Raw genomic sequence first — 42500 nt, 5'->3', positions numbered from 1 at the left:
TCCTGTCTTCGATGTCCATAAAGCTCACTTTAAAATAAGAGTATTAATTATTCAGATTATTCTAAAAAATCTTATGTTTATTACTGTTATGTAGTTCAGTCCTCTTAAAAACTTACACTAATTCTAGTATTGATTTTCCACTTAAAAAAGTTTTAATTAAAATAAAGAAAGTGGTGGAACGGATTATTTAAGTCACATTCCACACCATGACCTCAGATATTCCTTCTGAAGGTTCCTTATGGGCCAGTTTGAAATGGGTTAATCCGGCTCCCTGCATGAAGAACAGTCGGGTGAACATGGAGTCTTCCAGTTCCTTGCTCATTGCCACTGCAATCAGGTTGTCATCCTGTTTAACCACCAGTATGGAAAATGTGCTCTGGTTATTTACAACCGTGTCCATAGCAGTTGTACCATTGGAAACAATGATCAGGCGATGAGGTGGGGCAATCTTGTTTTTACTCACTTGCAGACCGCCAGTAACATTAGTACCATTTATCTGGACTGTTACATTATTCTCACCCTGGATGGTAACTACATTATTTTCAGTGGTGGCATTAGCCTGGGCCAGTGAATAGATGGAGTTGGTGGAATTTTTGCTGTCAAAGTTCCAGTTTCCGAAATAGGACCACCAGCCAGCTTTACCAACCATGTCCAGGCTGGTGACAAATAAATCTGGTGTGGTATTAGTTGGGTGAGTGTATTGTAATACATTCTGCGCCTGTTCAGTGGTCATTCCATACTGAGAGGTCAGTGTGTTCTGGGCTGAAGTTTTATCTGTAACCAGGATTTTATCCATGATTTCAACAGTTTTACCGGTGTTATTGGTGAAATTTTCCACAGCCATATAACCATTATCACCACTGGATGCCAGCATCTTAAGTATGCCCGCAGATAGGGCTTCATTATTGGTGGATAAGGCTTTACCAACCCAGTATGCCCGGGCGTTGTTCTGGGAACCTCCATCAAATGTGACTCCTCTATCTGCCTTAACAGCGAAGAGGTGTCCGAAGTCCCACCAGGATGTCATTACTGCGTTTGAAGGTGTGTTATTCTTTACCCAGGTAAGTGTGTTAACCATTGCATCATCAGTTCCAGGAACAACCGAGTTGGAAACTGCATTGGCAGAACTTACGGGACCGTAACATACCAGCACAATCACTAAAGCCATTGCTACGTATTGATATAGTGGTTTTTCTATCTGAGTTTTAAGATAATTCGCAATGAATCCAACAAAGATTCCTGCACACAGAGCAATTGGGAGTGAAAATGCTTCCACGAACCTTACACCCTTGGTAAATGCGTAAGCTGTGATTAATAGCCATACAGAGAAAAGTATGGCGTAATACAGATAATTACTCCGCTTTTCAGGAGGTATGATCCCTCCGAATTCTTTTTGTTCGGATTTGGTGTCTTTGGGTTCTTCTTTCCTGGATTTTCGCCCCCGTCTTGGTTTTCTATCCTTTTTAGGAGGTTTTCCTTTTCCTTTAGCTTCTTTTCCCTTGGCTTTTTTGATCCTCAGGTTCCAGAAGATCATCAGTAGTCCCAGTATTCCAAAGGCAAATGGGAATATTCCACCCACATCAGCTATTACGGTGCTTGCACTTGGAATCTGCAGTTCACCTACAGATATGAATACATTGGGATACGCTGTGGCCTGTGTAGCTGATTGAAGTTGAATTACGCTTAAAGGCTCGAGAAGCTGTGAGGAGAATAGATTTCCCCAGAATATGAACATCAACACTGAACTTAAACCCACGAATATGAGTAAGGGTAGTAGTACGGGTTGTTCAAGTAACCACTGCTTCTTGCTGGAATATCCTTTCCATGATTTGAAGGTCTCCATTTTAAATAGGTACTTAGAAATGAGCATGTACAGTACAGTGACGAAAATCACCAGGTAGAATATATACCACCAGCCCGACCATGCTATGGCAAATAACAGCATTGAAATAGCAGCATAAACTGCGAATAACATTTTTTTCCGGCTTTCAGTGGCGGTGATACTAACACTGAAGAACCATATCACCAGGAGTGGGAGGATCATACCAAACATGTCGGTGTCGAAGAAACCAGCGAAGGTGTGGGAGAAATAGAATGTGGAAACTCCCACCAGCACTCCTGCAGTGATACCTCCATAATCATTACTTAGGCTCTTAACGAAGAAATAGGCCGGTATAACACAAAGTGAAGCTATGATGGCCGACGTCCAAAAACTGACTTGTAACAGAGAATAGTCCCCAAATAAATTGGCCAGATAATAGAAGAATGCAGTAATCCATATAAGCAAGGGAGGATATTCTGCAGATCTTCCCGGTGGGAAGTAGGAATGTAAGTCCCAATCTGTACCATTTTTGATGGTGTCCCCTAAATAGCCATGTTCCACGAAGTTCTCAGTTAAGCGATAATTATAATATGAATCCATCTCACTGAAGTAAGGAAGACCATTATCCTCCTGGAAATAAGCTTTCATCTGGTCTGGCACTCCAGAGATGCCAGATGCCTCCGCTCGGAGGAAGAATACTAAAGAAAATAGAAGTAGGACTATTATGATTGGTTTTAACTTGGATAAGATGTTCTTTGTGTCCATATTATTTATTCCCCATTTGACCTTAAGTTGTTACTTATGATTGATTTGTAAACGTATATATCATATTATCTTATATTGGGCTGTTTTTACTATTTAAAGTATAAGTTTTGAATGATTTTATTATTACACCCCTATAAATCCCAGACAGTTTTAAGTATTAAAGACTCTCCCCCAGTTCCAAACTGGGCAATTTATATTTCATAACATGTCGTTGATATTATTTGAATTTTTATAAGGTTATAATTAGTTTTAATAATGTTAAACTTTGTATTAATGATTGTTTATTTTAGATTCAGTCGTACTATCTACGGTTTCTTATTGATTAATGACCAGACCCCAAGATTTAAATAGTATAATGTTAGATCTATCAAACATAATGTTATAAAAATCTAACATAATGTTTTAAATAAATAACATAATGTTACAAATAAACAACATACCTGAATGAAACAAATTGAATGAAACATACTGAATGAAAAATATTAATTATGAAAATGAGGTGAAAGAATGAAAATAGAATTCAATTATTTCTGGGGACTACTTGGTGTTTTAGGATTTTTAGGATATATCTTTGAAAATCAGATTTATTACGTGTTTTTTGCATTTTTCCTATTATTTTTAGTGCCAATTTTCAATAAAATAGGCAAAAAAGAAGAAAATGAGCACAGCCACCTGGATCATGAAGAAAGTGAAAATTACAAGGTATACAATATAAGTATTTGGTTTGGATCCGCTGCTTTAATGATTTCTGGGTTGATAATGATGGCTACCAAAACCATGAGTGATTTATTGGCTGTTATCATCCTATTGGGTATAACTGCTTATATGGCCAATTTTTTCACCTATGTCGGAATGGACAAAAAAGCCCAGGATGAACGTCTAAGAAAAATAGGGACATTCGCTACGACATATTCATGGTATATAACTTTAGTATTCATCTCTTTCCTGGTAATAACTATGTACTGGGCGCAAAATATACACAATCCCATTGAATTATTGGGTGTGACCATCTTCGTCATGACCTCCACTATGCTAATTGCTAACACAATTTTAAGCCGTAAAGGTGACATAGATTAAATTCATGTAAACTGAAGGCGAAAGAATGAAAACCAGGATAAAAGAATATAGAGCTCGCCATAACCTTACTCAAGCCCAGTTAGCGGGAAAAGTAGGCGTTAGAAGAGAAACCATCGTCTTCCTTGAAAAAGGAAAATACAATCCCTCTTTAAAACTAGCCCATGATATAGCAAAGGTTTTAAAGGGTAAAATTGACGATATTTTCATTTTTGATGACGAAACAGATTAAAAAAAGATTGAAAGAGATTAAAAAAAGATTGAAAGAGATTAAAAAAAGATTAAAGAGGTGAATTAAGAAAAATCAAAAACGAAAATCAAAAATTAATAGAAAACATAACTCAAGTTTTCTCAGATTTTTGTTCCTGTTTTTCTTCCAGTGAACGGGTGTAGCGACATCGCGGGAATCCACTGCATCCCACAAATTCACCGTATCTGCCCCTTCTTTTTATAAGATCCTTCCCACAATCTGGGCAGACACCCACCACCTCGTTTTGTGGAGGTTCTTCTCCTTCCCGCCCGCATTTAGGATCCATGCAGGCCCTCTGCCGTGGTTTTCCAAATGATATCATTGGCAGACCACATTCTTCACATTTAGTTTTAAGAACCGCGGCCCCACGAGGCATGGAGTAAGTTGATTTACAATCAGGATAGGAAGTACAACCCACAAAACTACCCCCCTTAGGTGAGTTAATCATGATGAGGTTACCACCACAATTACACTTGCCCACAATCATACTCTCCCTGTAGGCAGCGTAAAGCTCTTCCCCTATTTTCATCTTGTTTACATCAATATCATCCAGTATGGAGCTTACTTCTTCTTTGGCTTCATTTATTATCTTATCTTTTTTAACTTCAGCCTTCATTATGCCATCGAGCTTGGTTTCAAATTCTCGGGTTAACTCTTCACTGGTTATTTTCTCTGAATATTTTTTGAGAGTGTCAATCAGGTGCTCCCCCAGCTGGTTGACTGAAATTTTTTTACCTTCAACGTATTTCCGGTCATAAAGGATGGATATTATGTTAGCACGGGTAGATTTGGTTCCAAGTCCTCTTTTTTCCAGTTCTCTAATAAGTGAAGCTTGATTATACCGAGCAGGAGGTTTGGTCTCTTTTTCTTCAGAGTAAGCCCGGGCATCCAGATAGTCACCCTCTTTGAGTGATGGGAACTCATCATTTTCCACTTTACGGTAGGGATAGTGTTCTCTCCAACCCATTTTTGCCATTCTCTTCCTGCTGAAGGCGAATTCCTGACCTCCAATATCCAGTTGGGTTTTCATGGTTTCCATGAGACCATTTTCGCCGAAAACACTGATGAAACGGTATACGATGAGCTCGTAGAGTTTCTGATAATCTCTTCCCAGCCCTTTTGGTACCAGGCCGGTGGGGTGGATTGCAGGGTGAGCTTCATCTGTTTTTTTACCTTCACGGGGTTTAATAGGTTCAGGGAGTTTTTCAATCTGTTTTCTGAATGCTGCATTCTTTTTCAGTTGTCCCAGGATCTTTTTATACCCAATGCTGGGAGGTAACTTCTGGGAAGAGGTACGTGGATAAGAGGTGTAACCTTCAGCATACAAGTTCTGGGCAATGGATTGAGTTTTCTTGGGGCTGAAGCCAAATACCCCGTAGGCCTCAGACTGGAGGGAACCCAGATCAAATGGGACTGGAGGTAATTGTGGGGTTTCTTTAACGCTTATTTGATTTACCAGAGCATCTTTACCTTCACAATCAGCGAGTATCTCCTCTTGAACTTTTTTATCGAAGATCTTTCCCTTTTTATGATCAGCAATTATGTCCCCTTCAATTTTGGCCTTGATGAGCCAATAAGGCTCCGGGATGAAGCTTTGGATTTCTTTCTCTCTTTCAACCAGAATAGCCAGTGTTGGGGTCTGGACTCTCCCTGCAGAGAGTTGTATGTAACGACTGGTGGCTTTCATCACTGAATCAGTGAGGTGTTTGGATATGTTCACTCCAAAGATGAAATCCAGGACATGTCTGGCTTCTCCACTGTCAACCTGATTGAAATCAAGGTCAATTGGTTCATTGTAGGCCTTCAGCAGGTCCTCCTTGGTGAGGGTGGAGAATTTCATACGCACGGCATTGTCAATACTTTTCTCACCACAGGCGTACTTCAACGCATTAAAACCAATTAATGTGCCTTCAATATCGTAATCGCAGGCATGAATAAATCTGTCAGCGTTTTTGGAGAATTTTTTAATGGCATCTATATAGTTCTTAACGTACTTTTTGCTTTTATCCTTCTGGTATAGCGGGACCCATCCCACTTCAAACATACGTCCTTTTTCCTTTTTCAGGGGAGATAAAGAGTATAAATGCCCTACAGCAGAAAGCACTGTAGTTTTCTTCCCACCTTCTTCTATTTCATAGTAAGGTACCTTTTTATAACTCTTCTTTACCGCTTTGCCAGGTATGGCGCCGGCTATCTTCTCTGATGCCTTTGGTTTTTCGCATACTATAACTTCGTGCATGAAAATCACTTAAATAATAATTGTTAAACGATTAATAATAACTATCAATGATCGCCACTGATAACATTCCCGTCCCAATATAATTGGACATATAGATTATAATAATATGGTTGATTATGGTAGATATTATATTAATATAATTAGTAGGTGGAATGGATTACTCCTTCATTATATTTTATAGGATCATTTGAATGATTATTTATCTTGAAGGATCATTATCTTATTATCTTTAAGGATCATATCATAAGGATATATGAATTGATATTAAAAATTGCATATGAATACAAGTTTATCATCATGATATAATATTAACAGGAACTCAAACCTTAAAAATGAAGTATCCATGGAAAAATAAAGTATCCATACAATAATTAGTGTAGAAATTTCACAGTCTTTTACCCCCCCCCCCAAGTCTAAAATATACCCCCCAAGTCAAAAATAATCATTATGAAGGAGATGGAAATGTTAATAGGCGTTATTTCTGACACACACATTCCTGAAAGAACAGACCACATCCCTGAGATAGTTTTTAAAGTTTTTGAAGGTGCAGATCTTATATTACATGCCGGAGATCTGGTTTCACTTGAGATTAAAGATCAGCTGGAAGATGTAGCACCCACCATCTGTGTTCAGGGAAATATGGATCGTTACAGAGGTTTGGACCTCCCTCAAAGAAAAAAATTAAATTTAGAGGGTATAAAAATCGGTTTATCCCACGGTGAAGTTTATCCGCGGGGAGATACTCAACAGTTACAGTATATTGGTTTAGAAATGGGAGTGGAAGTTCTCATCACCGGTCACACACACTGGTCCTTCATCAAGGAGTTGCCAGACATGCTACTGCTTAACCCTGGAAGTCCCACTGTACCCCGGCTATCAGACCCATCAGTGATGCTCATAGAATTGGAAGATGGTAAGTTAGATGCTAATATAGTTAAAATTGGAGATCCCATCTGCAAAGCACTTAATTTTAAAGGAGAAAGAGAATAAATGAGTCAATGGAATAAAGAAAGGAAAAACGAAGAATATTATAAGAAGGCCAAAAAACAGGATTATCGTTCCAGGGCTTCCTTTAAACTACAGCAATTAAATCGTAAATATAAAATAATTAAAAAAGGAGATTTTGTGGTTGATCTAGGGGCTGCTCCAGGCGGATGGTCTCAGGTAGCCCTGGAAGCTGTGGGTGAAGATGGATTAGTGGTTGCTGTTGATCTTAACCGGATGAAATCATTCCCTGAGGAAAATTTCTGGAGCATCAAAGGAGATTTCACCCATGAAGAGACTCTGGATGAAATTAAACGTACCATGCAGGGTAAGGCCCAGGTGATCATATCCGATGCTGCCCCTAAACTATCCGGTATTAAGGATCTAGATCAACTCAGATCCATAGACCTTGCACAAAGTGTACTGCAGATAAGTGATAGTATCCTGAAATACAAAGGTAACATAATCATGAAAGTTTTTCAGGGCGAAGGATATCCACAACTCCTGGCAGAGGTTAAAACAAAATTTCAAACCGTTAGAACCACCAAACCGCCTTCTTCCCGTAAAAAAAGTGGAGAAATGTACGTGGTGGGCCGAGGTTTTAGAAGAGCAGGGAAACAAAATTAACTATTTTTTGAGCAATACAACATTTATAATGGCCACAGCATCAATTATAAATGTTCAATTTTAATATAAAACAATACAGCTATAAAAAAGTAAAATAAAATTAAATGATGGATTAAAATCTAAATAAAGAGATTAAAATCCGAATATTCCCTTTTTATCCATTTCACATCTTTGATCTTATGGTTGCTAAACTCGATTTGGCCTTTTGCAGTTGTGTTTGGGCTGTTTGAATCCTTGTATCTACCTCATCAGAAGGTTTACCCACGGAAATAGCACTTGAAACATCACTAATGGCAGATTGAGTTTTAATCAATTCCAGTTCCGCAGTATTATACTCTGTCTTTAATTGATTATTACTCGTAGCTTGCACCTGAACCTTCACATTATCATATTGAGTCTTTAAACTTGAATATTCAGATTGTAATGATGCTAGTTGGTCATTGGCATTATTAGCACTGGCATCTGCAGATATGAAAGATGAAATTGATTGGAATCCAAGGTAGGCCAGTATGGCCACTGTGGCCACGATCATCAACACCCCCATGACAGAAATAGTCATGGAAGTAGCCTTGAACATTCTTAACCTTGATCTTTTCATTGATTTGCACCTGATTTTAACTGTATTCCTATGTTTTCGTTACCCTATGTTTCGTTAAATTTAAGAAATGAAACTATAATTCAACATAAAGTTTTCATCTATTCTTTTACATTCATCTATTCTTTTACAATAATATCTAAACAACTCCTTAATATAATTAAAATATAATCTAAACCCAAATTTCATTATTAATAAAACTCTATTTAATTATTACTAATTTGTAGTCCCTAAAATTTATCCAATTATTAAAAACAGATATTTAACAGACCTGAAATAATTTACAAGAATTATATATCAATTAAATCAACTTTTAAAATGTTTAAAGCCCGTATGAGCTCTAAATATTTTTAGTTTTTCATGAGAATTTTTTTATAATAGAAGATATTATAGTTAGACGATGGAAACTTCAGCCGAAACTACAACTGACAAAACTAAAAATCCTGTGGCCAAGTTCGAGGAGTTCTTTAGTACCAAATATAAAGACACTGTTTACGAAGCTCTGGAGAAATATCCCGAGGATAGATCAGTTCTAGTTGATTATGTAGAACTAGAGATGTTCGACCCGGACCTGGCAGACCTGTTAATTGAAAAACCAGATGAAGTGATCAAAGCTGCTTCCAAGGCCGTGCAAAACATTGATCCCCTCAGAAAAAACGCTGAATTACATATTCGTTTCGAGAATGTGCGTAACAACATTCCCCTACGTTATTTAAGAAGTAAATACATTGGTAAGTTCGTGGCTGTAGATGGAATCGTGCGTAAGACTGATGAGATCCGTCCTCGAATTCAAAAAGCCATTTTCGAGTGCCGTAGCTGTATGCGGCTCCATGAAGTGCAGCAAAAAAGTAATATGGTCACTGAACCAGCCCTCTGCCAGGAATGTGGAGGTCGATCCTTCCGAATACTCCAGGAAGAATCCGAATTCCTGGATACTCAGAACACCAAGGTTCAAGAACCACTGGAAAACCTCTCCGGAGGTGAACAACCCCGCCAGATCAACGTTATATTGGAAGATGACTTGGTGGACACTGTGACCCCTGGAGATGTGATAAGAATCACTGGAACCATGAAAACAGTCCGTGATGAAAAAACAAAACGTTTTCACAATTATATTTATGGTAACTACATCAGTGCCCTGGAACAGGAGTTTGAAGAATTAGACATCAGCCCAGAAGATGAAGAAAAGATAAAGGAACTGGCTGCCGACCCCGATGTTTACAATAAAATAATCAACTCCACCGCACCATCTATTAAAGGATACAGAGAAGTTAAAGAAGCAATAGCCCTCCAATTATTCGGTGGTTCAGCCAAAGAACTGGATGATAAAACCAGAATCAGAGGAGACATTCATATCCTAATTGTAGGAGACCCCGGTATAGGTAAGTCCCAGATGCTCAAATACGTGTCAAAACTGGCTCCGCGTGGTATTTACACCAGTGGAAAAGGTACTAGTGGAGTAGGTCTGACCGCCGCAGCCGTAAGAGACGAGTTCGGTGGTTGGTCCTTAGAAGCAGGTGCACTGGTCCTGGGGGATAAAGGTAATGTCTGTGTTGACGAACTGGACAAAATGCGACCTGAAGACCGATCCGCCATCCACGAGGCCCTGGAACAGCAGACCATCAGTATAGCCAAAGCTGGAATTATGGCCACTTTAAACTCACGTTGTTCAGTCTTAGCAGCTGCCAACCCCAAATTCGGACGTTTCGATCGTTATAAATCCATAGCAGAACAAATTAACCTTCCTTCAACAATTTTATCACGTTTTGACTTGACATTTGTGGTTGAAGATAAGCCAGATATTGAAAGAGACAGCGCACTGGCCACCCATATTCTTAACACACACCGGGACACTGCCGTACCCTACGATATCGAACCTGAACTATTAAGGAAATACATTGCCTATGCCCGGCGACAAGTCCACCCCCACTTAACCAATGAAGCCATGGATGTACTTCGAGAGTTCTACGTAGGTATGCGTGGTGGATCCGCAGATGAAGACTCACCAGTCCCCATAACAGCCAGACAACTGGAAGCTCTGGTCCGATTATCCGAAGCAAGTTCTAAAATTCGGTTGGGGGTTGAAGTAACACGTGAAGATGCTAAGCGAGCAATTACACTCCAGGAAAATTGTCTAAAACAGGTAGGATACGATCCAGAAACAGGTAAAGTGGATATTGATAAGGTTGAAGGACGTACACCCAAATCAGATAGGGATAAAATCAGAGTGGTTCAGGAAATTATAAAAGAACTGGAAGAAGAGTACGGCGGACGAGCCCCCACCAATATACTTATAACTGAAATGCGAGATAGATATAATATGAGCGAGGAAAAGGTAGAAGACCTGATCCGCCAGTTGAAAAGAAAAGGAATCATTTACGAACCCCAGCAAGGTTACTTAAGGGTCGCCTGAGCTGGAATTATCTTAAATTTTTCTTATTTAGTTAAATTCAATTTAACCAATTTTATGCGATTTTAGTTGAAGGAGGTATAAATATGAGCGATTATGAAGAATTACTGGACCGAGCCATTGAACAATTACCACCCCAGGCACTGGAAACCAAAAGGTTCTCAGTACCCAAGGCCTACTCGATAATCCAGGGAAACCGGACCATCATTCAGAACTTCGGAGAAATAGCCGATGCCATGAACCGAGACCCCCAACACATCCTTAAATTCCTGTTAAGGGAACTGGGTACTGCTGGAAACCTGGAAGGAAACCGGGCTATAATGCAGGGAAAATTCACCCATTACCTGATTAACGACCGGATGGAAGACTACGTGCAACGTTTCATCATGTGCCACGAGTGCAACAGACCAGATACCAGAATAATAAGGGAAGACCGCATCTTCCTCCTTAAATGTGAGGCATGCGGAGCTAAGGCACCTTTAAAGACCCTTTAAATTCCCTATTTTTATTCTATTACTTTTTTATACCTGAAAAATTTTATTTACAAATATCAAGATTAGATACTATGTTCTGTATTAAATGCGGTAAAGAAGACCAAGAACTGTTTAAAGGCCTCTGTCATTCCTGTTTTGCTGCTGGAAATAAGTTGATCACTATTCCCTCTGAATTAGAAGTGGAATCTTGTGCCCACTGTTCATCCATCCATGTGGGTGATAAATGGATGGAAACAGAACTTTCAGAAGAAGATTTCGTTGCACAGACCATAGCCCAGGAGTCTATCCTTGATGAAGATGCAGAGGATGTAGTTCTGGAAATAGATCTCATCAATCAAAGAGGTTCCATTCTGGAAATGATGGTAACTGCCAGTGGCAAGGTTTTAGGAATACCAGTGCGAAGGGAGTTTAAGGTAAACGTTAAACTCAACCGTGATGCATGCCCAGAATGCAGTAAGTATGCTTCAGGTTACTATGAAGCAGTTCTGCAGTTAAGGGCGGATACACGGCCACTTGAAGCTGAAGAAATTCAGACGGCTGATGATATAATAAAACGTTTGCTGGACAAATTATCCAAAAAAAACCGCATGGCTTACCTTTCACAAAGAGTAGGAATTAAAGAGGGTGTGGACTACTATTTTGGCTCTTACAAAGCTGCCCGGAAGATCTCAAATGTCCTGAAAGAACAGATGGGTGGAATGTTGGGGGAATCACCCAGACTCATGGGCCGGGATAAATCCGCCGGCAAGGACCTTTATCGAATATGGATATCCCTACGACTCCCAATATTCCAGAAGGGAGACTTCATAACCCATGGGGATCATGTAGGACAGGTAATTGATATAAACGGCCGTAAGATCGCTATTCAGGATCTGGAAACAACCGAACATATATCCATATCCTGGCGTGAATATTCTAACCTGGAAAGGATAGCAGGTAAGGAAGATGTGAAGCCGACCACAGTTACTGCCAAAACCCCCACTGAAATACAGATACTCCACCCTGAAACATACCAACCCCTGGATCTGGATATACTAAGCGAATTAGCAGATATAAATATAGGGGAAGAAGTGGAAGTAATTGAAATTAGGGGAAAACTCTACATCATCCCTCCTAAAAAATAGGATATAATAATAAGAAAGAGTAGTGGGGATAAAAATAATCCGATTAAAATCAAAAAATCCATCCCAAGTAACCTTAGAATGATAATCAGTAGATTAAATCTCAAATGATTATCAAAATCCCCCTTAGATTAGCAGATAAGGTTTAAAATTATAAATAAAATCAGTAACAATAAACCCAATGATGGTGACTATAATGGACACAGATTCTACAATGAACACTATAGGACAAGGCGCCCTGGAAGTGGTAACTCCAGAAGAACTCAAAGTTATACTGGAAAAAGACGAGAAAACAGCCTACATAGGGTATGAACCCTCAGGAAAGGTGCATCTTGGACATGCCATCACTGTGAAGAAGATGATAGACCTGCAGGAAGCAGGTTTCAAGATAAAGATTCTTCTGGCAGACCTTCATGCTTACCTTAATGGCAAAGGAAGTTTAGAAAAAATCAAAGAGATTTCTGAATATAACAAACGTTGTTTCCGGGCTTTAGGACTCTCTGAGGATACTGAATTCATTTTAGGTAGTAGTTTTCAGACTAGAGAAGATTACACCATGAAGGTTTACCAGTTAGCCCTTTCAACTACTCTAACCCGTGCCAGAAGGAGTATGGCCCAGATAACTCGGGATGCTGAGGATCATCAGGTGGCGGAGGTTATCTACCCTTTGATGCAGGTGGTGGATATGTTGTTTTTAGAGGTGGATCTGGCAGTGGGTGGTATGGAGCAACGGAAAATCCATATGCTGGCCAGGGACAATCTTCCTAAATTAGGATTCCAGTCCCCGGTATGCATTCACACCCCACTACTGCACGGTACTGATGGCTCGGATAAGATGTCCTCCAGTAAAGAGAACTTCATAGCCATTGATGATGAACCTGCGGTAATCACTGAAAAGATCAAAAAGAGTTACTGTCCTGCGGGTGAAATTGAGGGAAATCCAGTTCTGGAAATAGCTCATCACTTCATATTTAGTGAAAGGAATACCCTGCTTATAAAGAGGCCAGATAAGTTTGGAGGGAATCTGGAATTAACCCAGGATGAACTGGTGCAGATGTACGGGAACGGAAAGTTACATCCCCTGGATCTGAAAAACGGGGTTGCTGATTCTCTGACTGAAATTTTAGAGCCAGTAAGAGATTTTCTTAGGAATTAGATAATAATTTCCATTAATTCAATAGATAATTCTAAAATATTACATAGTATTTAGTTAAAGCGGGAATTATAAGTTCAATTAAATTGTATTTAGAATAAAATAAGAAAAGTTAACGATGAAATTATATTAGAATGTTTGAGGTGATACCATGGAAGAAGATATGATGTATGAAATGAGAATTCCACCAGGGATAACAGAAAGGATAATGGCCGAAGTTGTAACCCAATTCAATCTGGAACTAAAAAACACCGATGACGGCCCATTACTCTATGGGAAGAAAAAAAACTTGGAAGATGCCCAGGATCACATTGTAAAAGCCCTCAATCAGCGTATAAAAGAACTTGAAAAAAAAGAACCTGAAAAAGATGAAGAACCTGAAAAAGAGTGATCACTAATTCTTTTTCACATTTTTACAGGGATTTAAATAAACTTTCAATCCCTAATTCATCTAATATTCATTTTCAGCCGATAACAGTACTTCCATCAGTTATATGCACATGCCCAGTTTAGGGGCAACTATTCTTTTTATATCATCGTGGACCTTGTTCATCCCATTACTGGCATTAACTACCATAAAACCATGCTGTTGGGCCAGTTTAAGATATCTTTGACGAACGCTTTCCAGGAAATTCGCCTCTTCGAAACTATCAGTACCCTCACATCTGGTGAGTGCAGTTTCAATTTCCAGATCCAGGAGTATCACCAGATCCGGTTCCAGGGCATGTTGATTTATCTGGGCTATCCAGTCTTCACCATTTTGATAAGCCAGGCTGGAGTAAAATGAACGGTCACTAAGTACAATCCGGTTCATTTCTTCTTCTTTACGAATAGTATCCATGAGAAGAGTTCGATCAGCAGCAAATAACAGTGCCAATGTCCTCTGGAATCCTTCATCCTGTGCACTGGGACTTTGGAGCATTTTCCGAATAAGCAGACCCACTGGAGAGTCAGTGGGTTCTCTAATAAGTGTTACACTAAAACCACAATCTTCAAGCCATTTACCCAGACGTTCTAGTTGTGTGGATTTTCCTGAGCCATCAATTCCCTCTAAACAGATGTACATAGCTTTTTCTATCCCCCAAATAACTAATAAAACTTTGGAAGGTTACCTGAATTCCAAGTCCAATTCCATCAGAATCTTATTCTAAATTTTCGCATTCCAGGATAATCATTAAAGTTAATCCCCAGTTAACTAATCCAATACGCCATGAACCATAATTAAAAATCCAAATTCACTTATATAGGGAGGAAGTACTAAAATTCATGGATAATGGAGACATACTAGGTTTAATACTGGTCTACACATATGTGATACTTTTACTGGTGATTTCAGAGAAAGTACTTAAAAAACATCCTAATTTCAGTCGAAAGTTCCTGCATATTATGGTGGGGAATGTTTTATTCATACTACCCCTCTTTCAATCCAGATGGGTGATGGCACTTCTAGCAGCTGCCCCCTTTATTCTCTTAACTTTTCTTATAAGTCCCTATTCCCCCTTAAAAATAAAAGACAGAATATCAGGATCTGGTCACGGTCTAGGCCTGGTTTACTATGCCATCTCCTGGACTGTTCTGGCACTCATTTTCTTTGACCAGCCCTGGATTATAGCTGTGGGAATAGCTGCCATGTCTTATGGGGATGGTATGGCATCCTTAGTTGGTATGAAGTACGGTAAGATAAAATACAACATTTCCGGAGACAATAAAAGTCTGGAAGGCTCCCTCACCATGTTTTTAGTGCTCATTTGTACCATAGGGATAGTTTTAACTTATTATGCTGTACCCATCCAGCCACTGGCAATTGTGGGTGTAGCACTGGTAGCCACCATCTTTGAAGGAATAACTCCAAAAGGCCTGGATAACCTCACTGCCTGTTTTTCAGCAGTTGCAACCTACATTTTAATGACCGTATAATTTTTTTACACTTATGGAGGATAACATGCGCTTTATTATCATTGATGGTCTTGACGGGTCTGGAAAGAGTACTCAGGCTAAACTAATACAGGAAAAATACCTTTCCATGGGTGAAAGTGTTATACTCAGAGAACATCCTTCTTTTGACAATCCTTACGGCCTGAAAGCAAAAAAGGCCCTGCTGGGCAGGGGAAAGATCAATAAAATCAAAGCATCAGCTTATTATGCCCTGGATGTTATCCGTTCAGTTAAAAAATATGATGGTAAAACTGATAACCTTATTATGGTTCGTTATTTGATGGGTGTGGCATACCTGCCCCTTCCATTGGCCAAACTTCTCTACTGGTTCTTCACCATGATTCTTCCCACATCCCAGTACATGTTTTTCCTGGATCTTGAACCAGACGAGTCTCTTAAGCGAATGTCCTCCAGGAATGATGAAGAAATGTTTGAAAACATGGATGACTTGGTTAAGGTGAGGAAAAAGGCCCTTGAATTGGCTCAGGATTGGTATATTATCAACACTGCTGGAAGTATTGATGAAATTAAAGAAAAGATTCATGCCATTTTAGATGATGTGGATAGAAATTCTTGATTTCTTTGATATGTAATTTGTATCCATTAACTGGTTAAGATTACACCCTTAAACTGATTATACTATGTTTAATCTACTTATAATATCTTTAAACTGATTATACTTATACTTAATCTAATTATAATATCCTTAAACGGGTTATACTCATTAATCCCGGTAAATATTACTTCTTTATCTATCTACCAGTCCGAGAATTCTAATATTGAAAAGAAGTAGATATGGTTCTATAAAGAACATTAAAATTAAAACTCCCACAAAGGGGATGTTTTTGATGGCATCAGAGAAAAATAGAATCAACGAACCAAAAGTGACAAAAGCGATTATATAAGTCAATAATAGATTTTTATAGCCTACATTCCCCATTTTTTCTCTGATGTTGCCAAAATGAAATGCGGATCTGACACTTCCCCGGTTATGGACCATGTTCAGGATAACTCCCTGCAGTATGAAACCTATAATCATTATGGATATCAATCCCAGCACCAGAAAGGCATATCCCCAATTTAACTCACCCAAATTATGGGTAATTTTACTTAGAGAAAAGAAATAAGCACTTATAACAATTTCAATCATTGGAAAAAGAATGAATATGAAAGTAACAATGATTTCTTTAGTTCCATGTAGGAACATATCCCTAAGGTTACTGAATTTTGGTAATGATTCTGAACCTTGGGTAGTTTCTTCGATGACCTTAAAAAGATATCCTGCTTCCAGAACTGACATGATCAAAGCAACTAAAGTTAAAATTGCCTTTAAGATTGTTGAATATTCATCGTTTCCATGGACTTCATTCACCAGTTCTCCCAGGAAAAGCACAGCACCCAGCAAAAGGATCATTTTCACATCAGAGAGGGGATACTTGATTGCGTTTTTTAGATCCTGGAACTCCATAATCGTCCACCATTATTATTTAAGCCCTCACAGTTCATTTATCGTATATGATTGGTTTTGGTTTAACTATCATCCATATTGTTTTTTTCACAGGGATCCACATGCACCACCACATCTTCAATGCCCGGAATGGAACTTTTTAGTTTACCCTCCACTAAATGGGCTATTTCATGCGCTTCATCCACAGATGAGCAGGATTCCAGAATCACATGGAGGTCAACATAGATGTGGGAAGCAGGACCACGTGAACGGATCTTGTGACTGTCTTTAACCTTGGGAACGGAAACAACTATCTTTCTTATGGTTTCCGCATCCAGGGGTGCGCTGTCCAGAAGGACAGTGGAACTACTTTTAATGATTTTGATACCCATCCGGGCGATTAATATTGCTATGATAATAGCAATTATAGGATCAACAACACCAAAACCCATCTTAATGGCAATAAATCCCAAAATCACCGCCACTGATACATAAACATCACTTCGAGTATGTTTGGAATCTGCCACCAAAATACTACTCCCCAACCGCATCCCCTGATTCTTTTCATATTGGGAAACAATCAGGTTAATTAAAAGGGTTATCCCCATGACCAGGAAACTCATAAGAGTAATATCCGGAGTTTGTGGATTGTAAAATCTGCCCAGAGCAGACTGTAATATCTCAAAACAGGTTATAAATAATAAAAATGCAATTCCCAGGGATGCAAATGTTTCAAATTTCTCATGACCATAAGGATGAGCCTTATCTGGAGGGCGAGAAGCAAGTGTAATTCCAATAATACCAATAATATTGGATGTACCATCAAAAAGGGAGTGAAACCCGTCTGACACCATGCTCAAAGAATTAGTCATCCATCCGTAGATCATTTTAGCTAAAGCCACTGCAACATTAAGGATTAAAACAATTAAAAGAATCCTTTTAACACTTGAATAATAAGACTGGTTAATCATATTTTTCCCCATGTCCCTGATTAAAGACCTATTTAATTAAAATATTATTATACAATCTTAGTTAATTGTTTATTAGTATGTAGTTGTCCCCGGATCTTATTATATCAACTACCCATAAATGAGAGTTTTAATGTAATTAGAGTAATAAAATGGACTGGGCGGGATTTGAACCCACGGCCTCTGCCTTGCGAAGGCAACGCTCTCCCATCTGAGCTACCAGCCCCCTGATAAACACATAGTTTATTATCTACGGCTAATCTAAGATAATTCAAATTATATAATCTTAATAACAGACGCAGTTTTAAATACTAATCTTAAATGGAGTTATGTAAAAATAAGAGATTTATGATAAAATAAATAGTGGATGTTTTAATCCATGACTATTTGCTCAATCTGTTCTTTGGAAAGTTTGAGTATCATGTAATCCCCAATTTCTGCAATATCATCACTGGAGATCAGGACCTGTTTCCGGTTGAAGGTTCCTCCCACGGAAATGATCACGTTGTGAATGAGGCATCCTGCAGGATCAATGACCATATCATGGATTTTACCGATTTCCATACCCTCTTTGGCAAGAACCACTTTACCCTCCACATTTTTGAAGCGTTTTTCTTTAGGAGCAAGATCATCAAGCTTTTCCACTTTGATCTTATTTTCCAGTGCTTCTCCATCAAATTTTAACTGAACATAATCACCTATAGCTGCTATATCCTCCTCTTTCACAGCAAAATACTTTTTACTCAAAGTAGACCCAGTGGCTATGAATATTTGTTCAACCAAACATTCTTTTATTGTAACAGCCAGGTCTTCTACTTTCCCCACTTCCCGGGCCTCAATATCTATAACCTTCATTCCAATAAAGTCGCTAACTTTCATTTCAAACACCCACAATACATAAATATCTTTAATATTTTTATCTCCTTAATGATATAATAAATTATGGGCATTATTACCATATAACCGTTTTTCGTTGTTTTATAAGGATTAAGGGAACTTCTAACTATAAAAGAGAATAGAAATTTTAAGGTTTGGATAACAGGATATAATCCAGATATAATTATCCGGGATGATTTGTCAATACACCACACATAAAAATAAGTGTAATTCTTACTATAATTTATTATAGAAATCTTTCATGTTTCACAAATGAGCCTCTTAGGGGTTATTAGAAATGATCGGGAAAGACAAACTGGTAGAACGAATAGAAGAAACAGAGCTGGAAAAGGCGCAGATCGAAAAGGATGTGTGGGAGAAACACATCTATTTAGAAAATGATAACGTTCTCATTGTTGGTTATGAGGAAGAAGAGTCATTTGATGAACAAAACCCCGGGGAAGAAATAGTTAAAAATTACTACTGGTATTGGGAGCTCAGGGATTCTGGAAACTGGGAAGTTCTATTTGATAATCATGATAAAGAGTTCAATTTTTGCGAATCAGTTGTTGGAGAGTATACTGATCAGGATCGTGTGGAAGACATGGTGGGGGATATTGAAGAGGAAGATGTGTGCACCTGGAGTGAACAGGATTGGATCGAAGATATTTCTGAAGATATAGCCGATGAGACAGTGGAATGGTTAGAAAACATTAAAAAATGAGTTCAAACATTCCACCATATTAACTATCCCTAAACAATTAATTAACCCCTCAAATAACTAATAATCCCTTAAATAACTAATAATCCTTAATACTTAATTGCCTTGGTTTAGTTAATTACTTGGAAATGATGGAATCATACCAATGAATACTCAAAAAAGAAAAAAAGAAAAATTAATTTTTTTAATCCTCAACTGAATCTTCAACTGGTCTATTTTTAACAGATTCTGTCTTTATCAGGGATCCTAAAACTCCTCCAACTGCTGCCACTACTATTTGAAGCACTATATTCATGACAGTGTAGAGTAGTATGCTGCTTATATAATCCCCGTATCCTAAGTAGTAATAATAGATTATTAAAAAGACATTGACGATCAATCCACCAATTAATCCTAAAATAGCTCCATTAATGGCTCCATTTTTTTCACTTTCATTAATTATGAATCCAACTATTAATCCTGCCAGTAAAAATGAAGGTAACAGTATACTTATACCTGAAATCAAATCTGAAATCACATAAAGTGTTACCACCAATATAATTCCAATTGAAATTGGTCTCCATCTCACGATCTCTTTAATCACACTATCCTCTCCTGATTTAAAATATTTTTTTACAAAATTTTTATAAATCCTCAAAAAAAAGTGGATAGGATTTGTTTGATTTTCAAATCCCTAAACACATTTTCGAGGTGATATTACGTAACCATACATCTATATTTAGATAATCCAAATTTAAATGATATAATGAAATTTAAACTTTATTTCAATGTATGGAGGATATATGAAGGGATTAAACCCTTCATGGCGAATTTTAAGGTAAAATTACGTCCATTAAATCATAACACCCCTAACTCATCTTTTAATGTATTTTTGGAATTTAGAATTTTTTCCAATAGCCCGTTCCACAGCAATTGTTTTATGAGGATTGTTTAAATATTTATTCCAAAATTTGTACCAATTTCCCCCAAATTGCCCCCAAATCAGAGTTAATAGTAAAAACAAATATACGAAAAATGAAACAACTGCCCAGCAATAAAATTCATTCTTTTTTATTTTTTTCACGTCTTTTCATGATTATGAAGTAAATGACAACTACTATGATTATTCCAGTGACAATGTTGCCCATATAGGATATTTTATCTTCCAGAACCAAGTAAATATTTCCAGAGAACCAGGCCAGCAAGCCCCAGCCAAATATCTGCACTGCAGAGCCCAGAAATGTGGTAAAAATATATTTTTTAAGATCATACCTGATTAGCCCACAGAAAAGGTTGATGGCTATGCTGGGGATTACTGGAAAACAACGGGCCAGGAACATGAATATATCATCATAACGACTTTTTTTGAATTTTTTTTCCACATTCTCCACATCTTTAACTGAAACTCCCAGATATTTGCTGGTTCGTTCTATGAATGGTGTTCCCAGTTTATAGGCCAAAGTATAATAAACGAAGGACCCTAAAGTAATCCCTAAAGAAGCAGGAATCACAATTTTCACAATTAAAGTCCCCAGTGCAGCTAGTGAAAAGCTGGTTCCCTTCAGGATGATGAAAGTGGAGCTTAAAACTATTAAGCTGGCGGGAATCGGTACAATTATTTGTTCCAGGATGCAGCCTAAAAAAACTGCCCAGGATACATTAATCATGATAAACGATTCAACACTGCTAATTATCTCAGAAAACATGATATCTGATATTCCTTGATTTTAAATTCATTCTAGATTATCCATTTCAATAATCCATTCAATTTTTCATTAATTAATTTTTGGTTTATTATTAAACCTTATTCTTTCCTAATCGTTATTCCCTTTATGGTAAAGGATAAGTATACCCACAAACATTAAAATACCAAATAACAGTTGAGTGGCCTTTAAAGGTTCTCCAAGAATAATAAATGCAGTTACTGCTCCAAACAGGGAACTGGTGGAGAAAATAGATCCGGTGCGGGTGGATCCTATTTCACGGATGGCAATGTAGATTAAAACTATTGCAAAACTCATGCAGCCCCATCCAATTAAAAGTAGTAATGGGATCATGTTTAACGGGAGTGTGAAATTTAATCCAAGGAAAATGCTTATTATAAATAATATTGAGCCCCCAATTCCACATTTTAGACTAGTTAAAAAGAATATATCCCTCTTATTGCTTAAAAACTTGGTTAGGGTTGTATCCATAGCCCAGAAGAAAGATGCTAAAACTACCAGGATGCTCCCCACTAAATTCTGGTCAAATGATATGTTCTGCAAGTTGTTGGTGCTCAAAAATATAGCCCCTACCAGCAAAAAAGCGAATCCAATTATATCTTTGGTTTTAACACGCTCTTTCAAGAAAAATATGCCCAGAATAATAATGAACAGTATTTCAACATTTGTTAAAAGAGCAGCGTTAACTGCAGTTATCTGGTTTAAACCACTCAAATATAGTGCAGGAGCAATAACAGCACCAAATAATGCTGTTAAGAATAGGGTCAGGTAATTCTTTCGTGAAATATGGATTTCTACCTTGCTTTCGCGGTGGATGATTTCCAATATACGGCAGTGTAAGGGTGAAATTCTTATTAAAAATAGAAGCGCACTCGCCAGGAGGTAAACCATTGCTGCCAGGGCCAGAGGATGTAAATAGCCCAGTAAGATTTTATCTAAGGAGAACCAAACCCCAAAGAGCAATGCTACCATTATCGCACTCAAATATCCCCAGAAACGATTCACATTCACACCTATTAGAGTTAATTAAAGACAGTTAGTTAGATATTTAGACTAATTGAAGTATTATAAGTTCTATCCTTATTCTGATTATTATAAATGATTTTATAAAGATTTATCATACCAAAAATACATGTAACTGGTGAAGATCATAATTAAAAATAGGATAGTTGATTAATAGGGAGCAGTGGGGTTTTAATCATGAAAATTGCTTATTTACTGGTATTTGATGGTTTATCTGACTGGGAACCTGGTCTGGCAGTGGCTGAAATAAACAAATCCAATAATTATCAGGTTAAAACTGTTGGTTTCAATCAGAAGATAGTGATCACCATGGGCGGTGTTTCCATAGTACCGGACTGCACCCTAAATGAGATTAACTACAATGATGCGGTAATTTTGATACTTCCTGGGGGCGAAATGTGGGAGAATGACCTGGTGATGGATCTCATCCCGGTGGTGGGAAAATTCATTGATTTGAGTATACCGGTTGCTGCTATATGTGGACCAACTGTCTTTTTATCCCGTCATGGATTTGTGGAAAATGTTGAACACACCAGTAATGGCAGAGGATACTTAAAGAGTTTAATAGGTGAATACAAGGGCGGTAATTTGTACGTTAATCAACCTTCTGTTTCAGATAAAGGCATAATAACTGCCAATGGCATAGCTTCTGTGGAATTTGCAAGGGATATATTGGATGAATTGAATGTATATGATGAAAAAACCCTGAAAAGCTGGTATGATTTTTTTAAAACCCCCTGGTTGGATGATTAAGATTCAGGGTTTTCATCTGTTTCTTTATTATCATCCAATCCCCATTTCTTTCTGAATTTTAATTTCTGCTCTGCAGTCATCCAGTGACTCCCATCGCAGTAGGGTTTGTTCTCAGATTTACCACAACGGCAGAGTGTAACCCGGTTACGGGCCTCATATAAAGTGCCGTCAGCGGACTCCAGAGGTATCTCTCCCCTCACCCATATTGGTCCCTGGCATTTCTTCTGTTCATCATGTACCAGAACAATAGAAGGTTTAAATTCTTTTTCAAATGGTTTTCCTGTATTTTTATCCCATAATACCAGTCTGCCTGAGGGGCATATCATGGCTTCTTCAATGGCTGTCTGTCTAGCTTCAGGATCATCTGATTTCCCAATTAAATTCCTGATCCCTCCTGATCTGAGGCAGAAGCGAGAGTGGTCGCAAAATTCATGGGCATCGGTTAACCTGAGCTCAGGGCCTTCAAATATCTCAGCCTTTTCAATATAAGGCTTTCTGCTGGCAGTTTCAGTACCGTCGAAATTCTTTTGAGTATGTGTGCCATCACAGTAGGGTTTATCCTTTGATTCTCCACATCGGCAGAGAGTGTAGGTATTTTGTGGTGGAAATTCTTTTTCATCAACTAAGTCTTTAGTGTGACCCGCTTCATCAGTTATTATTGTTTCTTCGTAGAGAGGAATACCACCTGAAACAATGTATGGGCCATTTTTAACGATTTTGATCTTCATTTTATTTTTTAACTGATTATTTTCAACCATTAAAAACCCTTCTAAATTAGTGAATTTCTCATATCTTATTTAAACATGATAGCATAATTAATTAATGTCATTAAGGGGCATGAAGCTGAGATGTTAATTGTTGAACACATCACATAACTATTTAACATCACCCGTTAATCATCATAAAAGCAGTTGGGGGTTTAGACCTGGTTATAACGATATATACGCTAATTCCAATTATACTCATTTTAATTATGATAATTGCATTTTCTATGCTTTGGCCCCTGGCCATAGGCGCAGCTTACTCTCCATCATCCATGAAAGTGGTTCGGAAGATGCTTGACATGGCAGGGGTAGATGCTGATGATGTGGTCTATGATCTGGGATCAGGTGATGGTCGGATAGTGATTGAAGCTGCCCGTAGATATCATGCATGGGGAGTGGGAGTGGAAGCTGATCCTTTACGAGTAATCTGGTCCCGACTTAAGATCATCAGATTAGGACTACAGCAGCAGGTGAAAATTATTTGGGGAAACTTATTCCACCAGAACATTGGCCCTGCCACGGTAGTTGTTCTCTTCCTCTGGGGAAGAACCAATGAAAAATTAAAGGACAAACTTCAAGAAGAACTTAAACCCGGAACCCGGGTTGTATCTTATGTATGGAAGTTTAAAGGATGGACTCCTGTTGAGGTAGATGAAAAAGAGCAGATCTATCTTTATATTATTGAGTAAATTTGCATCCATAATATAAAATAAAATACTAAACTCTTTTAATTCACTTTAATTCACAAAAATATTCTAATTTATGCCTAATTCAAGCTAATATAGGGTAACCTCTCAAACCAGGAACTCAGCTTTATATTATTAAATTTTTAACAATATATGGTGAATTTATTAAATTTTATTTTTTCCTTAATGCTGCAGATAAAATATTATTGATCGCGAATATAAGTAGTGTAATAGTATGTTATAAGCAGAATTAGAAGGGATTGGATCAGATTATTTCCGATCCAGAAAAAGGAGGGTTAGATATGCCAAAAGTAGTACATTTTGAGATACCAGCAGATAAACCAGAAAGGGCTATAAAATTCTATAAAGAGGTTTTCGGATGGAAAATTGATAAATGGGAAGGTGAATTTGACTATTGGCTGGTAACCGCAGGAGAAGAGGATGAGCCCGGAATTAACGGTGCTATCAAGCCAAAAGAATTTGGTACTATGGTTAGTGATGTAATTAGTGTTGATTCCTACGATGATTTTGCTAAGAAAATCCAAATGTCCGGCGGGAAGATGATAACGGAAAAAATGACCATTCCAGATATGGGTTACACCGGATCCTTCCAAGATACCGAAGGAAATATACTGGGAATAATAGAAATTTTCCCAGTGGAATGATCATGAGGGGGTATTTAATATGGTAGATAAGGATAATAACGTGTCAGAATTAACCATAACCCGCTTTTTTAAAGCCCCTGTTGAGCTTATATGGCAAGCATGGACTGATCCGGTTATGGTGAAGCATTGGTGGGGGCCCAAGGACTTCACTGCGCCGTTCTCCCAAATAGACCTTCGTGTTGGAGGAAAGTACCTCAGTGATATGCGATCACCCGATGGTAAGGATTTCTGGAGTACGGGAGTCTTTTGCGAAGTTGAGCCTCTAAAACGATTGGTTATGACCGATTCCTTTGCAGATGAAAATGGAAATATGGTCCCGGCAACCCACTACAACATGAGTTCTGATTTCCCCCAGGAATTGCTCATCAAAGTGATCTTTCAGAAGAGGAAGGTCAAACAAAGGTCACCCTGAATCATTCTAGCAACGAGAAAATCGATGCTAAGATGTTAAATGACATGGAACAGGGTTGGAATGAATCCTTTGACAAACTAAACGAATATTTGAAACAAAAGTTTGGGATGGTCGGATAAAATCGAGAGTTGCGTAAAAATTGTTTATATTGAATCCTGACATTCGAATAGGGGAATATCTGAATTAGAATACTCTAGGAATATCTGAATTAATATTATGAAAACTCGAAAGTCCTGACTCTGAGACTATCACTAAATTGAAATGCCATTTACCATAATGTTGCTAAAAATGGCGAACCCACTGCAAAGGCCACAAATGTAATAGCCATGCCTAACTTAATTCTTTTAGATACTTTTTTGGCATTTTCAACTGATTGATCCTTTAATATTGATGTTGCACTGTACAAAAAGATTATAATGGCCAAAAAAAGTACGGGTAGATAAAAGACACTGAAAATACCCATGAAATATAATAATGGACTGCCTATACTAGCTAATATCATGAAAGCTGCTGCCAGAATGGATGACGTTCGCATACCCCTGAGTATGGGGAGTGTAGCAGCCCCTTCTATTTTATCCCCTTCCACATCTTCCATGTCCTTGACGATCTCACGGGCCATGGTCATGAGGAAGGCGAAAAAGCCCAGATAAATGGAGACCACTATTTGACCAACTGCTATGCCCCCAAAGACAAAACATAGCCCGGTTAAAAATGAAATACTCATGTTACCCACTAAACATTTAGTTTTAAGATCACGAGCATAAAAAATCATTAGAACAGAACTTAAAAACGCGATCATTCCAAGTAGCAGGTTGATTGAGAATGCTATGATTATTCCCATTACGAATAAGAAAATTGAATAGATTAATGCTGTTTTAAGGGAAATTCTCCCTGAAGGAATGGGTCGTTCTGGTTTGTTTATGGCATCAATTTTATGATCAAAGTAATCATTTATACTGTTGCCTGCCCCGGTAACAATGAAAACCACTACCCCTGCCATTAAAGCTTCCAATGTGAATTTACCACTGATAACTGCCATTAAAAAAATGGCAATTACTGCCATGATTGCATTTCCAGGTCTTAATATTTCCAGATAGGGGTTCATGATAACACTCAATCCATTATCAAATAAATCGTGCATTCAAAGGAATTTATTCTATTAAACGGAATTTGAATAACATTATATTATAAAAGTATAAAAGATCCAGTCAAATTGATATCAGTAGCGAAATATTTAATTCAGTTATTTACCGACAACTCTTAAACACCATAATAATTAGTACAACTTAACTGTAATATTAACTATTATCCATCAATAATTCATATTATCTATCAATATTAACTATTATCCATCAATAATTCAATTATTAACTTTCATCATCAGGTTTTGTGGAGGTTCTGGCCATTTTTCTTAACTCTTCCCTACATTTTCCCAGTTCTCTCCTGATCATCATCAGTTTCAGCCACAAATAAATAGCCAAACCCAAGAAAATGAAAACCAGGATCAGTAAAAATCCGGTGATTATACCGGCAGCCATCGCTTGCCATAGGAGGGTGAAACCGTAAACCAGGTAAAACACTGCACCTATCACCCCAATGATAAGTGCCAATATTACAACTATTTTCAAGGTTTTTAAAAGCTGTTCTGTTTCCATATTTTCCCCTGGAATTAGTTATTATGGATTTAATTATAATTTATTATACAATTTGATAATACCCATACTATACATAAAATACTGTATTTATAACCAGTTATTTGAACACATCCAGTATTTAAATCACCACATTAACCGAGGACCATATGCCCCCAAAAAACATACCTGAACTTTTAGCCCCTGCAGGCTCTGTTGAATCCTTAAAAGCAGGCGTTAATGCCGGAGCTGATGCGGTTTACCTTTCAGGTAAGCGTTTCGGTGCCCGGCAATTTGCCAGAAATTTCAGCCTGAAGGAAATGGAACAGGCCATAGAATACGCTCATTTACGCGGTGTTAAAGTTTATGTGACTGTAAACACCCTGGTGAAGGAATCTGAACTCCCCCGGGTGGGTGAAAATCTAGTTCAACTTTACAGTTTGGGGGTAGATGCAGTTATTGTGCAGGATCTGGGTGTGGGCCGGCTGGCAAGGCAACTGATACCAGACCTGGACCTGCACTGCTCTACCCAGATGACCATCCATAACCCCCAGGGTGTGAACTGGGCCGCGGAGAATGGTTTTAAAAGGGTGGTTCTTGCCAGGGAGATGTCCCTGGAAGATATTGGGAAAACTGCCAACCAACTCTCAAAGAAAATAGAACTGGAAGTGTTCGCCCATGGAGCAATCTGCTACTCTTATTCGGGCCAATGCCTCCTTTCATCTTTCATAGGTGGTAGGAGTGGTAACCGTGGTATGTGCGCCCAGCCATGCCGTAAACAATACCAGTTAATCCTGGCAGAAACAGATAAATACGGGAAATATAAAGAAGGGGAAGAAATTCCCTTAAAAGACCATTATCTTCTTTCAACCAGGGATCTTGCAATTTATTCCCATTTGGACCGAATATCAAAGGCACCTATTGATTCTATAAAAATAGAGGGTAGGATGAAACCTCCAGAGTACGTGGCAAATGTAGTTAAGGTATACCGAGACGCTCTGGATTCTATAGAGAAAGGAAGATGGAAAGTACAGGATATGGAACTTTCAAAGCTTAAAATGTCATTTAACCGGGGTTTGACCAGAGGCTGGCTGATGGGAGCGTCTTACGAGTCCATGATGGGTAGAAGTAATCCTGGTAATAGGGGTTTATACCTGGGAAAGGTGGCAGGCTATAATAAAACCAGCGGTGAAACCAGTATAAAGACCAAAACCAGGGTTAAACCTGAAAAAGGAGATGGAATTCTTTTTAAACAACCCCAAAACTGGGAAAAATCCCATAATTTATGGGGAACCATTATTGAACATTCCCCGAAAGTTAAAAAAGATAATTTATTGTTAAAACTCAGAAAAAGGGTTGAAATAGGAAGTAATGTTTATATAACTCGCAGGAAATCCCTGGTTAATGCAGCAGATGAAATGGTAAGCAATCCCCAGTTACCCCGCAGGATTCCTCTGAATCTTCAAATAGATTGGAATGCAGAAATGGTTCCTCTGGTCAGAGTTAATGCATCACCAGCATGGCGAGGGAATATTGAAACTGAGTTTGAAGCTGATTTTGCAATGGAAAAGGCAATAAAACGACCTTTATCCCCTGAAACCATTATAAAACAGTTGCAAAGAACAGGTGGCACTCCCTTCATTATCCAAAACATATCCCTGAATTACCCTGGAGATTTATTCACTCCCATTGGTAATTTGAATCACCTGCGGAGACAGATTCTTGAGGAAATTAAGGATAAAATATTAGAGGCTTACAAGCCCTCATCAGAAGAGATTGAAACCGCCAGGAATCAACTTGTTCAATTAAAAAAAGACATGAATTTAGAAGAATCAAATTTAGAAGAATCAAATTTAGAAGAACCTCATCTAGAAGAATTTCCTTTAGAAGAATCAAATTCTGAAGAACTAACCTTGAATAAATACCATTTGAATGATGTTTCTGCTGTAGATTCTGATTTAACCCGATTTGATTTAACCAGAGTGAAAACACATTCTCAACCAATTAAATTAGCCATCTATGTGGATTGTATCTCTTCATTGGAAGCTGCTCTTCAGGCAGGTTGCAAGAGAATTTATTTCCAGCCAAAAATTGAAATGGATCGTGGCAATAAATTTCAGGAGATTTTTTCCTGTTTAAAGCATGGTCATGATTATGATGCTTACTTTAAAAGGATGGGTTTGTCCCTCTTAGAAGCAGCAAATCTCTGCCAGGAATATGAATCAGATTTAATATGGAAATGGCCAGAAATCACCAATAAAAAGTTTATTGATGGTGCAACTAATCTTCTAAATATTTTACCTGAAAAAACCATCCCAGGGGTGATGATTGGTGGTATGGGAGCCCTATGGGCTTTGAAAGATATTCGGGATTCAGTTAGTCTGCATGGTTCGGGTGGTCTAAACGTATGGAACCATATGACCATAGATGAACTGTGCTCAAAAGATGAACCATTAAAGAGTATTACTCTATCTCCTGAAATATCCAGAGAGGAGTTGAGAAAGGTGGTTTCACACATCCAAAATAGTGACATTGTTAGTCAACTGGAATTTTTAGTTCAGGGGAATTTAGAGGCTTTGGTGAGTGAAGACTGTCTTCCCTGCGTGATCAAAGATGAAAAGATTATAAAAAAACTTAAAAATTCGCCTTATACTTTTTTAGGAATAAAAGATTTTAAAAACAGGATCTTTCCGGTTGAAATTGATGCAGAGTGCAGGACCCATGTTTCAAATTCTGTGGAATTATGTCTCCTTGATCACATCCCATATCTTCAGGATATGGGCTTTAACAGTCTGGTTATTGATTCCCGGAGTAAACCCTCAGATTATGCGCATACCATGATGTCACTCTACCAAAAAGCACTGAAATTAACTACAACTGGTGAGCCTCAGTTGGAAAAGAGATTACATTCCCTTAAAAAACAGGTTAAAAAGATATCCAATGGTGGGATTACCACTGGAAATTTCCTGCGGGGTGTGCATGATGATAATTAACCATTTGAAACAACATCAGCCAGGAAATATCTAATTAATAAAATAAAGAAATATGAAACGGATTTTATAGGGGTAAATTCAACCATTCAAATACTCCCATCATCTTCAAAGCAATGTAAATTAAAAGAGCGGCGAATACATATTTCAACTCTTTATCAGGGAGCCTGTGGGCGGCTTTAACTCCAATTCTAGCCATGGGAATGCTGGTACCTGCTAACGCTGCAAACTGTAATAGATTAACATATCCCAGGGAGTAGGAGGGTAAACCAGTGGCATTCATGCCGGTGAAGATGTAGGTTAGAATTCCACCTATGGATGCGAATACAATAAAGGCAGTTGAGGTTCCGATGGCCTTGTGAATTGGGAATCTCAGGAGAAGGTTTAGTATGGGTACCATGACCACTCCCCCACCAATGCCCAGAAGTCCGGAGGAAAAACCTCCCAGAAACCCCCAGAAAAGGTATGATTCTTTGGAGTTTGATGGTTTTTCTTTTATTTCGGGGTATCTTGATCCCAACATCCACAAGGCACTGAATAATGCCAGTAACCCAAATATAAAACTTAATATGGCAGCAGGAGTGTTACTGGATATTCCGGCACCAAATACACCCCCCATTAACCCGGCTAGTCCCAGGAGGATTGCAGGGACAACCATAACTGCCCCACGACGCCAGTGCCCAAGTGCTCCGCTTAGGGCAGTAGGTAGGATTACAGTCAGGCTGGTGGCAAAGGATACTCTAAGGGCAGTGTCTGGATCAGCACCCATGACCGTAAGAAGGAAGAATTGAACCGGCACCATAATAAAACCTCCACCAATTCCCAGTAGACCAGAAGCGAATCCTACAAATGCGCCGGTGGAGAGAAGAATCAATAGGTATATCACTAATTCCATTAGAAACCATTCCTTAACTTAAAAAACATTTAACAGTATTTTTATAGTGCATATTATCTTTTTTGCTCCTTTAAAATTTTATCTTTTATGGAAAGTATTATCAACAATAATATAAATAATACAAATGTGTTGGATAACGTTCATGGCGGTTTTTACCAGAGACACCGCCCATCAATCCAATTACTCGTCTCCAGGAAGGGTTATAAACTATTTAAACAATCTTTATATTGTGAAGAGCATAGTAAAAAGTTAGTCAAGTACAAATATCATGTTAATTAAAAGGTTCATTGTGAGTAAGTGTAAAAAAATACGGTGATATATTGGATTTACGTGATATCAAAGGCATAGGTGATAAATTAGCCTCCCGGATCATTAACCATTTTGGTAGCCAGAATGAATTTCTACGGGCTGCAAGTAACTATGAGGTGTATCGGCTGGCAAGCATGGAAGGAGTTAGCCAGCGCCGTGCAGTTGAGATCATCAATGCTGTTCTGGGCAATCCCACTGAAAGTTTTTTGAAAACTGAACGGGCCGTGCAAATCTATGAAGAAATAATTCAATGTATAATACAGTATGCCAACACAGAATATGCCAAAAACAGGGTTCTACTCCTGAGTCCTGGTAAAAACCAGGATACAATTCAAGAAAATCTTAACAGAGTTATGGAAGCTAAAGAAAAAGTAGCCCATCTTCCTAAGGATGATCTTAGAGCTCTTTTTAAAAATGTGAACTTCAGCAGGACTTCCAAACCAAAATATGATACATCAAGAGCCATATTAGTCGAGTCAAGAGATGATTACACCAGTTTAATGGACCGTGGGCTTAATCAGCGCGCTCAGATACTCAACATTCAGGAAGTGGCAAGTCTGGATGAATTCGAACTGGTGGTGTATGTTTACAGAGATGGTGTTCTGGAACTGGATGATGCACCTAACCTGGCCATGGTAAACTATGATGCTGAAGATCTGGAAATCATTCCTGAAACAGTTTTATCATATTATCATGAAAATCAAACTCTTCTGGAAAATATTCTAAAGATCAGGGAAATACTAGGATACCCCTCTGTTTTAAGAGATGTTTTAAAGATAATGGATTCTATTGAAACATCCCAGATTGATGAAACGTTATTTAACAGTGCTGTGAACCAGGCCAAAGACAAGGCAGATAAAAAATTGGAAGAAGCTATAAAGAAGGTTGATCTGTCGGGTCAAGAAGTTCTGGATATTCTAAATAAGGGCATGTCACCCAAAATCCAGGAAATCTTTGACGAAATCCTTAAAGACGCAGTTAAAGAAATTAAAGATGATACGGGGGTAAGTTTTGATCCTTTTATCCAGAAATATCCCCTGGAAATAGATGAACAGGAATTGGAAAGAGTAAAAAGACAGGAAATAGGGAAAAAAGAGGTTAAAGCCTTTGAAGAAAGAGTTAATGTCGCAGCCCAGCTCCAATTGCTCAAAAGTGATGTTGAGGCCGAAATCCAGGAAGTACTGGAATTCGATTACCAGTTCACCCTGGGTTGTTTCGCCTACTACTACGATCTACATCCACCAATGATTAGTGATGGATTCCGTTTCAAGGAAGGATTGCACTTGAATTTAGCCCTGGAAGATCCATCCCGTATGCAGAGGATCAATTACTCCCTAGAATCCCCGGATAATGTGGTTCTCCTCACCGGGGCCAACAGTGGAGGTAAGACCACCCTCCTGGAGACTCTGGCTCAGATAAGTATCATGAGCCAGATAGGACTGCCAGTGTGTGCCAGGGAAGCCCGGGTGAAACTGGTTGATGAACTTTACTTCTTCAGTAAAAAGCGCTCACTTGATGCCGGGGCTTTTGAATCATTCCTGAGCACCTTCATGCCAATTGTAGTGCGAGAAGAGGATAAACTAATTCTCCTAGACGAGCTGGAAGCCATAACTGAACTAGAAGCTGCTGTGAAAATAATTTCAAGTTTCATAAGCTTCATACAGGATTCAAAATCCTTTGCAATTATTGTAACCCACATGGCCCGGGAGATACTTAAAAACACCGATGTCAGGGTGGATGGTATTGAAGCCCAGGGACTGGATGATGAGTATAACCTCATTGTGGATCGTACCCCCCGGATGAACTACTTTGCCCGGAGCACACCTGAACTAATTTTGAGAATGGTCTACCAGAGATCCGATGGAAAGTTGAAGGAGATCTATGGGAAGATGCTGGAAAGGTTTTAGTTTTAAATTATAATTTTATATAATTTTAAATTTCTAGAAATTCGTGGATTTAATTCCAATGGATGCAACAATACCCTAAAAATAACAATGAATTTCAGGGGCACTTTGTATTTGAGGAATTTGAGATTGAAAAAGGGATTTAAGATAAAAAAAATAGATTTTATAAAATTAATCAGATATAAACACCTGATCCCACCAGATATGTTCGATTCTGGTATTGTGCCCTTTTTATGTATGTTATCTTTAGTGAAGGTGTTTTTTCCCCGGGTTTGGGCCACATGTAATTTACCCAACCGCTTCCATTCTCTGCAGTTTGAATAAACAGTTTGCCAATGGGTTTTCCCTGGGAGTCTACCAGATCGGTCATGTTCTTACCCTCACCACTTGGATCTGGAGGGTAAACTACACGGATACCATCCACTCTCCACACAAAGACGTAACTATCATTATGGACCCATGAGGAACTACGAAGCTCTGGAAATGCTGTTTCACCCCCTTCTTCTATAAGCTGAGCTGCCTGATCCACCAATGAAACTAATTCAGTTTTTTGCCTGTTTTCAGACTGTTGCTGGTAAAAAATCCCACTTGCAGCCACTAATAACATTACAATAACCATAACCAGTAGTGTTTTATTCATCTGACTTAACCCACCTCTAAGCCCAATACTTGAGAATCTTATTTCAGTTATATTCAATTATTATTTTTGTAATTAAGAATCTAATATACCTATTATATTCAAAGATTTAATCAAATACCAATTCAGTGAATACTAATTCAATAAAATTATGATCGAAACAATAAAATCCCTTAAAACCCCCATAATCCGTTAAAAATAAGGTATTCCACCACCATCCGGTAATTAAATTAACCATAAGTAATAAAGATCTATTATAATCTTAAGATTAGTATCCTTAAGATGAGCAATACTAAACTTAATAGTATTAAGAATTGGGTAATACTAAACTTTTAATAGTATTCTTAAGATTGGAGGTATTCTTGAATTTAACCAGAGCCTTATATTTTATTTATTTGTTGGATGTTTGGTAAAAATGAATTCCATTCTGGATATCGAAAAAAGAATTGAATCCCTGCAGGAAACTGATAAAACATCCTATAATCTCCTGAAACAAATTTACAGATTTGATTTTGGCATGGGAGAGCAAGTGATTCCAGATTCTTTCAAAACAAAAGTTCTTAATTATTTTGGCCACCGTGATGATACTGGAAAAGTTATTGACTCTGCAGAAGAAGTTTTAGACCGAATTCAAGAGCAGAAGATAATTAAAATCAATAATAAATGGACTGGTGAAGGCACACTTTTTAATTCTATTAGGGCCGAAAGGCCAGGAATTCGTGAAAAGGATAAAGATAAAGAAAAAAAACATATCTTCAAGTTAATTGAAGAATCAGGAAAAGAATGTGATTTCTGTCATCCAGAGAAATACACCCCAGAGGATGTTTTTGGACGAATACGTGGAAAGCATTCCATTACAGCTGCTAACCTAGCTAAATATGATGTTTGGAGCAGTTTAGTTATATTCAAAAACCACAACCCTCTTAAATTCAGCTTAGAAGAATTTTCTGATTACTTGGAAACTGGTTTTACCTGGTTTCAATCGGTTAATATGCATAGCCCTCAATTTAGATTTCCATTTTTTATCTGGAACTGTCTACCACGGGCCGGAGCTTCCCAGATACACGGGCACTGCCAGATCCTGATGAGCAAAGAACCATACGCCAAGGTGGAAATACTTCAAAAAGCCAGCCAAGAATATGGCATAGAAACTGGTGATGATTATTTCCAGGACCTTTATGCAGTGCACCGCTTGCTGGGGCTTTCTGGAAGCCAGGGAGATGTTCGTTTTTTTGCCAGTATAACTCCGGTTAAAGAAAAAGAAGTGGTTATAATCTCATCTAAAAATCCCTCAACGGACACTGATGCCAAAAAAACAATTTTTAGGATCTTAAGGTGCTTTATTGACCTTATGGGAGTTTATAGTTTTAATTTATCCATATCATGCCCACCACTAGATGATGGAACCCCATATCCTTATTTAATCCGTATAGTGGATCGGGGAAGTCTCATGAAGTCAACTGCAGATATAGGGGGCATGGAACTCTATGGAAGTTCAGTGGTGGCAGATGACCCGTACAAAATCATTGCAATGTTAAAAAGCGTTTTCTAAGATACATAAACCATAGAATGAGTAGGACGTTCAGGGAGAATTCCAAATTTTTAAAGGAATAATAAATTAAACCCAAAAAAATGATTGATTCTGAATATTATATTATTTGAAATTCGGAATAAATTGATTATAGAATAATTGATTATTAAAATATTTAATCAACATAACCGTTGGGGTGAATTTGATTGTCAAAATATCTTTTCGATAATTTGGATTATCTAAAAAGTTTCAAAAATGACAGTTCCACTGCTATAGTTACGGATATTGACGGAACCATAAGTGAAATAGCCCCCACACCAGATGAAGCAGTGGTTACTGAATCCATGCAAAATGCACTGGTTAAACTAAATGATAAATTCCAGTTAGTGGCGGTGATTAGTGGTAGATCTGTATTAAACGCCAGGGCAATGGTGGGGGTGGAGGGCCTGCTTTATGTGGGTAACCATGGGATGGAATTTTTAAAAAATGGCCACCTTTCCATGGACCCCCTGGTAGAAAAATACTTACCTCAAATCCAAAAAAGCGGGCAAAAACTCAAAAAAGGGGACCTATCTCATATAAATGGTTTAATGTTTGAGGATAAGGGGATCTGTTATTCCATTCACTATCGTCTTTCCAATTCCCCTGAAAATGTTCGGGAGAAAATATTAAACACCCTCCAAAATGATCCGGAATGTAAAAACCTAAAGATATCTGAGGGACGTCGTTTAGTGGAGCTTAAACCCCCAGTAAATTGTGATAAAGGCACCATCTTAAACAATATTATGGATCAATATAATTTAAAGAAAATTATTTATTTAGGCGATGATATCACCGATGCTGATGCTTTTAATAAATTAAAAGAACTTGAAAATGAGGGAAAAATTGAGGGTGCGGGTATTTTAGTACGTTCCAGTGAAATACCATCTTATGTTAAAAAACATTCATCTTTTTTTGTTAATGATGTGGATGAAGTTCTTAAATTCTTTCAATGGCTATTAAACTAATTAAACCATTATGATAAGTCAAAAAATAAATTAAGACACGTATAATAGTTTGAATCGAAAATTGTATTTAGGTTGCATGAGAGATTAATAGTCATGATAAAAACCGTATTAATGGCAGGGGGTAAAGGAAGTAGAATCCGTCCTCTTACATTATCTCGGCCAAAACCTTTGATTCCAGTTGCCAATCGCCCTATGATAGAATATGTAGTGGAAAAAATAAAAAAATCAGACTCCAGTGAATTAGTTGTTACCTTAAGTTACTTAAAAAACCAGATTAAAGCTTTGCTCCAAAAGGACTATCCCGATATGAATATCACATATTCTGTAGAAAAAAAGGCATTGGGAACTGCAGGCGGGGTTAAACATGCCAGCAAATATATTGATGATACTTTTTTTGTTTTAAGTGGTGATGTGCTGGTTGATGTAGACTTGAATAAACTTTTAGATTTTCATAATGAAAAAAATGCACTGGCCACCATGGTGCTGACTCAGGTCCAGGATCCCAGCCATTTTGGGATAGCTACACTTGATAATGAAAATCAGATTATAAAATTTTTAGAAAAACCCTCTTCTCAGGAAGTTTTTAGTAACCTAGCCAACACTGGTACCTATATTTTAGAACCAGAAATATTCGATTACATAGATACCAGGAAATGCGAAATGGACTTTTCCAAAGATATTTTCCCCCAATTAATTGAGGAAAAGGCAGGGATATACGGATTTATGTTCGATGGTTATTGGAACGATGTGGGGAGACCTAAAACATATCTGCAAGCAAATTATGATGTCCTTAACAAAAAGATAACCCCAGAACCCCCTGGAAAAAAACTAAAAGAGGGTGTTGGAAAATTAGGGGACATATGGGTTGGGAAAGATGTTGAAATTGATGAAAAGGTCAGGATAATCGGACCTGTGGCCATAGGTGATGGTTCGGTTATTGAACGAGGATGTACACTGGGGAAAAATACGGTTATCGGTGAAAATACGTATTTAGAAAAAAATTCAACAATTAAAGGTTCTGTTATTTTTCCTGACAGCACAATAAAAGACAGCTCATGCTTAAAAGATTGTATTGTAGACTCAGGATGTTGTGTTGAAAAGGGAAGTTTTATTGAAAAAGGTGCAATACTCGGAAGTTCTGTGCAATTAGGCCCTTTTAGTAGAGTAAGATCTAAAAGATCTATATACAACAGCGTAGTAATTTTGCCCGACTCTATTGTAGACTCTGATTATCCCATTGTAACTTAAATTTATCTTTCAAATAAATATGAGGGGTTGAAATGTCTAAATACATCCAAAACATTAGAGGATTAGTTAACATTGAGATTACCAATAAGTTTGCATCACATTTAGGAACCATAATAGGTAATCACGTTGGTCTCGGAAAGAGTGTTGTGGTTGGCAGAGACTTAAATGTTCCCTCACAAATGATCAAAAGATCATTAACCACGGGTTTGATGTCATCTGGCGTGAATGTTATTGATTTTGGGATTGCCCCCATACCGGTTATACATTATGGGATGGACCTTTATGAAGCCAATGTCATGATTACAATAAGCAAATCCCATCTGAGACCCGAAGATATCGATATTAAAATATTAAGTGAACATGAAATTCCTTTAGAACAAAGACATGCTGAAAAAGTGCCCTGGAATCAGATAGGCCAATTAAAATATGTTCATGAATACCAAGAACACTATATAAAAGGAGTTCTTAAACAGATAAATACAGAAATAATTAAAAATAAAGCATTTTTAGTTGTTTTAGACTGTGAAGAAGGCGTTAGCAAACCATTGGTCCCCCAAATATTAGATGAACTGGATTGCGAGACTATTCTTATCAGGTGCAAAGATAGTAAATCTGATATTGATTTTCCAGAACCTAGCCCTAAAAGAATATCATTAATATCTGAGCTTACAACTGCATTAGGTGCTGATATTGGTATTGTACTCGATAACGACCGGGATAGAGTAGTTTTTATTGACCAACATGGGAATATTATCCGAGATCAGACCATATTGAGCATTTTTACTAAATATGCACTTAATAATGCACCAGGGCAGACCATAGTTTCATCCATAGTTGCATCACAATCTTTGGATGAAATAGTGTCAGATAAAGGAGGAAATCTCATAAAAACTTCTGTAAACAGTGTTTTAAGTGAGATAGATGCTAATGATGCAGTTTTTGGAGGAGATGAACCGGACATGTACGTTTTCCCCGAATTTCAGACCTGTTTCGATGCTATTTTTGCAGTTGTGAAAATGCTGGAAATACTGGCCAAGGAAGATACTACTTTATCTAACCTGGCAGGTGGAATAAAAGAGTACAACAGAACCGGTTTCACCATAGAATGCGAACATGAGAAAAAAGATGAAGTTATAGAAGCTTTCATAACCAAATTCGAATCAGGAAATAATATTAATACCATAGATGGTATTCGGGTTGATTTAGAAGAGTCTTTTATATTAATTAGGCCTTCCCGCTTCGAACCGTTGGTAAGAGTTTATATCGAATCTAAAACCGGCCAGAAATTACAAGAATTAACTGAATCTGTGAAGAAAATGATTGAAAATGTTTAGTGATTGAAAATGTTTAGGTCAGTTATAATTCACTTGAAATTAGTTCTAAGGTGAAAATAATTCCTGAATTTTTTTGGATGTGCCCAGATATGAATTCCCCAACCCAAAACAATAATATTTTAGAGTTTTTAAAGGACAAAAATTTAATAGTTGTCTCCAACCGAGGTCCTGTTGAATTTCATAAAAAAAATAGCAAAGTAGAAATGAAACGAGGAGCCGGAGGTCTTGTTTCCACATTACTACCCATTATGGAAACCTTAAATGGTGTCTGGATTGCCAGTGCCATGACTCCGGGTGATGTGGAAGTAGCTAAGCGATTCCCAGATAATAAAGTACCAATCCCAGAAGAAGATCCCCAATTTTGGGTGCCCTTTGTTGTGGTTGACCAGCGCAGATATGAATGTTATTACAGTGTGATAAGCAATCCACTTCTCTGGTTTGTGCAACACTACATGTGGAACAGTCCTTACACCCCCACCATCGATGATAAGATCCATCAATCATGGGAACAGGGTTACAGGTATGTGAATCAGAAATTTGCTGAGAAAGTGTTAAAAGAAAGTAAAAAAAATGAAAAAGAACCACTTATAATGTTACAGGACTATCACTTGTATCTATGTCCTACTTACATTCGAAAGAAATTGAAAGACACATTTCTCAGCCAATTTATCCACATACCATGGCCTCAATCAGAATATTTCAGTATCATACCAGAATACATGCGAAAAGAAATTATTGAAGGACTTCTATCAAACAACCTACTTGGTTTCCATCTCCCACGATATGTAACTAACTTCATGCAAACCTGTGAAGAATACACCGATGAAGTGGATTATGAAAATGGAATAATCTGGCACAATGGACAGGCCACCCATGTGAAGAGTTATCCCATTTCGGTAGACTATGAAGGAATTAAGGAACTGGCACATTCACCAGGAGTACTGGAGAAAGAAAAATTGATAAAAGAAATAAAGGGAGACTATTTTCTTTTCTACCGTACTGACCGGATAGATTTGAGTAAAAATATTATTCGGGGATTCGAAGCTTACGAACTATTCCTGCACAAATATCCCCAGTATCATGGAAAAGTTAAATTCCTGACCACTGGAAAACCCACCCGGCAACAGATTAGGGAATACCATACATACTACTACGATGTTATAGAAATGATAGAGGATATCAATGTTAAATACGCCACGGATGATTGGAAACCCATAGAATGGATATTCAAAGCAGATTATAACCTGGTGGTGGCTGCTTTTAAAAACTATGACTGCTTAATTGTTAATCCCATTGCAGATGGCATGAATATAGTTCCCAAAGAATCTTCCATAGTCAATGAATGTCAAGGATCCGTTATTTTATCAGAAAAAGCAGGGTGTTTTGAAGAACTTAAAGAACACGTTCTGGCAGTTAACCCCTATGATATCAGCCAAACTGCTGAAGCATATCACCAAGCCATACAAATGAGTGAAAAGGAAAGACACGGGCGATTGGATAATTTAAAAGATATCGTGGCCAGGAGAACTATATATCACTGGATCAGTGAACAGTTTGAGGATATAGAAAAAATAAAAAACAGTGACGAGTTTTAAAAAAAGCTTAAGAAAAGATAAATAGAGATGGTTTACGAATAGTAATAAATCTAATTTTTTAATAAATTTTTCTAATTTCTAAATGAACCCTATATTTTTACATCTGATCATTCTCACCCATTGAATTATCACCATCAACAACAGGACACAGAAAGGATTTTTCTATTTGAATCATTGTTTTCCCGATTTTTTCAGGATATGATGAGTGAAGAATAATTGATTTAAAAGTTTAGATATAAATCGGATGACTTATACCCCCCATCAATTAATGGAAATATGTCATTGAAGATGATAACCTAAGGAAATCAAAACTATGAAAATTATGGGCATAGATTTAGCAGGTAAGGTGGATAATCCCACAGGAATATGCGTTTTAAATGCAGATAAAATTAGTGGGTATGAGATTTATCTTGGTACACTGTACAGTGATGAAGAAGTCTTAGAAAAAATCAGTGCAGTGCAACCTTCTTTGATTGTTGTTGATGCACCATTATCCTTACCAAAAGGGCGTTGTTGTCTGGAAAAGGAATGTGAATGTGCAGTTGGAGGACATTTCCGCCAATCAGAACGTGAAATACGTCGTTATGGTTCTGTTCTACCCTTAACATTTACTGGGATGAAGATGCTCACCATGAGGGGTGTTGGTCTGGCCCGGGCTCTTTCAGGGAAATTCCAGTTAAAAGAAACCCACCCCCGCACAGTTCAGAAGATTCTTGGTTGGGAAAATCTAAAAAATGAGTTGGAAAACTATTTTCATCTTCTCCCTGATGCCAGTGAACATGAACTGGACGCTGCAATTGCTGCTTTAACTGGATTTTTTTACTTTAATGATTGTTATAGGGAGTTGGGTTATGTGGATGAGGGGACGATTATCCTTCCTCGGGGAAAAGATTGTTTAGAAAGTTTGGAAAAATTTAAAAAAAGCTAGTTCACATGAATCAGTGCGTAGTATAAATTTTCTTAAAAAAAAATCCAGAATAATGGGAAATGCATTGTAAGAAAAATAAACATAAAATGGAATTTTGCCTGCTGACTAACTCGGCATGGTCATCGGTAGCTAACCATCATTCCTCCATGAGCAACCCTCGTAGCAGGCAGTCTGTCCAGTGCTGGGTTTCTCCTATTCATTGCAGGCGTCGCCTAAGCTTGTAGGAGGACCGTAGGCACAAGTCTATAAAGATATGACATTGAACATGTCTTGATATGTACTTAATCATTTATATCCATTTGTTTTAACAATCAAATGTTTCGAAATTACATCCAAATCGTTTTGAAATATCTTTTTTTGTAAATTTGAGAAATGATAATATTTAATTAATTAATTCATGAAGATAAAATGGATTTAAAAGAAATACAATATCTTGATTTTTGTTAATTCATAACCGGAATTCCAACTGAATAAATCAAATAAGAGGGGGGGTGTCCCCTCCACATTAGTAGAGGGGACAAATGGGGTTAAACATAAAGGGGGGGGGGTAAATCCCTTCTCCACAAAAAAATGGAGAAGGGACAAATAAAGGGGTAAACACGAAATCCAAATAAAAAACCCTCACACAATAAGAGGGGGGGGTTCCCCTCCACACAAATGGTGAAGGGGAAGGGGGTGATCCCTCCACAAAAGGGAGGGGTCAAATTAAAAGGGGGGGGGTTATCCCCTCAAAACGAGGGGATAGAATGGGGTAAACATGACATAGAGTACTCTCCCATAGGTATTACCCTAAACAAAAAATGGAGAATATAATATAACAAGTCAAAAAAAATTGACCCACACTATGACTAAATAAATTATACAGATAAACATAAATGGCCGGCAGCGCTATGAGCTTCCCATAGACTCTCATCCACAGTACAACAACAAAACGCAGGAGGACTTCACTTCTGGGATCGAAACGAGACCAGGTATGGCCCCTCCGCTATGGCCGCCGAACCAAT

The 42500-nt window shown here is 37.8% G+C and carries 41 protein-coding genes, 1 tRNA gene and 1 rRNA gene (1 of these 43 running past the window's edge); 25 read left to right on the top strand and 18 right to left on the bottom strand.

The features are described from left to right. Together HY987_RS07705 and HY987_RS07700 are read right to left on the bottom strand one after the other, a co-directional pair. A protein-coding gene (locus HY987_RS07705; protein WP_292757260.1) for a GTP-binding protein crosses the window boundary here: on the bottom strand, window positions 1-19 show its start. The gene continues 1076 nt to the left of window position 1, outside the view; 19 of the gene's 1095 nt are visible here — the first part of the coding sequence; its start codon is at window positions 17-19; its stop codon lies off the left edge, out of view. Between the two features lie 168 nt (window positions 20-187). Beyond that, window positions 188-2587, bottom strand: a complete 2400-nt coding sequence (locus HY987_RS07700; protein ID WP_292757258.1) for an STT3 domain-containing protein — start codon at window positions 2585-2587, stop codon at window positions 188-190. Between the two features lie 507 nt (window positions 2588-3094). Here HY987_RS07700 and HY987_RS07695 point away from each other — a divergent pair. Further along, window positions 3095-3664, top strand: coding sequence for a hypothetical protein (locus tag HY987_RS07695; RefSeq protein ID WP_292757256.1), 570 nt, complete (start codon window positions 3095-3097; stop codon window positions 3662-3664). Window positions 3665-3689: 25 nt separating this feature from the next. Beyond that, entirely contained in the window at window positions 3690-3893 is a 204-nt protein-coding gene (locus HY987_RS07690; RefSeq protein WP_292757254.1) for a helix-turn-helix transcriptional regulator, read from the top strand. 109 nt (window positions 3894-4002) lie between these two features. Here HY987_RS07690 and topA read toward each other — a convergent pair whose 3' ends face one another. After that, a complete protein-coding gene (topA, locus tag HY987_RS07685; RefSeq protein ID WP_292757252.1) occupies window positions 4003-6150 on the bottom strand; it encodes a DNA topoisomerase I in 2148 nt (715 codons plus the stop codon). 462 nt (window positions 6151-6612) lie between these two features. Between topA and HY987_RS07680 the strand changes: the two genes are divergently transcribed. Together HY987_RS07680 and HY987_RS07675 are read left to right on the top strand one after the other, a co-directional pair. After that, window positions 6613-7140 carry a metallophosphoesterase gene (locus HY987_RS07680; RefSeq protein ID WP_292757250.1) on the top strand — a complete coding sequence of 176 codons (528 nt, stop codon included), beginning with the start codon at window positions 6613-6615 and terminating at the stop codon, window positions 7138-7140. Further along, window positions 7141-7761: an SAM-dependent methyltransferase gene (locus HY987_RS07675; RefSeq protein WP_292757248.1), complete on the top strand. Its 621-nt coding sequence runs from the start codon at window positions 7141-7143 to the stop codon at window positions 7759-7761. 163 nt (window positions 7762-7924) lie between these two features. On the opposite strand, the gene HY987_RS07670 is transcribed toward HY987_RS07675, so the two are convergent. After that, window positions 7925-8359, bottom strand: a complete 435-nt coding sequence (locus HY987_RS07670) for a hypothetical protein (RefSeq protein ID WP_292757246.1) — start codon at window positions 8357-8359, stop codon at window positions 7925-7927. 397 nt (window positions 8360-8756) lie between these two features. On the opposite strand from HY987_RS07670, the gene mcm reads away from it, so the two are divergent. The 5 genes from mcm to HY987_RS07645 all read left to right on the top strand — a co-directional run bounded on the left by mcm (window position 8757) and on the right by HY987_RS07645 (window position 13925). Then, the gene (gene mcm, locus HY987_RS07665) at window positions 8757-10769 is read left to right on the top strand and encodes a minichromosome maintenance protein MCM (protein WP_292757245.1); all 2013 of its coding nucleotides are present in this window, start codon (window positions 8757-8759) and stop codon (window positions 10767-10769) included. An 83-nt stretch (window positions 10770-10852) separates the two neighbouring features. Then, window positions 10853-11260 carry a translation initiation factor IF-2 subunit beta gene (locus tag HY987_RS07660; RefSeq protein WP_292757243.1) on the top strand — a complete coding sequence of 136 codons (408 nt, stop codon included), beginning with the start codon at window positions 10853-10855 and terminating at the stop codon, window positions 11258-11260. 71 nt (window positions 11261-11331) lie between these two features. After that, the gene (locus HY987_RS07655; RefSeq protein ID WP_292757241.1) at window positions 11332-12384 is read left to right on the top strand and encodes a 60S ribosomal export protein NMD3; all 1053 of its coding nucleotides are present in this window, start codon (window positions 11332-11334) and stop codon (window positions 12382-12384) included. 193 nt (window positions 12385-12577) lie between these two features. Next, window positions 12578-13537, top strand: a complete 960-nt coding sequence (locus tag HY987_RS07650; RefSeq protein WP_292757239.1) for a tyrosine--tRNA ligase — start codon at window positions 12578-12580, stop codon at window positions 13535-13537. Window positions 13538-13685: 148 nt separating this feature from the next. Next, window positions 13686-13925, top strand: coding sequence for a hypothetical protein (locus tag HY987_RS07645; RefSeq protein ID WP_292757237.1), 240 nt, complete (start codon window positions 13686-13688; stop codon window positions 13923-13925). A 99-nt stretch (window positions 13926-14024) separates the two neighbouring features. Here HY987_RS07645 and tmk read toward each other — a convergent pair whose 3' ends face one another. Beyond that, on the bottom strand, window positions 14025-14600 hold the full coding sequence (tmk, locus tag HY987_RS07640) for a dTMP kinase (protein ID WP_292757235.1): 576 nt from the start codon (window positions 14598-14600) through the stop codon (window positions 14025-14027). 200 nt (window positions 14601-14800) lie between these two features. On the opposite strand from tmk, the gene HY987_RS07635 reads away from it, so the two are divergent. Together HY987_RS07635 and HY987_RS07630 are read left to right on the top strand one after the other, a co-directional pair. Continuing rightward, a complete protein-coding gene (locus HY987_RS07635; RefSeq protein WP_292757233.1) occupies window positions 14801-15451 on the top strand; it encodes a diacylglycerol/polyprenol kinase family protein in 651 nt (216 codons plus the stop codon). 25 nt (window positions 15452-15476) lie between these two features. Further along, complete coding sequence (locus HY987_RS07630) at window positions 15477-16046, top strand: thymidylate kinase (protein ID WP_292757231.1); 570 nt, start codon at window positions 15477-15479, stop codon at window positions 16044-16046. A gap of 171 nt (window positions 16047-16217) precedes the next feature. On the opposite strand, the gene HY987_RS07625 is transcribed toward HY987_RS07630, so the two are convergent. The 4 genes from HY987_RS07625 to HY987_RS07610 form a co-directional block, all read right to left on the bottom strand. Next, on the bottom strand, window positions 16218-16937 hold the full coding sequence (locus HY987_RS07625; RefSeq protein ID WP_292757229.1) for a DUF4013 domain-containing protein: 720 nt from the start codon (window positions 16935-16937) through the stop codon (window positions 16218-16220). Window positions 16938-16999: 62 nt separating this feature from the next. Further along, window positions 17000-17887 carry a cation diffusion facilitator family transporter gene (locus HY987_RS07620; protein ID WP_292757227.1) on the bottom strand — a complete coding sequence of 296 codons (888 nt, stop codon included), beginning with the start codon at window positions 17885-17887 and terminating at the stop codon, window positions 17000-17002. 150 nt (window positions 17888-18037) lie between these two features. Continuing rightward, window positions 18038-18110 (bottom strand) — tRNA-Ala (locus HY987_RS07615). A gap of 146 nt (window positions 18111-18256) precedes the next feature. Further along, entirely contained in the window at window positions 18257-18763 is a 507-nt protein-coding gene (locus HY987_RS07610; RefSeq protein ID WP_292757225.1) for a PRC-barrel domain-containing protein, read from the bottom strand. A gap of 295 nt (window positions 18764-19058) precedes the next feature. On the opposite strand from HY987_RS07610, the gene HY987_RS07605 reads away from it, so the two are divergent. Beyond that, window positions 19059-19484: a hypothetical protein gene (locus HY987_RS07605; protein ID WP_292757223.1), complete on the top strand. Its 426-nt coding sequence runs from the start codon at window positions 19059-19061 to the stop codon at window positions 19482-19484. A gap of 181 nt (window positions 19485-19665) precedes the next feature. Here the strand turns inward: HY987_RS07605 and HY987_RS07600 are convergent, their stop codons facing one another. The 3 genes from HY987_RS07600 to HY987_RS07590 form a co-directional block, all read right to left on the bottom strand. Continuing rightward, on the bottom strand, window positions 19666-20064 hold the full coding sequence (locus tag HY987_RS07600; RefSeq protein WP_292757220.1) for a DUF5518 domain-containing protein: 399 nt from the start codon (window positions 20062-20064) through the stop codon (window positions 19666-19668). A 457-nt stretch (window positions 20065-20521) separates the two neighbouring features. Next, on the bottom strand, window positions 20522-21166 hold the full coding sequence (locus tag HY987_RS07595; RefSeq protein WP_292757218.1) for a VTT domain-containing protein: 645 nt from the start codon (window positions 21164-21166) through the stop codon (window positions 20522-20524). A gap of 108 nt (window positions 21167-21274) precedes the next feature. Beyond that, on the bottom strand, window positions 21275-22189 hold the full coding sequence (locus HY987_RS07590; RefSeq protein WP_292757216.1) for a DMT family transporter: 915 nt from the start codon (window positions 22187-22189) through the stop codon (window positions 21275-21277). A 195-nt stretch (window positions 22190-22384) separates the two neighbouring features. Between HY987_RS07590 and HY987_RS07585 the strand changes: the two genes are divergently transcribed. Beyond that, on the top strand, window positions 22385-22960 hold the full coding sequence (locus tag HY987_RS07585) for a type 1 glutamine amidotransferase family protein (protein ID WP_292757214.1): 576 nt from the start codon (window positions 22385-22387) through the stop codon (window positions 22958-22960). Here HY987_RS07585 and HY987_RS07580 read toward each other — a convergent pair. Next, the gene (locus tag HY987_RS07580) at window positions 22957-23718 is read right to left on the bottom strand and encodes a CDGSH iron-sulfur domain-containing protein (RefSeq protein WP_292757212.1); all 762 of its coding nucleotides are present in this window, start codon (window positions 23716-23718) and stop codon (window positions 22957-22959) included. The two genes, HY987_RS07585 and HY987_RS07580, sit on opposite strands and share 4 nt — an antisense overlap. Before the next feature lie 233 nt (window positions 23719-23951). On the opposite strand from HY987_RS07580, the gene HY987_RS07575 reads away from it, so the two are divergent. The 4 genes from HY987_RS07575 (at window position 23952) to HY987_RS12755 (ending at window position 25606) form a co-directional block, all read left to right on the top strand. Then, window positions 23952-24413 carry an SAM-dependent methyltransferase gene (locus tag HY987_RS07575; RefSeq protein WP_292757210.1) on the top strand — a complete coding sequence of 154 codons (462 nt, stop codon included), beginning with the start codon at window positions 23952-23954 and terminating at the stop codon, window positions 24411-24413. A gap of 299 nt (window positions 24414-24712) precedes the next feature. Next, window positions 24713-25075, top strand: coding sequence for a VOC family protein (locus HY987_RS07570; protein WP_292757208.1), 363 nt, complete (start codon window positions 24713-24715; stop codon window positions 25073-25075). A 19-nt stretch (window positions 25076-25094) separates the two neighbouring features. Continuing rightward, window positions 25095-25487, top strand: coding sequence for an SRPBCC domain-containing protein (locus tag HY987_RS07565; protein ID WP_292757206.1), 393 nt, complete (start codon window positions 25095-25097; stop codon window positions 25485-25487). Further along, entirely contained in the window at window positions 25433-25606 is a 174-nt protein-coding gene (locus tag HY987_RS12755; protein WP_367146886.1) for an SRPBCC domain-containing protein, read from the top strand. Before HY987_RS07565 ends, HY987_RS12755 begins: the two co-directional genes overlap by 55 nt. Before the next feature lie 149 nt (window positions 25607-25755). Here the strand turns inward: HY987_RS12755 and HY987_RS07560 are convergent, their stop codons facing one another. Further along, window positions 25756-26592 carry a UbiA family prenyltransferase gene (locus HY987_RS07560; RefSeq protein WP_292757204.1) on the bottom strand — a complete coding sequence of 279 codons (837 nt, stop codon included), beginning with the start codon at window positions 26590-26592 and terminating at the stop codon, window positions 25756-25758. 262 nt (window positions 26593-26854) lie between these two features. Further along, window positions 26855-27142: a hypothetical protein gene (locus HY987_RS07555; RefSeq protein WP_292757202.1), complete on the bottom strand. Its 288-nt coding sequence runs from the start codon at window positions 27140-27142 to the stop codon at window positions 26855-26857. A gap of 146 nt (window positions 27143-27288) precedes the next feature. On the opposite strand from HY987_RS07555, the gene HY987_RS07550 reads away from it, so the two are divergent. Beyond that, the gene (locus HY987_RS07550; protein ID WP_292757200.1) at window positions 27289-30111 is read left to right on the top strand and encodes a U32 family peptidase; all 2823 of its coding nucleotides are present in this window, start codon (window positions 27289-27291) and stop codon (window positions 30109-30111) included. A gap of 64 nt (window positions 30112-30175) precedes the next feature. On the opposite strand, the gene HY987_RS07545 is transcribed toward HY987_RS07550, so the two are convergent. Then, window positions 30176-31003 carry a sulfite exporter TauE/SafE family protein gene (locus HY987_RS07545; protein WP_292757198.1) on the bottom strand — a complete coding sequence of 276 codons (828 nt, stop codon included), beginning with the start codon at window positions 31001-31003 and terminating at the stop codon, window positions 30176-30178. 320 nt (window positions 31004-31323) lie between these two features. Here HY987_RS07545 and HY987_RS07540 point away from each other — a divergent pair, with 320 nt between their 5' ends. After that, on the top strand, window positions 31324-33219 hold the full coding sequence (locus HY987_RS07540; protein ID WP_292757196.1) for a helix-hairpin-helix domain-containing protein: 1896 nt from the start codon (window positions 31324-31326) through the stop codon (window positions 33217-33219). Between the two features lie 172 nt (window positions 33220-33391). Here the strand turns inward: HY987_RS07540 and HY987_RS07535 are convergent, their stop codons facing one another. Continuing rightward, window positions 33392-33856 carry a cache domain-containing protein gene (locus tag HY987_RS07535; protein WP_292757194.1) on the bottom strand — a complete coding sequence of 155 codons (465 nt, stop codon included), beginning with the start codon at window positions 33854-33856 and terminating at the stop codon, window positions 33392-33394. 412 nt (window positions 33857-34268) lie between these two features. Between HY987_RS07535 and HY987_RS07530 the strand changes: the two genes are divergently transcribed. The 6 genes from HY987_RS07530 to HY987_RS07505 all read left to right on the top strand — a co-directional run bounded on the left by HY987_RS07530 (window position 34269) and on the right by HY987_RS07505 (window position 41496). Then, window positions 34269-35405: a hypothetical protein gene (locus HY987_RS07530; RefSeq protein ID WP_292757192.1), complete on the top strand. Its 1137-nt coding sequence runs from the start codon at window positions 34269-34271 to the stop codon at window positions 35403-35405. Between the two features lie 185 nt (window positions 35406-35590). Then, on the top strand, window positions 35591-36391 hold the full coding sequence (gene otsB / locus HY987_RS07525; protein WP_292757190.1) for a trehalose-phosphatase: 801 nt from the start codon (window positions 35591-35593) through the stop codon (window positions 36389-36391). 93 nt (window positions 36392-36484) lie between these two features. Further along, complete coding sequence (locus tag HY987_RS07520; RefSeq protein WP_292757188.1) at window positions 36485-37639, top strand: NDP-sugar synthase; 1155 nt, start codon at window positions 36485-36487, stop codon at window positions 37637-37639. 32 nt (window positions 37640-37671) lie between these two features. After that, on the top strand, window positions 37672-38973 hold the full coding sequence (locus tag HY987_RS07515) for a phosphomannomutase (protein ID WP_292757186.1): 1302 nt from the start codon (window positions 37672-37674) through the stop codon (window positions 38971-38973). Window positions 38974-39062: 89 nt separating this feature from the next. Then, the gene (locus tag HY987_RS07510; protein WP_292757184.1) at window positions 39063-40568 is read left to right on the top strand and encodes a trehalose-6-phosphate synthase; all 1506 of its coding nucleotides are present in this window, start codon (window positions 39063-39065) and stop codon (window positions 40566-40568) included. A gap of 313 nt (window positions 40569-40881) precedes the next feature. Continuing rightward, the gene (locus HY987_RS07505) at window positions 40882-41496 is read left to right on the top strand and encodes a DUF429 domain-containing protein (RefSeq protein ID WP_292757182.1); all 615 of its coding nucleotides are present in this window, start codon (window positions 40882-40884) and stop codon (window positions 41494-41496) included. Between the two features lie 877 nt (window positions 41497-42373). Here HY987_RS07505 and rrf read toward each other — a convergent pair. Continuing rightward, window positions 42374-42495 (bottom strand): 5S ribosomal RNA (gene rrf / locus HY987_RS07500). Between the last annotated feature and the right edge of the window lie 5 nt (window positions 42496-42500).

Origin of the sequence: Methanobacterium sp. (assembly GCF_016217785.1) — an archaeon.
GTDB lineage: Archaea > Methanobacteriota > Methanobacteria > Methanobacteriales > Methanobacteriaceae > Methanobacterium.
The sequence above is the reverse complement of the archived record's forward strand: the minus strand, read 5'-3'. Positions and strand labels throughout refer to the sequence as shown.

What these genes read in the sequence shown, in the direction of transcription:
- HY987_RS07700 (WP_292757258.1), bottom strand. Translation starts at nt 2,587, where the DNA reads ATGGACACAAAGAACATCTTATCCAAGTTAAAACCAATCATAATAGTC.
- HY987_RS07695 (WP_292757256.1), top strand. Translation starts at nt 3,095, where the DNA reads ATGAAAATAGAATTCAATTATTTCTGGGGACTACTTGGTGTTTTAGGA.
- HY987_RS07690 (WP_292757254.1), top strand. Translation starts at nt 3,690, where the DNA reads ATGAAAACCAGGATAAAAGAATATAGAGCTCGCCATAACCTTACTCAA.
- topA (WP_292757252.1), bottom strand. Translation starts at nt 6,150, where the DNA reads ATGCACGAAGTTATAGTATGCGAAAAACCAAAGGCATCAGAGAAGATA.
- HY987_RS07680 (WP_292757250.1), top strand. Translation starts at nt 6,613, where the DNA reads ATGTTAATAGGCGTTATTTCTGACACACACATTCCTGAAAGAACAGAC.
- HY987_RS07675 (WP_292757248.1), top strand. Translation starts at nt 7,141, where the DNA reads ATGAGTCAATGGAATAAAGAAAGGAAAAACGAAGAATATTATAAGAAG.
- HY987_RS07670 (WP_292757246.1), bottom strand. Translation starts at nt 8,359, where the DNA reads ATGAAAAGATCAAGGTTAAGAATGTTCAAGGCTACTTCCATGACTATT.
- mcm (WP_292757245.1), top strand. Translation starts at nt 8,757, where the DNA reads ATGGAAACTTCAGCCGAAACTACAACTGACAAAACTAAAAATCCTGTG.
- HY987_RS07660 (WP_292757243.1), top strand. Translation starts at nt 10,853, where the DNA reads ATGAGCGATTATGAAGAATTACTGGACCGAGCCATTGAACAATTACCA.
- HY987_RS07655 (WP_292757241.1), top strand. Translation starts at nt 11,332, where the DNA reads ATGTTCTGTATTAAATGCGGTAAAGAAGACCAAGAACTGTTTAAAGGC.
- HY987_RS07650 (WP_292757239.1), top strand. Translation starts at nt 12,578, where the DNA reads ATGGACACAGATTCTACAATGAACACTATAGGACAAGGCGCCCTGGAA.
- HY987_RS07645 (WP_292757237.1), top strand. Translation starts at nt 13,686, where the DNA reads ATGGAAGAAGATATGATGTATGAAATGAGAATTCCACCAGGGATAACA.
- tmk (WP_292757235.1), bottom strand. Translation starts at nt 14,600, where the DNA reads ATGTACATCTGTTTAGAGGGAATTGATGGCTCAGGAAAATCCACACAA.
- HY987_RS07635 (WP_292757233.1), top strand. Translation starts at nt 14,801, where the DNA reads ATGGATAATGGAGACATACTAGGTTTAATACTGGTCTACACATATGTG.
- HY987_RS07630 (WP_292757231.1), top strand. Translation starts at nt 15,477, where the DNA reads ATGCGCTTTATTATCATTGATGGTCTTGACGGGTCTGGAAAGAGTACT.
- HY987_RS07625 (WP_292757229.1), bottom strand. Translation starts at nt 16,937, where the DNA reads ATGGAGTTCCAGGATCTAAAAAACGCAATCAAGTATCCCCTCTCTGAT.
- HY987_RS07620 (WP_292757227.1), bottom strand. Translation starts at nt 17,887, where the DNA reads ATGATTAACCAGTCTTATTATTCAAGTGTTAAAAGGATTCTTTTAATT.
- HY987_RS07610 (WP_292757225.1), bottom strand. Translation starts at nt 18,763, where the DNA reads ATGAAAGTTAGCGACTTTATTGGAATGAAGGTTATAGATATTGAGGCC.
- HY987_RS07605 (WP_292757223.1), top strand. Translation starts at nt 19,059, where the DNA reads ATGATCGGGAAAGACAAACTGGTAGAACGAATAGAAGAAACAGAGCTG.
- HY987_RS07595 (WP_292757218.1), bottom strand. Translation starts at nt 21,166, where the DNA reads ATGTTTTCTGAGATAATTAGCAGTGTTGAATCGTTTATCATGATTAAT.
- HY987_RS07585 (WP_292757214.1), top strand. Translation starts at nt 22,385, where the DNA reads ATGAAAATTGCTTATTTACTGGTATTTGATGGTTTATCTGACTGGGAA.
- HY987_RS07580 (WP_292757212.1), bottom strand. Translation starts at nt 23,718, where the DNA reads ATGGTTGAAAATAATCAGTTAAAAAATAAAATGAAGATCAAAATCGTT.
- HY987_RS07575 (WP_292757210.1), top strand. Translation starts at nt 23,952, where the DNA reads ATGCTTTGGCCCCTGGCCATAGGCGCAGCTTACTCTCCATCATCCATG.
- HY987_RS07570 (WP_292757208.1), top strand. Translation starts at nt 24,713, where the DNA reads ATGCCAAAAGTAGTACATTTTGAGATACCAGCAGATAAACCAGAAAGG.
- HY987_RS07565 (WP_292757206.1), top strand. Translation starts at nt 25,095, where the DNA reads ATGGTAGATAAGGATAATAACGTGTCAGAATTAACCATAACCCGCTTT.
- HY987_RS07560 (WP_292757204.1), bottom strand. Translation starts at nt 26,592, where the DNA reads ATGAACCCCTATCTGGAAATATTAAGACCTGGAAATGCAATCATGGCA.
- HY987_RS07555 (WP_292757202.1), bottom strand. Translation starts at nt 27,142, where the DNA reads ATGGAAACAGAACAGCTTTTAAAAACCTTGAAAATAGTTGTAATATTG.
- HY987_RS07550 (WP_292757200.1), top strand. Translation starts at nt 27,289, where the DNA reads ATGCCCCCAAAAAACATACCTGAACTTTTAGCCCCTGCAGGCTCTGTT.
- HY987_RS07545 (WP_292757198.1), bottom strand. Translation starts at nt 31,003, where the DNA reads ATGGAATTAGTGATATACCTATTGATTCTTCTCTCCACCGGCGCATTT.
- HY987_RS07535 (WP_292757194.1), bottom strand. Translation starts at nt 33,856, where the DNA reads ATGAATAAAACACTACTGGTTATGGTTATTGTAATGTTATTAGTGGCT.
- HY987_RS07530 (WP_292757192.1), top strand. Translation starts at nt 34,269, where the DNA reads ATGAATTCCATTCTGGATATCGAAAAAAGAATTGAATCCCTGCAGGAA.
- HY987_RS07520 (WP_292757188.1), top strand. Translation starts at nt 36,485, where the DNA reads ATGATAAAAACCGTATTAATGGCAGGGGGTAAAGGAAGTAGAATCCGT.
- HY987_RS07515 (WP_292757186.1), top strand. Translation starts at nt 37,672, where the DNA reads ATGTCTAAATACATCCAAAACATTAGAGGATTAGTTAACATTGAGATT.
- HY987_RS07510 (WP_292757184.1), top strand. Translation starts at nt 39,063, where the DNA reads ATGAATTCCCCAACCCAAAACAATAATATTTTAGAGTTTTTAAAGGAC.
- HY987_RS07505 (WP_292757182.1), top strand. Translation starts at nt 40,882, where the DNA reads ATGAAAATTATGGGCATAGATTTAGCAGGTAAGGTGGATAATCCCACA.